Origin of the sequence: Streptococcus sp. 27098_8_22, assembly GCF_041432415.1 — a bacterium.
Classification (GTDB): domain Bacteria; phylum Bacillota; class Bacilli; order Lactobacillales; family Streptococcaceae; genus Streptococcus; species Streptococcus pseudopneumoniae_M.
Map to the genome: position 1 here is coordinate 57,672 of NZ_JAPVZP010000001.1, position 57,671 is coordinate 115,342.

Annotated in this window: 65 protein-coding genes and 4 pseudogenes (1 of these 69 only partly in view); 4 read left to right on the top strand and 65 right to left on the bottom strand. The window is 35.9% G+C overall.

Annotation, left to right across the window (positions count from 1 at the left end; all coding sequences use genetic code 11):
- Nucleotides 1-103: 103 nt before the first annotated feature.
- The 18 genes and pseudogenes from O3633_RS00265 to O3633_RS00350 form a co-directional block, all read right to left on the bottom strand.
- Nucleotides 104-517 carry a type II toxin-antitoxin system death-on-curing family toxin gene (locus O3633_RS00265; RefSeq protein WP_371619986.1) on the bottom strand — a complete coding sequence of 138 codons (414 nt, stop codon included), beginning with the start codon at nt 515-517 and terminating at the stop codon, nt 104-106.
- Nucleotides 514-750, bottom strand: coding sequence for an AbrB/MazE/SpoVT family DNA-binding domain-containing protein (locus O3633_RS00270; protein WP_371619987.1), 237 nt, complete (start codon nt 748-750; stop codon nt 514-516). Before O3633_RS00270 ends, O3633_RS00265 begins: the two co-directional genes overlap by 4 nt.
- A 59-nt stretch (nt 751-809) precedes the next feature.
- A complete protein-coding gene (locus O3633_RS00275) occupies nt 810-1,931 on the bottom strand; it encodes a restriction endonuclease subunit S (protein ID WP_371619988.1) in 1,122 nt (373 codons plus the stop codon).
- A 12-nt stretch (nt 1,932-1,943) separates the two neighbouring features.
- Nucleotides 1,944-3,401: a type I restriction-modification system subunit M gene (locus O3633_RS00280; protein WP_371619989.1), complete on the bottom strand. Its 1,458-nt coding sequence runs from the start codon at nt 3,399-3,401 to the stop codon at nt 1,944-1,946.
- A gap of 142 nt (nt 3,402-3,543) precedes the next feature.
- The gene (aguB, locus tag O3633_RS00285) at nt 3,544-4,419 is read right to left on the bottom strand and encodes an N-carbamoylputrescine amidase (RefSeq protein WP_371619990.1); all 876 of its coding nucleotides are present in this window, start codon (nt 4,417-4,419) and stop codon (nt 3,544-3,546) included.
- 9 nt (nt 4,420-4,428) lie between these two features.
- Nucleotides 4,429-5,514, bottom strand: coding sequence for an agmatine deiminase (gene aguA, locus O3633_RS00290; RefSeq protein ID WP_371619991.1), 1,086 nt, complete (start codon nt 5,512-5,514; stop codon nt 4,429-4,431).
- Nucleotides 5,511-6,638, bottom strand: coding sequence for a carboxynorspermidine decarboxylase (gene nspC, locus O3633_RS00295; RefSeq protein WP_371619992.1), 1,128 nt, complete (start codon nt 6,636-6,638; stop codon nt 5,511-5,513). Before nspC ends, aguA begins: the two co-directional genes overlap by 4 nt.
- Nucleotides 6,638-7,897 (bottom strand): saccharopine dehydrogenase family protein, encoded by a 1,260-nt coding sequence (locus O3633_RS00300; RefSeq protein WP_371619993.1) that lies wholly within the window; start codon nt 7,895-7,897, stop codon nt 6,638-6,640. The genes nspC and O3633_RS00300 overlap by 1 nt, the downstream gene beginning before the upstream one ends.
- Complete coding sequence (gene speE / locus O3633_RS00305) at nt 7,894-8,754, bottom strand: polyamine aminopropyltransferase (protein ID WP_000366713.1); 861 nt, start codon at nt 8,752-8,754, stop codon at nt 7,894-7,896. The genes O3633_RS00300 and speE overlap by 4 nt, the downstream gene beginning before the upstream one ends.
- The gene (locus tag O3633_RS00310) at nt 8,755-10,209 is read right to left on the bottom strand and encodes an aminotransferase class I/II-fold pyridoxal phosphate-dependent enzyme (protein ID WP_371619994.1); all 1,455 of its coding nucleotides are present in this window, start codon (nt 10,207-10,209) and stop codon (nt 8,755-8,757) included. It abuts the gene before it with no gap.
- 699 nt (nt 10,210-10,908) lie between these two features.
- A complete protein-coding gene (locus O3633_RS00315; protein WP_371619995.1) occupies nt 10,909-11,925 on the bottom strand; it encodes a hypothetical protein in 1,017 nt (338 codons plus the stop codon).
- Nucleotides 11,918-12,385 (bottom strand): hypothetical protein, encoded by a 468-nt coding sequence (locus tag O3633_RS00320; protein ID WP_371619996.1) that lies wholly within the window; start codon nt 12,383-12,385, stop codon nt 11,918-11,920. Before O3633_RS00320 ends, O3633_RS00315 begins: the two co-directional genes overlap by 8 nt.
- Before the next feature lie 43 nt (nt 12,386-12,428).
- The gene (locus O3633_RS00325) at nt 12,429-13,223 is read right to left on the bottom strand and encodes a DUF4261 domain-containing protein (RefSeq protein ID WP_371619997.1); all 795 of its coding nucleotides are present in this window, start codon (nt 13,221-13,223) and stop codon (nt 12,429-12,431) included.
- Between the two features lie 47 nt (nt 13,224-13,270).
- A complete protein-coding gene (locus tag O3633_RS00330; RefSeq protein ID WP_371619998.1) occupies nt 13,271-13,768 on the bottom strand; it encodes a hypothetical protein in 498 nt (165 codons plus the stop codon).
- 10 nt (nt 13,769-13,778) lie between these two features.
- On the bottom strand, nt 13,779-14,333 hold the full coding sequence (locus tag O3633_RS00335; RefSeq protein WP_001225778.1) for a hypothetical protein: 555 nt from the start codon (nt 14,331-14,333) through the stop codon (nt 13,779-13,781).
- Nucleotides 14,334-14,359: 26 nt separating this feature from the next.
- Complete coding sequence (locus tag O3633_RS00340; RefSeq protein ID WP_371619999.1) at nt 14,360-14,833, bottom strand: hypothetical protein; 474 nt, start codon at nt 14,831-14,833, stop codon at nt 14,360-14,362.
- A gap of 18 nt (nt 14,834-14,851) precedes the next feature.
- Nucleotides 14,852-15,630, bottom strand: a pseudogene (locus tag O3633_RS00345) (CbrC family protein).
- Nucleotides 15,631-15,662: 32 nt separating this feature from the next.
- A complete protein-coding gene (locus tag O3633_RS00350; protein WP_371620000.1) occupies nt 15,663-16,169 on the bottom strand; it encodes a YfbM family protein in 507 nt (168 codons plus the stop codon).
- A gap of 119 nt (nt 16,170-16,288) precedes the next feature.
- On the opposite strand from O3633_RS00350, the gene O3633_RS00355 reads away from it, so the two are divergent.
- Nucleotides 16,289-17,308: a hypothetical protein gene (locus tag O3633_RS00355; RefSeq protein WP_371620001.1), complete on the top strand. Its 1,020-nt coding sequence runs from the start codon at nt 16,289-16,291 to the stop codon at nt 17,306-17,308.
- 30 nt (nt 17,309-17,338) lie between these two features.
- Here the strand turns inward: O3633_RS00355 and O3633_RS00360 are convergent, their stop codons facing one another.
- From O3633_RS00360 to O3633_RS00440, 17 genes are all read right to left on the bottom strand, one after another.
- Nucleotides 17,339-18,145 (bottom strand): hypothetical protein, encoded by an 807-nt coding sequence (locus tag O3633_RS00360; RefSeq protein ID WP_371620002.1) that lies wholly within the window; start codon nt 18,143-18,145, stop codon nt 17,339-17,341.
- Between the two features lie 48 nt (nt 18,146-18,193).
- Nucleotides 18,194-18,505, bottom strand: coding sequence for a hypothetical protein (locus tag O3633_RS00365; protein ID WP_371620003.1), 312 nt, complete (start codon nt 18,503-18,505; stop codon nt 18,194-18,196).
- 38 nt (nt 18,506-18,543) lie between these two features.
- Nucleotides 18,544-18,864: a hypothetical protein gene (locus O3633_RS00370; protein WP_371620004.1), complete on the bottom strand. Its 321-nt coding sequence runs from the start codon at nt 18,862-18,864 to the stop codon at nt 18,544-18,546.
- Nucleotides 18,865-18,947: 83 nt separating this feature from the next.
- The gene (locus O3633_RS00375) at nt 18,948-19,835 is read right to left on the bottom strand and encodes a DUF4300 family protein (RefSeq protein ID WP_371620005.1); all 888 of its coding nucleotides are present in this window, start codon (nt 19,833-19,835) and stop codon (nt 18,948-18,950) included.
- 176 nt (nt 19,836-20,011) lie between these two features.
- Nucleotides 20,012-20,533, bottom strand: coding sequence for an RDD family protein (locus O3633_RS00380; RefSeq protein ID WP_371620006.1), 522 nt, complete (start codon nt 20,531-20,533; stop codon nt 20,012-20,014).
- Between the two features lie 39 nt (nt 20,534-20,572).
- On the bottom strand, nt 20,573-21,454 hold the full coding sequence (locus O3633_RS00385; RefSeq protein WP_371620007.1) for a diacylglycerol/lipid kinase family protein: 882 nt from the start codon (nt 21,452-21,454) through the stop codon (nt 20,573-20,575).
- 275 nt (nt 21,455-21,729) lie between these two features.
- A complete protein-coding gene (locus O3633_RS00390; protein WP_371620008.1) occupies nt 21,730-22,449 on the bottom strand; it encodes a methyltransferase domain-containing protein in 720 nt (239 codons plus the stop codon).
- Nucleotides 22,439-23,221 (bottom strand): alpha/beta hydrolase, encoded by a 783-nt coding sequence (locus tag O3633_RS00395; RefSeq protein WP_371620009.1) that lies wholly within the window; start codon nt 23,219-23,221, stop codon nt 22,439-22,441. Before O3633_RS00395 ends, O3633_RS00390 begins: the two co-directional genes overlap by 11 nt.
- An 89-nt stretch (nt 23,222-23,310) precedes the next feature.
- Nucleotides 23,311-24,282 carry a DUF6892 domain-containing protein gene (locus tag O3633_RS00400; protein ID WP_524539356.1) on the bottom strand — a complete coding sequence of 324 codons (972 nt, stop codon included), beginning with the start codon at nt 24,280-24,282 and terminating at the stop codon, nt 23,311-23,313.
- A 14-nt stretch (nt 24,283-24,296) separates the two neighbouring features.
- Nucleotides 24,297-24,683: a hypothetical protein gene (locus O3633_RS00405; protein WP_371620011.1), complete on the bottom strand. Its 387-nt coding sequence runs from the start codon at nt 24,681-24,683 to the stop codon at nt 24,297-24,299.
- A 270-nt stretch (nt 24,684-24,953) separates the two neighbouring features.
- Nucleotides 24,954-25,361: a hypothetical protein gene (locus O3633_RS00410; protein ID WP_049529597.1), complete on the bottom strand. Its 408-nt coding sequence runs from the start codon at nt 25,359-25,361 to the stop codon at nt 24,954-24,956.
- A 62-nt stretch (nt 25,362-25,423) separates the two neighbouring features.
- Nucleotides 25,424-25,639 carry a hypothetical protein gene (locus O3633_RS00415; RefSeq protein ID WP_204373577.1) on the bottom strand — a complete coding sequence of 72 codons (216 nt, stop codon included), beginning with the start codon at nt 25,637-25,639 and terminating at the stop codon, nt 25,424-25,426.
- Between the two features lie 72 nt (nt 25,640-25,711).
- Complete coding sequence (locus O3633_RS00420) at nt 25,712-25,849, bottom strand: hypothetical protein (protein WP_204373576.1); 138 nt, start codon at nt 25,847-25,849, stop codon at nt 25,712-25,714.
- Nucleotides 25,850-25,948: 99 nt separating this feature from the next.
- Complete coding sequence (locus O3633_RS00425; RefSeq protein ID WP_371620012.1) at nt 25,949-26,191, bottom strand: phosphohydrolase; 243 nt, start codon at nt 26,189-26,191, stop codon at nt 25,949-25,951.
- Between the two features lie 105 nt (nt 26,192-26,296).
- Nucleotides 26,297-26,863 carry a hypothetical protein gene (locus tag O3633_RS00430; protein ID WP_371620013.1) on the bottom strand — a complete coding sequence of 189 codons (567 nt, stop codon included), beginning with the start codon at nt 26,861-26,863 and terminating at the stop codon, nt 26,297-26,299.
- A 101-nt stretch (nt 26,864-26,964) separates the two neighbouring features.
- Entirely contained in the window at nt 26,965-27,219 is a 255-nt protein-coding gene (locus tag O3633_RS00435) for a hypothetical protein (RefSeq protein ID WP_371620014.1), read from the bottom strand.
- A 128-nt stretch (nt 27,220-27,347) separates the two neighbouring features.
- Complete coding sequence (locus O3633_RS00440; protein WP_371620015.1) at nt 27,348-27,845, bottom strand: hypothetical protein; 498 nt, start codon at nt 27,843-27,845, stop codon at nt 27,348-27,350.
- Nucleotides 27,846-28,111: 266 nt separating this feature from the next.
- Between O3633_RS00440 and O3633_RS00445 the strand changes: the two genes are divergently transcribed.
- The 3 genes from O3633_RS00445 to O3633_RS00455 are packed head-to-tail and all read left to right on the top strand — an operon-like array spanning nt 28,112 to nt 30,440.
- Nucleotides 28,112-28,909 carry a MerR family transcriptional regulator gene (locus O3633_RS00445; protein ID WP_371620016.1) on the top strand — a complete coding sequence of 266 codons (798 nt, stop codon included), beginning with the start codon at nt 28,112-28,114 and terminating at the stop codon, nt 28,907-28,909.
- 2 nt (nt 28,910-28,911) lie between these two features.
- Complete coding sequence (locus O3633_RS00450; protein ID WP_371620017.1) at nt 28,912-29,727, top strand: ABC transporter ATP-binding protein; 816 nt, start codon at nt 28,912-28,914, stop codon at nt 29,725-29,727.
- Nucleotides 29,724-30,440 carry an ABC transporter permease gene (locus tag O3633_RS00455; protein ID WP_371620018.1) on the top strand — a complete coding sequence of 239 codons (717 nt, stop codon included), beginning with the start codon at nt 29,724-29,726 and terminating at the stop codon, nt 30,438-30,440. Before O3633_RS00450 ends, O3633_RS00455 begins: the two co-directional genes overlap by 4 nt.
- Nucleotides 30,441-30,666: 226 nt before the next feature.
- Here O3633_RS00455 and O3633_RS00460 read toward each other — a convergent pair whose 3' ends face one another.
- From O3633_RS00460 to O3633_RS00610, 30 genes and pseudogenes are all read right to left on the bottom strand, one after another.
- Nucleotides 30,667-31,521, bottom strand: coding sequence for an ADP-ribosylglycohydrolase family protein (locus O3633_RS00460; protein WP_371620019.1), 855 nt, complete (start codon nt 31,519-31,521; stop codon nt 30,667-30,669).
- Between the two features lie 11 nt (nt 31,522-31,532).
- Nucleotides 31,533-32,339 (bottom strand): alpha/beta hydrolase, encoded by an 807-nt coding sequence (locus O3633_RS00465; protein ID WP_371620020.1) that lies wholly within the window; start codon nt 32,337-32,339, stop codon nt 31,533-31,535.
- A 267-nt stretch (nt 32,340-32,606) separates the two neighbouring features.
- Nucleotides 32,607-33,098: a nucleotidyltransferase gene (locus O3633_RS00470; protein WP_371620021.1), complete on the bottom strand. Its 492-nt coding sequence runs from the start codon at nt 33,096-33,098 to the stop codon at nt 32,607-32,609.
- Nucleotides 33,099-33,186: 88 nt separating this feature from the next.
- The gene (locus tag O3633_RS00475) at nt 33,187-33,939 is read right to left on the bottom strand and encodes a CPBP family intramembrane glutamic endopeptidase (RefSeq protein WP_371620022.1); all 753 of its coding nucleotides are present in this window, start codon (nt 33,937-33,939) and stop codon (nt 33,187-33,189) included.
- A gap of 417 nt (nt 33,940-34,356) precedes the next feature.
- Nucleotides 34,357-34,677, bottom strand: coding sequence for a TfoX/Sxy family protein (locus O3633_RS00480; protein ID WP_371620023.1), 321 nt, complete (start codon nt 34,675-34,677; stop codon nt 34,357-34,359).
- Between the two features lie 369 nt (nt 34,678-35,046).
- Nucleotides 35,047-35,490, bottom strand: a complete 444-nt coding sequence (locus O3633_RS00485) for an SMI1/KNR4 family protein (RefSeq protein WP_371620024.1) — start codon at nt 35,488-35,490, stop codon at nt 35,047-35,049.
- 371 nt (nt 35,491-35,861) lie between these two features.
- A complete protein-coding gene (locus O3633_RS00490; protein WP_371620025.1) occupies nt 35,862-36,479 on the bottom strand; it encodes a DNA alkylation repair protein in 618 nt (205 codons plus the stop codon).
- Between the two features lie 119 nt (nt 36,480-36,598).
- Nucleotides 36,599-37,141: a ClbS/DfsB family four-helix bundle protein gene (locus O3633_RS00495; RefSeq protein ID WP_371620026.1), complete on the bottom strand. Its 543-nt coding sequence runs from the start codon at nt 37,139-37,141 to the stop codon at nt 36,599-36,601.
- Between the two features lie 12 nt (nt 37,142-37,153).
- Nucleotides 37,154-37,768 (bottom strand): GyrI-like domain-containing protein, encoded by a 615-nt coding sequence (locus tag O3633_RS00500; RefSeq protein WP_371620027.1) that lies wholly within the window; start codon nt 37,766-37,768, stop codon nt 37,154-37,156.
- A gap of 63 nt (nt 37,769-37,831) precedes the next feature.
- A complete protein-coding gene (locus O3633_RS00505) occupies nt 37,832-38,731 on the bottom strand; it encodes a helix-turn-helix transcriptional regulator (protein ID WP_371620028.1) in 900 nt (299 codons plus the stop codon).
- 244 nt (nt 38,732-38,975) lie between these two features.
- Entirely contained in the window at nt 38,976-39,842 is an 867-nt protein-coding gene (locus tag O3633_RS00510; protein WP_001021400.1) for an AraC family transcriptional regulator, read from the bottom strand.
- Between the two features lie 1,021 nt (nt 39,843-40,863).
- Nucleotides 40,864-42,591 (bottom strand): ABC transporter ATP-binding protein, encoded by a 1,728-nt coding sequence (locus O3633_RS00515; RefSeq protein WP_371620029.1) that lies wholly within the window; start codon nt 42,589-42,591, stop codon nt 40,864-40,866.
- Complete coding sequence (locus tag O3633_RS00520; protein WP_371620030.1) at nt 42,585-44,327, bottom strand: ABC transporter ATP-binding protein; 1,743 nt, start codon at nt 44,325-44,327, stop codon at nt 42,585-42,587. Before O3633_RS00520 ends, O3633_RS00515 begins: the two co-directional genes overlap by 7 nt.
- A 74-nt stretch (nt 44,328-44,401) precedes the next feature.
- Complete coding sequence (locus O3633_RS00525; RefSeq protein ID WP_070577905.1) at nt 44,402-45,019, bottom strand: TetR/AcrR family transcriptional regulator; 618 nt, start codon at nt 45,017-45,019, stop codon at nt 44,402-44,404.
- 327 nt (nt 45,020-45,346) lie between these two features.
- Nucleotides 45,347-46,732 carry an ABC transporter ATP-binding protein gene (locus O3633_RS00530; RefSeq protein WP_371620031.1) on the bottom strand — a complete coding sequence of 462 codons (1,386 nt, stop codon included), beginning with the start codon at nt 46,730-46,732 and terminating at the stop codon, nt 45,347-45,349.
- 30 nt (nt 46,733-46,762) lie between these two features.
- On the bottom strand, nt 46,763-47,443 hold the full coding sequence (locus O3633_RS00535; RefSeq protein ID WP_371620032.1) for an energy-coupling factor transporter transmembrane component T: 681 nt from the start codon (nt 47,441-47,443) through the stop codon (nt 46,763-46,765).
- Entirely contained in the window at nt 47,443-48,036 is a 594-nt protein-coding gene (locus tag O3633_RS00540) for an MptD family putative ECF transporter S component (protein WP_371620033.1), read from the bottom strand. Before O3633_RS00540 ends, O3633_RS00535 begins: the two co-directional genes overlap by 1 nt.
- A 222-nt stretch (nt 48,037-48,258) precedes the next feature.
- A pseudogene (locus tag O3633_RS10310) lies at nt 48,259-49,557 on the bottom strand (VirD4-like conjugal transfer protein, CD1115 family); the annotation flags it as partial.
- Between the two features lie 39 nt (nt 49,558-49,596).
- Nucleotides 49,597-50,217, bottom strand: coding sequence for a class I SAM-dependent methyltransferase (locus tag O3633_RS00555; protein ID WP_371620034.1), 621 nt, complete (start codon nt 50,215-50,217; stop codon nt 49,597-49,599).
- 150 nt (nt 50,218-50,367) lie between these two features.
- Nucleotides 50,368-50,682, bottom strand: a pseudogene (locus O3633_RS00560) (23S rRNA (uracil(1939)-C(5))-methyltransferase RlmD); the annotation flags it as partial.
- Nucleotides 50,683-51,009: 327 nt separating this feature from the next.
- Entirely contained in the window at nt 51,010-51,501 is a 492-nt protein-coding gene (locus tag O3633_RS00565) for a nucleotidyltransferase (protein WP_371620035.1), read from the bottom strand.
- A gap of 168 nt (nt 51,502-51,669) precedes the next feature.
- Nucleotides 51,670-51,978, bottom strand: a pseudogene (locus tag O3633_RS00570) (ADP-ribosylglycohydrolase family protein); the annotation flags it as partial.
- 23 nt (nt 51,979-52,001) lie between these two features.
- Nucleotides 52,002-52,619: an SAP domain-containing protein gene (locus O3633_RS00575; protein ID WP_371620036.1), complete on the bottom strand. Its 618-nt coding sequence runs from the start codon at nt 52,617-52,619 to the stop codon at nt 52,002-52,004.
- Nucleotides 52,620-52,649: 30 nt separating this feature from the next.
- Nucleotides 52,650-52,835 (bottom strand): hypothetical protein, encoded by a 186-nt coding sequence (locus O3633_RS00580; RefSeq protein ID WP_371620037.1) that lies wholly within the window; start codon nt 52,833-52,835, stop codon nt 52,650-52,652.
- Between the two features lie 11 nt (nt 52,836-52,846).
- The gene (locus O3633_RS00585) at nt 52,847-53,653 is read right to left on the bottom strand and encodes an alpha/beta hydrolase (RefSeq protein ID WP_371620038.1); all 807 of its coding nucleotides are present in this window, start codon (nt 53,651-53,653) and stop codon (nt 52,847-52,849) included.
- Nucleotides 53,654-53,839: 186 nt separating this feature from the next.
- Nucleotides 53,840-54,520 (bottom strand): RpiB/LacA/LacB family sugar-phosphate isomerase, encoded by a 681-nt coding sequence (locus O3633_RS00590; protein ID WP_371620039.1) that lies wholly within the window; start codon nt 54,518-54,520, stop codon nt 53,840-53,842.
- 203 nt (nt 54,521-54,723) lie between these two features.
- Nucleotides 54,724-55,602, bottom strand: a complete 879-nt coding sequence (locus O3633_RS00595; protein WP_371620040.1) for an aminoglycoside phosphotransferase family protein — start codon at nt 55,600-55,602, stop codon at nt 54,724-54,726.
- Between the two features lie 216 nt (nt 55,603-55,818).
- Nucleotides 55,819-56,169 carry a GntR family transcriptional regulator gene (locus O3633_RS00600; protein WP_049489340.1) on the bottom strand — a complete coding sequence of 117 codons (351 nt, stop codon included), beginning with the start codon at nt 56,167-56,169 and terminating at the stop codon, nt 55,819-55,821.
- Nucleotides 56,166-56,387 (bottom strand): DUF1648 domain-containing protein, encoded by a 222-nt coding sequence (locus O3633_RS00605; protein ID WP_002890487.1) that lies wholly within the window; start codon nt 56,385-56,387, stop codon nt 56,166-56,168. Before O3633_RS00605 ends, O3633_RS00600 begins: the two co-directional genes overlap by 4 nt.
- Before the next feature lie 18 nt (nt 56,388-56,405).
- Nucleotides 56,406-57,671, bottom strand: partial view of a putative ABC transporter permease subunit gene (locus O3633_RS00610; RefSeq protein ID WP_371620041.1) — the 3' portion only. It continues 294 nt past the right edge of the window; the window shows 1,266 of its 1,560 coding nt (coding positions 295-1,560); its start codon lies beyond the right edge, outside the window — the gene reads right to left on this strand; it ends in the stop codon at nt 56,406-56,408.

Below are 57,671 nucleotides of genomic sequence, written 5' to 3' on the forward strand. Positions count from 1 at the left end.
TTTCATTATTTCAATAAAAAGAGACAATATTAGTTTTCTGCATTACAGAATTCTAATACTGTCTGTTTAACTTTTTTTACTTTTAGGATTTAAACATCCAAACTTAATTCTTGCCATTAACTCTAAATGAATTTTCAGATACCCATTTGGTGTAGGAAGCTAACTTTTCATCTGTCAAGGCTTCTACTGCGATAGTCACGCACATAGCGACCGCTTCTTCAACTGTTACAGAAAAACGATAACCATTTAATTGTAAAAATTTCACCAAAACGAAGAAAGCCGTTCGTTTATTAGCATTGGCAAAAACATGCTTCTTAATCAATTGGACAAAAAGTATCGTTGCCTTATCAAAAATTGTTGGATAAAGAGGTTTGCCAAAAACAAATTGTTCTGGTAAATTGACAATCATATTTAAGGCAGAAGGACTAACTGTCTGAATTTTTTCATTAGGTGAATACCGTTGAATTGCTAAAGCATTGATTTTCTCGATTTGCCTTTCTGTAAGATAGACTGTCATTTTTCCACCAATGCTTTGAAAATATCATCGTATTCATCAAAGATTTTATCCAAATTTAAGTCAAAGGCATCATCAGATACATAAGAAATCTGATGTCCAGACTCTTCGGGAGTAAAGATGATTTCACCACTTGGTAACAATTTCGCTTCGTATTTAACACCACTTGGAATATTGAATTCACTCGGAATGGTAATGGTGATTGAATTTCCTTGTTTTCTTGTTTTTACTACCATCTGATTTCCTCCTTTGAAGTATTATAACAAATAATTACCGTAATTACAATGACAGAATATTAGCCAAAATACTCTTGCATGAGAGATTTCTTCAAAGTTTCAAGTTCTTCTAGTGATTTTTGAATTGCCAATTGTGATTTGTCAACCTGAGCCACAAAGTCTGCGAACTCGTTTTGGAGGGAAAGAGGGGGGAGGATTACTTTGAGTTCACTTAATATTTTTAAATTTATATTCTTTTGTGCTGATTCTGGAGCTTGACTTTCTAGTATCTTTTGAAAGTAACTAAACCAATAATGAATAAATATATTATTGGTTCTTTCTCCCGGAATAAAACCAACAATGCTATCTGGAAAACATGAATCAAAAGCCAATATACTTGTTTTAGCTATATTAGCTGCTATAGTTATACATAATGTTCCTTTATCCCACAGTTTACTTTGTTTAAGACCAAACTCAGAATATGTAGAATGATAATCTACAATATAGTTTCCTGAATTAGCTACATCTCCCGTCTGTATAAACGGATAGATTCCTCCAAATAATTCCGAAGCATTTCGTGGTCTATGCTTAGAAACACCACGTCCAATGGTTCCAATTTTATTAAGTGTTTCAATTTCCCATCTCATTTCATTCAAAACAGGATCCCCAAATATCTCGTTAAATCGGGATTTTACGAGCAAGTTCAATTCATTTAACTGAAATCTTCGTTTGGCAATAACTCTCTTGATTATATTAAGGGTCTTAACAATATTATCTTGAGATTCAGGATGTAACAATTCTAACTGTAGATTTAATAATATGTTCTTGTTCAAATGAGGAATTGTAGCCCCTGTTGCACGATCTCGTAAATACTGTGACTTACTTTCTAAAAATAGAGCCAAATAATCAGATAAAATCTTATCTTTATAATATTCATTCTGTTTTAGGACTGTGATAGTACTGCCAATAGCACCTGACAGTCCATATCCAATTGTTCCTGCATTAGCGCCATCCCATGCTATCAAAATATCTTCAGGGAGAACTTCAGTTATATTTAAACTATCAGTAAATTTTAAATTATTGTCATTTCTCAAATCATCGATTTGAATATAACGTTTACTTTGACTGGTTTGTAAAGTATGAATATCAGCTTTTTTACCTTTTTTTAGAGAAATCACTTCCCCCAACTTCACTTTTTTCATACGTTCATCTCCCTACTTTAGTAATTCTTCTAACTCTGCTAAGCCAGCTTGAATTTCTTTTTCTAGATCATTGATTTTCTTTAAGATGACTTCTGTTGGTTCATACTCAACTTTTTCATATTCGATTTCTTTGTATTTATTGATGGACAAATCAAAATCATTTTCCTTAATCTCATCAACTGGAACAAAGAAGGACTGGTCTGTTCTCTTGCGATCTACTTCTTTCTCTAATTGATGGTATCGTTGAATAATATCTGGAATATCATTTTCGTTGATAGGCTGGCGTTTATCATCTAAACTCAGACCGTCTGCTTTCATATCGTAAAACCAAACCTTATCCGTTCCACCATTTCCAGTCTTAGTGAAGATAAGGATAGCGGTTGAAACCCCTGCATAAGGCTTGAAAACACCACTTGGCATTGAAATAACTGCATCTAGTTTATGGTGCTCAACTATTTCCTGACGAATCCCTTTATGAGCTTTAGAGGAGCCAAATAGGACACCGTCCGGTACAATAACAGCTGCACGTCCACCTGGCTTCAAAGTGCGTAAGAAAAGAGCAAGGAAAAGCAACTCTGTCTTCTTAGTCTTAATCGTAGCCAACAAATCTCCAGAGGTTGAATCATAATCAAGAGATCCTTTGAAAGGTGGATTGGCTAAAACTAGAGTATATTTATCAGCTTCTTCGTTATCTTGAGAGAGAGAATCTAGATAGCTAATTTGGGGATTTTCAACCCCATGGAGCATCATGTTCATAGCCCCAAGTCTCAACATTGTCGTATCCGTATCATTCCCATGAAACATGGTATTGTGGAAATGCTTTACACTGTCTATATTTGTCTGCCACTCTTCTTTTCTACGGTCTAAATAGCGACTAGCTGAAACCAAAAATCCTGCAGAACCCATGGCAGGATCTGAGATAATATCCTTAATTGTCGGTTGCATGAGTTCAACCATCATATCGATGATATGACGAGGAGTACGAAATTGACCATTTGCCCCTGCCTGAGATAATTTTGACAATAGATACTCATAGATATCTCCAATATCTTTTATATCCGTAGGTAACTCATCCAGAGCCGCTATAGCCTTTTGTAAGGTAGCAGGTTTATTGATTTGAAAAATAGCATCCCTCATATAACGTGAAAAAGCTGTATCGTCAGTATCCCCCTTCATATTCTTAATAAATGGAAATATCTCTTGTGACATCAGGCGATAAACTTCTTGCGCATCTCCTAAGTTCTTAAAGGTTGACCAACGATACTCGGGTTTATCTTTTGGGAAAATTCCCTCATAGGGAATACCTAGAAATTCAGCATCATTTTCTCGTCCAAGTTCGACCCTATCCAAGTCTTTCATAAATAAAAGATAAGTCAATTGCTCAATGTTAGTCAAAGGATTCGCATTTCCCTCTGTCCATAACATTTCCCAAAGCTGATCAATCTTATTCTTTAATTCTCCTGTAATCATATTTTACCTCTCAAAATGTTTCAATTTTAAAAAACTGTCATTTAAAATCCTAAAACTTCTTATATCCCATTTTATCAGAATCCTAGGCCATTATCAAAAAATTATTATAGTATCTACAGAAAAAAGCCTACGATAGGCTTTTTCATCTGACAATATCTTTATACATATCTGGTCTTCTGTCTCTAAACAAGCCCCAGTTCAGGCGCTCATTTGCACCTTTATCAAGATCATACGTAGTTAACAAGATCTCTTCGCCTTGTCGTTCTGCTTGGGTCAAGATAGCTCCTGATTCATCTGTCATAAAGGATGAACCATAGAAGTTAAGGCTAGAACTTTGGCCACCATTTTCCTCGCAAGGTTGGACTTCTTCCATACCATAACGATTGGCTGCGATAACTGGAACGATATTAGCTGCTGCGTGCCCTTGCATGGTACGTTGCCAATGTCCACAACTATCTGTATCCAAAATTGGTTCCGAACCAATGGCTGTTGGATAAAAGAGCAATTCTGCACCATTTAAGGCAAGGCAACGGGCTGTTTCAGGGAACCACTGATCCCAACAGATCCCAATACCAATCTTGGCATAGCGAGTATCCCAGACCTTGAAACCAGTATTTCCTGGAGTAAAATAGAACTTTTCTTGATAATAATGGTCATCAGGAATGTGAGTCTTCCGATAAACACCTAGTACTTCTCCATCAGCATCAATGACAGCTATCGAATTATACAAGACATTACCATCTTTTTCATAAAAACTAATGGGCAATACGACCTTTAGTTCCTTGGCAATTGATTTAAAATGCTGAATAGCCGTATTTTCTGTAACCGACTGGGCATACTGGTAGTAGTCATATTGACGTTCCTGACAGAAATAGGGACGTTCAAATAATTCTGGTAAAAGAATGATCTGGGCTCCTTGCTCCGCAGCTTGACGGACTAAACGTTCAGCTGTTTGGATATTCGTTTCCACATCCTTAGCGCATTGCATCTGAATAGCTGCAACCGTTACATTTCTCATCTTTTTCTCCTATTCTGGAATTTGTTGGGTAATACAGTGGATATTTCCACCACCTAAAAGAATATCTCTTGCAGGGATTCCGACGACTTCACGATTTGGAAAACATTGACTGAGGATACCCAATGCTACTTGGTCGTTTTCGTCCTGAAATTGTGGCACCAAGACAGACTTATTGGCAATATAGAAGTTAACATAGGAAGCTGCTAAACGTTCTCCTGCATAGCGTTCTTCTTCACCTTCTTCATAAGTATAGCCCGGCAAATCTTCTTCCATCACTACTTGATGAAGACCTGGGATTGGGAGTTTATGAATGGTAAAGGAACGCCCCTTTGCATCTGTTTCCTTCTCTAAAAGGGAAAGGTCAGCTGCTGACATGTTATACTGGGGATCATCCTGATCATCTGTCCAAGCTAAGACAATCTCCGCTGGGCCAACAAAGGCTGCTACATTGTCGACGTGTTCATTGGTTTCATCTTGATAAATACCATAAGGAAGCCAGATAACTTTTTCAGCACCAAGACTCTCTAGTAAGGTCTTTTCAATCTCTTCTTTAGTCATATGAGGATTGCGACCCGGACTGAGAAGGCAACTTTCTGTCACAAGAATAGTTCCTTGGCCGTCACTGTGAATAGCTCCACCTTCTAGTACAAAAGGTTTGGCATCGTAAACAGGTATCTCTAAAACTTCTGCAAAGCGACTAGCGACTTGGTCATCTGCTTCATAGTCTTTGTAGAGACCATCCACAGCACCACCCCAGGCATTGAAAGACCAGTCTACCGCTAACTTTTCCCTTTTATCATTAAGGAGAATAGTTGGACCAGTATCACGAGCCCAGGCATCATTTGTTGGGATATCTAGATAAACGACCTGGTCTCCAAGAAAGGATTGGGCTTCAGACAAATAATTCTGGTCTACTAAAAGGTAGACTGTTTCCCCTTGGGCAATGGTTTTGATAATCAGGCTAAATGCTTTTTTTGCAGCCTTACCCTGAAATGGCCAAGACCCTGGTCGAGTAGGCCAGATCATGAGAGTCCCATGATGGGGTTCATACTCTGCAGGCATACGATAACCTAATTTCTTTGGACTGTCCATCATGATAATCTCTCCTTAAAGTCTTGGTAACCAAAGGCCTTGACTAGACTGCACTCACCCTCTTTATCCATTAGATACAAACTTGGAAGTCCAATCCCGTTAAAGGTATTATTTTTGACAAATGAGTAAATAGCCATGTCTTCAAAATAGAGGCGATTGCCGATTTCAATCGGTTTTTCAAAGCTGTAATCCCCAATGATATCCCCTGTCAGACAAGTATTTGAAGAGAGTCTATAAGTATAAGGTTTTTCTTGTGCTTCAAATCCATCTCTCAATGGGGGACGATAAGGCATCTCAAGAACATCTGGCATATGGCAGCTTGCCGAGGCGTCTAGCACCAAGGTCTCAATCCCATTTTCAACAATATCCAAGACTTCTGTCGCTAGATAGCCCGCATTAAGGGCAATGGCTTCACCTGGTTCGACATAGACATCAAGGTTATAGGTTTCTCGAATACGTTTAATCTCAGAGATCAGTAAGTCCACATCATAATCATCTCTCGTAATATGATGTCCACCACCCATATTGAGCCATTTAACTTGGTGCAAATAAGCTCCAAACTGGTCTTCTACTGCTTTCAAAGTCGTTTGTAAATCATCTGCCCCTTGCTCACAGAGGGTATGAAAATGAAGTCCGTCAACCAATTCCAATAAATCACTTGGTATCTTGTCTGAAGTCACTCCAAAACGAGAGCCAGGAGCACAAGGATCATAAAGCGCGTGGTCACCCTGCGTTGAACATTGAGGATTGATGCGAAGACCCACACTGATACCAGCCTCACGACAACGTTGACCATATTTTCGTAGTTGTTTCTCTGAGTTAAAAACAATATGATCCGATATTTGCAGTAGCTCTTCCATGTCTGATTCCTTGAAAGCAGGCGCAAATACATGGACTTCCCCCGGAAACTCTTCTCTAGCCAGCTTCGCTTCATAGAGTCCACTAGCTGTCGTACCTGACAGATATTGACTAATCAAGGGATAGGTTTTATAGAGAGAATAAGCCTTTTGAGCTAGCAAAACCTTACAACCTGCTTTTTCTTGAACCTCTTGTAGAATGCGGCAATTCTCTTCTAATTTTCCTAAGTCAATGATATAAGAAGGCGTTGGTACTTGTTCTAATTTCATTAGTCCACCATTTGTGGATTTTCAACCACAACCCATGGCAAACCGTATTTATTCAAAGCTTCCATGAATGGGTCTGGATCCAACTCTTCAAGGTTATAAACTCCAGGTTGTTTCCATGTACCATCCATCACTAATTTTGTCCCAATCATGGCAGGAACACCTGTTGTGTAAGAAATGGCTTGTGAACCAACCTCTGCGTAACATTCCTGATGATCGCAAACATTGTAGATGTAGATTGTCTTTTCAACGCCATCTTTGACACCTGTAAAGATACAGCCGATATTGGTTTTACCAACTGTACGTGGGCCAAGGCTAGCAGGATCTGGAAGCAAGGCTTTCAAGAATTGGATTGGTACGATTTCTTGGCCGTTAAAGTTAATAGCATCTGTACGAAGGAGACCAACGTTTTCCAAACATTTCATGTGCGTTAGATAAGATTGGCCAAAAGTCATAAAGAAGCGAATGCGTTTAACTCCTGGAATGTTTTTCGCCAATGATTCAATTTCTTCATGGTGGAGGAGATACATGTCTTTTTGACCAACTTGTGGGAAATCATACTCACGTTTGATAGACATAGCTTCGACTTCTACCCATTTTCCATTTTCCCAGTAAGAACCTGGTGCAGAAACCTCACGCAAGTTGATTTCTGGGTTAAAGTTTGTCGCAAATGGATAACCGTGGTCACCACCATTACAGTCTAAAATATCGATATAGTGGATTTCGTCAAAGTAATGTTTGAGTGCATAAGCTGAAAAGACGCTTGTTACCCCTGGGTCAAAACCAGAACCAAGAAGAGCTGTCAGACCTGCTTCCTTGAATTTTTCTTGATAAGCCCATTGCCATGAGTAGTCAAAGTAGGCAGTAAAACCAAGTTCCTTACAACGTTTCTCATAAATAGCACGCCATTCAGGGTCTTCTGTGTCCTCAGCCTCATAGTTGGCAGTATCGATATAGTGGACACCTGTTGCCAAACAAGCATCCATGATAGTCAAGTCTTGATAAGGCAAAGCTACGTTCAAAACAGCTTCTGGTTTGTAGCTTTCAATCAAGGAAATCACTTCTTCTACCTTGTCAGCATCAAGAGCAGCTGTCTCAATCTTAGTATTTGTTTTGCCTTCTAATTTAGCCTTCAAGTCATCGCATTTTGACTTGGTACGGCTAGCAATCATAATCTCTTTAAAAGTTTCGCTATCTTGGCAAATCTTTGAAATAGCAACTTGGGCAACTCCCCCACATCCAATAACTAATAAACGACTCATTTTTTTCCTTCCTCTTCTTCTAAAATGTCTTCTACATACTTAGGCAACATAAAGGCCCCCACATGTAAGTTTGCAGTGTAATATTCCGTAAATAACTGACGTTTTTTCCAGCCTTCCTTGTCAAAATCTTTGACAGGGTGATATTTTTTCGATGCAAATCCAAACAACCAATAGCCAGCAGGACTAGTTGGGATATGTGCCTGATAAACCCGGCTGATTGGAAAGGCTTGATTGACCTTACGGTGCATGCTTCGGCAAGCTGACTCATCTTCGTCAAAGAAAGGACTACCATGCTGATAGATCATGATTCCGTCCTCTTTGAGAGCCCTATAACTATTACCGTAAAATTCCTTGGTAAAGAGTCCTTCTGTATGGCCAAATGGATCTGTCGCATCGTTAATGATAATGTCGTAATCATCTTCACAGTTTCTCAAAAATCTCAGTCCATTTTGGTAGTAAATGGTGACGCGAGGGTCATCAAGTCCTGCAGCAAAGTCTGGAAAATACTCTCGACAAACCTCAACCAGCATCTCATCTGGTTCTACAATATCGATTTGTTCCAATTCTGGATAGAGGGTTAATACTTGGGCAACACCACCGTCACCACCCCCAATAACCAAGACTTTCTTGGGATTTGGATGGACAGCCATAGGAACGTGAACAGTCATTTCGTTGTAGACAAAATCATCTGCATCTGAGAACAAGACATGCCCATTTAAAATCAAAATCTTTCCAAAAGCTGGAGTATCTAATACTTCAATATCCTGCCACTCACTTTTTCCAGCATAGAGTTGTTTAGCAGTTCTAAGCGACAATTTCACATCTGGAGTATGAACTTCAGAAAACCATAAATCCATCTAGTTCTCCTTTCTTTCAATAACATTGATGTGATTGACCTCTGGATCTTCCGTTCCTTGGAGGGAACAACCACGTTCCTTTGCAAATTGGATATAATCGACAATTTCTCGTGTAATCCGTTCACCTGGCGCTAGGATTGGAATTCCTGGAGGATAACACATGACAAATTCCCCACATACCTGGCCAATGGACTCGTCTAATGTTAAGCTTCTTCTATCTGCATAGAAGGCCTTCTGAGGAGATAGCACCAACTCTGGTTGGATATATTCGCCAGCAATCAAGTCTTTTCCATCTCGCGAGTAGAGTCTCTTGATGTCAGCCAGAGCACCTACCAAGCGCTCAATGTCTTGAATGCGGTCACCAATTGAAATGTAGGCCAAGATATTCCCGATATCACCAAACTCAATCTGAATGTCATATTCATCCCGTAAGAGATCATAAACTTCAATCCCTGTTAGACCAATCCCCTGAGTGTAAACTGACAGCTTTGTTACATCAAAATCACAAACCGATACACCATCTACCAGCTCTTTTGAGTAGGCATAGTAGCCACCGATGGCATTGATTTCACGACGTGCGTACTCAGATAGCTCAATGACTTTCTCAAACGACTCTTTGCCACGAAGGGCTAGGTTCCTACGAGAAACATCTAGACTAGACATTAGCAAGTAGGATGCTGATGTCGACTGTGTCAGATTAATAATCTGACGTACGTACTCAGGATTCATCTGATTGCCAACTAAAAGAAGGGAACTTTGAGTCAAGCTGCCACCGGATTTATGCATGGATACAGCCGACATATCTGCTCCTGCATCCATAGCAGACAGAGGAAGTTTATCTGTAAAGTGCAGATGAGCACCGTGGGCTTCATCTACTAAGACTTTCATTCCTGCAGCGTGAGCCATCTCAGTTAGTCCCTTAAGATCTGAACAAATCCCATAATAGGTTGGATTGTTAATTAGGATAGCCTTGGCATCCGGATGGTCCTTAATAGCTTGCGCCACACGCTCATTTTCAAGCCCCAAAGCAATACCGATTTTAGGATCCACACTCATCTCGATATAGATGGGGATAGCACCACACAAAACAAGGGCGTTGATAGCTGATTTATGTACGTTACGCGGAAGAATAATCTTATCTCCAGTTTTACAAGTGGAGAGAATCATGGTTTGAACAGATGATGTGGTCCCCCCAATCATTAAAAAGGCATGAGCAGCACCAAAAGCCTTTGCTGCTAGCTCTTCAGCTTCTCGAATAATCGAAATAGGATGTCCCAAGTTGTCCAAAGGCTTCATAGAATTGACATCAATCCCAACGCATTTCTCACCCAGAAGTTCAACCAACTCTGGATTCCCACGGCCACGCTTGTGACCAGGTACATCAAACGGTACAATTCTTTTCTTTCGTAATTTGACCAGCCCCTCATAGATGGGAGCTTGGTTTTGATTTAACATTATAAAGACATACTCCTTTATCATAGTTTTTTCACCTTGTGTAAGGCTCTAAAGGATACTTATGAAAAAAGAGCAGGTTGGCACCTGCTCTACAATCTACTGACGTGTTTATGTTTGTTTCTTTTGAGTATGTCTGTTCCTGATGTTTCCTAACTCTCTAGTAGCAAATATTACGTACTTTATTGATCGTTTCACAAGATGACGTGTGCTTTCACCACACTAACAAATGTATACGAATTAGAACTAGTGTTCTAACATCAACTTATAAAAGTAGGCTTTTAACCCTATCAATAATGTGGCTTTTCAACCACGCTTCGGCATTCAACCCTGCCTGTCCGTAGGCATTTTTTACTCGGGTTTATATTTGCTAGAAAACATCATCTCATTTTCTAAGCCTCATTACTATATCATATTTTCACTATTTTGTAAAGTTTTTTTAGAACTTTTTTTAAATGATTTATTATTTAGTTCGTGTAATTTGTTTAGCCAAGAAATGGAAATCGTTTTAAATTAAAATCAAATAATAAAAAAAGGAACTAATACTCAATGAAAATCAAAGAGCAAACTAGGAAGCTAGCCTAAGGCTGTACTCGAGTACGGCAAGGCGAAGCTGACGTGGTTTGAATTTGATTTTTGAAGAGTATAAATAAATTAATTCCTTTAGATAGTCATAAGCAAATTCAACTATTCAAAATCGTATTACTCATCACGCGCTACTTTGGCAGCTAGTTCAAAATCAGTCATCAAATAATTTTCATCTAGACGGATAAGACTATAATACTCATTCCAAAATAGAGAGTCACTGTTACTTGACCACTGTAATCCATACCATAATTGAGTGACATCACTTGTATTTGATGAGGGGATTGACCATAGATGCTTTTTGAAAGTTTCTTGAACAAGTGGTAGGTCCAGTCGACTAGTCAAGTCGAGTTCATCCAATTTCAAAGTGATAGAATGTTTCTTAGCTGCTTCAATGCTATCCTTGTTAAATCGAACCTGAATAACCTTAGAATCTTCTATAGCCACATCATAGTCCTCAGCACCGTAAAAGGAAATACTGCCCAGTACTATGCCATCTTTTGCTAGGAGATAGGGGGCGTAAGGAACAGCATTGCTATCAAGCCTGAAGCCTTTTTCGATGGTAACTGTTTTATCTCCAGGATACTTTTGGAAACTGTTACTTGTCAGGAGGTCTTCATAGTCGCTACCACCATCGCCCTGTCTTACATAGATGTCAAATCCAGCTTCCATCAGATCACTTGCTTTAGTTTCTGCTAACGTAATTTTACTTTCATTAATTTGCAAAATCGGTGCTTGAGGTGGCAAACCAATCGTGAGATTAAACATGACTCCTACCAGAAAGACCATAAAGGTTATAAGGAGGGCAAGTAAAGACTTTCCAGTCCTTTTTCTTGCATTGAAAAGGGCCATTAGAGCAGGTAGAAGGATCATTTTGGCTAAAATAGAATTCCCAACACCACCTCTATTTAAGGTCTGAAAAGCAAAGACGCCTGCAATAGCAATCAACGTCAGGTAGACTAAAATCTCGCCTAAACCCAGTTTTTCTGTTCGAGTTTGTTGATTTACAGGGGTTTCGTACAATGACTGCCCGTTCTCTCTCCTCTTTTTTAGAAAGAGATAAAAGCCCAGACCGAGTAGCAGATTAAAGATTGCAAAAACTATTAAAGTACCTATAATCACCGTTCTACCCATGGCTCTCTACTCCTTTATGTTCTCTCACAAATCTTATCTTTCTCTTTAATACCCAATTCCCAATCAATAAAACCAGCAAGAAGAAGGGGCCGCCTTCTATCAGCACAATGGGTAAAGCCAGTAGAGCAATCATCAAAAAACTAGCTTTCTTTTGACGCCAACTACCACCCCATTCTCCGTTTATCAATCCCCCAAAATAGTCGATGTAGTCAGTAAACCAAGTCAATAAGGGATTTTGAAAATCATTGAGCCTTAGGTAAATGAACAAAGCAGAATTTAGAAAAACATAAAGAATTCCAAGGACTAGAATAATCTTTTGACTAGTTCGAGTAGCCTCTAGAACGATTTTTTCTCTCTTCTCTGGTTTTATTTCCTTGAGACTTGGATTCTTACAAGAGAGTTTTTCAAATCTATAGGCCAGAAATCGGTAGAGATAATACTTTTTTATATCACACTTCATAAAATCCCCAATCTAAGAAGGACACTCAATTATAAATCATGGTTTAAACATCTAATTTCAAGGAATTTCCTTCCAAATAGACGGCTTTTGACTCAGTGATTTTGATTTTTTGATCTTCTGAAAAGCCAATGGTTTCACCGTCCTTTAAGGTGACATCACTGCCTAAAACATACTGAAGAATAGACAAGAGGAAATAATATAAGTCATCGCTATTCATAGGAGACTCGATAATTTCAATCTCAGTTCTTCCAAACTCTTTCAAACCATAAGTGTAAATACTAGTTTTATCTCCCTGGTTGATAATTCCCATGTAAATCCAGAGTTGAAGGGGAAGCATTTCTTCTTTCAAAAGATCAGCCAGGTCTAGATAAAGATCTTTGGGTAAGAGCAAGGTGGTAGAACCCTGATAAATACCAACAGCTGATTGACTAGTTTTTAGGATAGAGGCATTGACTTTAGTTAATAGGGAATAAGTTTCTACTGGCGAAAGATTGTCAGACAAAATAGAAACAATGGCGTGTTGAGTGTGCTCCTGTGTTTCCTTCTCAACATCCTGCCAGAGGTAAGAATAGGCATACAATTCTTCAAATTCTTGACTTGGGATAGGTAAATCCATTAAAGCCAGCGCAACGAGAGCACCATCAATCATAAATGTTGCACTCGAATCATCCCCAGAAACTTCAGAAATTTCAAGTCCCCAGTGAGATTTCAATTCCTGAACGACCTGGTTTAAAGAATAGGCCTGCTTGCCTTTGAAGAGGGGCATGGACAAGGTAAGGGTCTTTTTCTTCTCTGACTTTTCTTTCTTACTAGCAAATAGATTTTTCAAAAATTTCATAGGACTTCTCCTTTTCTCATATCAGTTGGGAAGTAAAGCTATCTTGCTTAAAGTGAGTCGAGATACCAAGTTTCCTCATCCTCAAAACTGTAAAATTTTTCATCAAGTAGCCAATTTCCATCCACCAATCTAAGTACAAACTGATGCTTCATTTCTAAAGCTTCTTGATAATGGGTGATGACTCTTGCTTTTTCAGCTTTTGTCATGATAAAATCTACAGAAAAATCATTCGTTTGAACATAGTTATACTCACTTGGGGAGCCATAAGAATTTCTAACTCCTCCTTCCAAGCATTTTTGAGTCACTCGTCCAGTTAGAAGTTGCATTTGTCTCTGAAAATAGTCATCCATAAGATCGTTCCACTTGGGATGAACTTGATTTGCTGGGATGCCAAGGGCTTCTTTTTCCTTATCCAGTGCTTTGTTACGCTCAAAAATTTCCTCTTCTAACAAGGTTAAACTTTTGAGTAAATCAAGCAATGGTGGGATGATTATTTCCACCATAGCTCGATAGTTTTCAGGGGTATTTTTATAGTTCACTCTCATAATAAGCCTCTTAATCATCTTGGATTAATTGCTTTAATTCTAGGTCTGAAAGAAAGCCTTTCATGTAGAGTTTTCTAAGTAAATCTTTATCAACTGTAATTTCATAATAGTCTGTCACAAACTCATGAAATCTCTCAAAGCTATCAAAGAGGTAAGATAGCAACCATTCTCCACCATCCTGATCTTGGTAAGTCTGTTGATGCGCGTGACCATCATACCAGATAAAGAAGGTTGTTTCATCTTTTTGATCTTCTGAATAAAGTGAGACATACTTTTCATCCAGTCCTTTATAAAAACTATCGATGATATCTTGATTCCACTCGTCAGCAGCAAACTGGCTTAAACTATTTTCATGATCAAAGCCTTTTATAAGGATCATTTTATCAGTCAAAATCACATCTAGAGAATCACCAGAGCAATCGTCAATAAGGTAGCGGACTCCATAGTCTTCCTCAGTCTTAATCACAAGTCTGAGCCAATCCTCACTTGGATCTGTCAGATACTCATCAATGACTAGTAAGGCATCTAAGCGAGTCTTTATCTTGTCCCAATCAATCTTTCTCATTTCTAAAAACCTCCATCTTATTTTTGCTATTTATCAAGATCACAAGCCCTATAACGAGCTGTTAGATAGCCTGAAAAGCTAATCTGAGGGATATTCCACTCATTAGGCAAATAAATCGAACAAGCTACCTGATCACCTAGAGGGGAACTTGCTGAGAAGACATATCTTCCCAAATCCTCATTATTAGGATTTCTTTCAACTTGACCCAATCTGCTAGTGTTGAACCAGTCTTTAAACAGTAACCAGATTTGCTCGGCATCTTCGTTTAATAGGGAGACTTTCAAGTTGTAGCTGATTCCGACCCTACATCTTTTTTTGAATCCTGACTCATCAGCCTTACAAACTTTTATAGACCCCTTATCATACTGCCAGTTATCACTATCTAATAGGGGAAATTGAACAGATAGATTGTCTTTAAATCCCTGCATAGTATCAAATAAATCTTTGGAGGCGGCTTCGAATACTTCTAGTTCTTCCACACTCTTCTCTTTAATTTTCATAGCTAATCACATTTCGATTTAATCCGCATCAACCCAAATCTGGTATTTTTGACAGTGGAGGCATCTAAACAAATAACCACAGATAGGCCCGTCTTTGACCAAGTAGTCTTCTACCTCTTGATATTCTTCACGCGCTTCATAGTCTGCCAAGACTTGCTCAGCGATTCCCATAGCTTTCAATTCTCGAGTTCCAACTGTACCTAAGTAAGCGCAGTAATCTTGACAGCAAGATAACCAATATTCACCCTGCCAACTAGAGTAGCCTGGGGTCTGACAAAAAAGCAGCTGATTCTTTTCTGGATCCAATTCACCCTGCCACTCGGCATCTTGGATAAATTCCGCATCGAATTTCTGAGCTGCTAGCCCACTTGCAATGCACCTTGGGCAAAGGTATTCTATATCCTCGATACAATAAGGTATAAGGGCATAATAAACATTACTTTCTTTCCCACAAGATGGACAAACCTTGGCTTCTCCTTGAACAAATGAACCTGTAGCTAAGGGATCTGGATGATAGAGAAAATGAGGTAAGTCTTTTAACAAGTCCTGCCTTTGCTTTTTCTCTTCTTTTCTTAGAGGACGAGGAAGGGCAAAACGATCGCCATGACTCTGACTCATTTCTTGTAAACGGCTCAGTTTCTTTATCTGTTTTCGATCTGGTTTATCAAAAATTTCGGTAAATAAGCTATAGGCACTAGTGTAGAGACCCAATTGCTCATAGAGGTCAACTAAGACTTTCCATCTTGGTCCAGGTATTGCTTTTTTAATGTAATGTATTTTTCTAGAAATGGATTCATGGGACTACCTTTCTAATGGATGACATAAAATCTTAACAAATAGTGACTAGGACATTTCCATTGAGTTCCAGAATCTTTTTGTAAAACTCTTTCATATTTATAAAGCAGGTTAAAATGTCATCCTTGATTTCTTCCTCTTCCTCAAGATAATCCCAAATATCAGGATACAAGTCGGCTTTCTTACAGGCTTCCATACTAAAGTCAGTCATAGCTCTGTCCATGTCAAAACTTTCTAAAGCTTCTACAATCTCGGCTATCCTGTTTTTTTCAGTATAGGCGAGATATTCAGATACATCCTCTAGAGGAGTCACCCCTAAAACAGCTTCTCTCAAGGGATTGTCATCCAAAAATTCTGAACTACTAAATCCTGTCAAGACAAAGACCAAGGCATCCCACATTTTATCGATATCCAGAAAAATTTCATATTCTTCTACATAATCCTCCGCCAAGTCCAGCAAGTCATTTTCCTCATTAGAAAGTAGCTTTATTTGTTTTAATTCATCGTCTGGTAAATATTGATAATTGGCAATCATTCCCATAATTTTACTCCTTTGAATCAGTTAGTATCATACGGATATTTCTAGCTCTATTTCCCTAGAAAATGCTATAATGGAGCTAAGAAATTGTTTTATTGAATGTTAAATAGGGGGAAATAGTCATGTTCACTAGTATTGTTTTGGCTTTTTATGCTCTTTTCTTTCTATCCTTGTCCTTTACTATCTATCTCTATATTAGACTTGTAGTTGCGGTTAAAAAAGGCAAAGACATTCCCAAATGGATTTATAAACTTGGTCATGCTGTTCAAGGAAGAATTCACGTTGACTATGAAGAAATCACTGATGCCAATGCCCTTAAAGAGATTCATTGGTTCTTGCTGATCTATTTAATCGTAAATCTACTCACATTGGCTGGCTTCTACTATCATGACAATAGCTTCCCGCAAGCAGTTTATGAATGTTTGAAAAAACAATTTTTCATCGTACTTGTTAGTATGATTTTAAAAAGTCTTGGAAAATTTGTTGTACTAGCTATAAGAAAAAACTTTCATAACAGTCATGTCTATGCATCAACCAATGCTTTTATCGGTACAGCTTTTTTAACGAGTTATGTTTTTATGTTTTGCATGATGATGAGTGGTCTTCCAGCTCAACCTGTTCCAGTAACCATTCAAGATACCACTGTCATTATCGGGGAGACCAAGGCTTCCGAGCTTTTGGAGCAGGGGTTCACCTTCGAAGATAAAGGTGCAGATAGTCCAATCACCAATCCCAAAAACGACCACTTCTACTACGGTCAGCTTCTCGAAGTCAAGCGGGATGATCAGTCCTATGGCTTTATGAGCCTTACTCCCACAGGTAAAGATACGGATCAACTCAAAAACTGCGTCGTCACCTATTACAGAACACCTAAGGATAAGAATCAACTAGAAGAAATTTCCATCAATCATGTCAAGCTAGCAAATCTCAAGCTTCAAGATTTTCAAACACGAAAATTAATCGATATCTTTGAAGTCAATCCTGCTGATTATAATGTCTCTGATACCGATGCCAACTTTATCCTAACAATCCAAACAGCAGATTACGACCTCTGGAAAAGGTATCGGATTGAATCTAAGTTTAATAGAGATGGCTCCCTAGATAGCTATGGTGTCAGAGCCCAACACAGTCAATGGGAATGATTAACCATTCCCCCCTTTATCACATAAGCATTAAACTGAAAAAATATCATCGACAAGTTTATAGGTTTCGATGAATCTAAGGCCAGAGGAACCTTTATCTCTAGTGATTTCTTCATAAATATCTTCTAAATTTTGGGCAGGTGCTAGCATCCAAAGACTAAAAGGTCTAAGTTTCACCTGTCCAATTTTTTCAATATTTTCTAATAATTGGCCTAAATCTTTGTGATTGAACCAGCAGTCTGTAACGAGAGCAAACTTTGTATTGTCCATCTTACAGGAAATTTGACTGGTCAAAAAATCATCGATGGTGGGCTTTTTTGTCTGTAAGAGGCGCGTGCAAGCCAGATGGTACTCAAGCTTTCTAGGACTCTGATCAACCATCGATACAAAGACAAGACCATACTCATCTTGGAACTTAACAGCAAGGAGATTCCCTTCTTCAAAATAGGGTTTGCGTTTAGTTTTGGCTTTAGGGACCTTTAGAGGCCTAAGATTTTCAGTTTGCAACTGGATAGCAAGTTTATCCAAGACCTTTTGCCTTTGCTTCAAAGCCTTTGGATCTATTTCTATCCAAAATGGATCAGCCCCTTTTTTGATAAGCTCCAAGGTTTTATCTCTGATATCGTCTGTCAGATGACCAATCTTCCACAGTGAGTAGGCAAAAGCAGTCCAATATATTTCTGTAAAAAAGTCAGTTTGACAGTAATCTTTCTCTGCATCGAGAATATCCTTGATAATATTCGTTACATGTTCAGCGTCTCTATAGCGACCAACTACTTCATTGTAAATGTCATAACCTTGATCACTGTCAATGATTTTAACGCCATCAATAGCCATTCTCAACTCCTAATGTTCAATCGACATCTTATTTCTGAATCTCAAAGCTTATTTGATCTTATGCTTGTTCATTTTCTCTTGGAAAATATCTGTAAGAATTTGACGTAATTCTTGAGCTTCCTTTTCAGGAAGTTGGACTTCTTGTTCAGCTACAGCATACAACTCTGGATACTCAAGCGAGATTCTCTTGACAGTACGTGTAATAGCATGTTTTCTAACAAAAAATGGAATCCGTTTAATCATATCTTGAGGAATTAAGGCGATAATTTTATCGGCAGTTTCCTTATCGTTAAGCTTAGAGAAAGTTAGGCCCTTTTTAATCATATCTTGTTCTTTTTCTGTAAAATCTTTAATATCCATTGTGTCTCCTTATAACTATTTTATTTACTACTATTATACTATCTTTTTAATTGGTCAAATGAAAAATCTCTATAAATCCTCTCTTTTCCAAGAACGGAATCTGTTGTAACAGGTAGTTTTTTCAGCAACTCTTGAATATCAATATCTTTGGGAAGAGGATTAAATTCTCCCAGACTATTTTCCTGAAGATGTGCTGCAAAGATAAACTCTCCCTTTTCCCAATCCATAGCACAATCATTGATAAGATCTACTGGAGACAGGTCCAGCAGTTCTTGCTCTTGCGCTATAAAAGTCTCGTAGAGCAGCTCAAAAATAGCTTCTTTATCAATTTTTACAACTCTTAATGTATGTTCATCCATGCTTGCTGTCCTCTAATCATATCAATTTAACTATCATTCGGTTGGTAACTTTTTATCTACTCTTTAGGCAAATCATCCAATTTTTAGAGTTGAACCCACTTATCATTATCCATAATAAAGGGTTTCGCTAGACCTTCACCTGTATAGTTTTCGTATTTTGTATCTAGATATTTGTAGCAATCTTCCTTGGTTGCAAATTTGATAGCTTGATAAGGCTCCTCAAAAGTTAGCTTTTCGACAAAGAGATAGCCATCATCCTCACTTGGTACAAGAATTCCAACATGACCGATAAAGAGAGATTGACCATCCAAGTCATCATGAACTACAACAGACAGCATTCGAGCATTTTCATTAAACTTGAATTGAGAAAGGAATTTTTCCATCTTAGTAGCATGCACCTTAACATCTGTCGTTGCTTCGGTCTTGACTCTTGAGAATAAAATATCAAAAGCATCCTTGTCTTCTGCACCAAAGACTTTGCCCTTATCAATGGCATCATTATCGACAAACAAGAGAGAATCATCTTTCTCTAATTTAGGAATTTCGATAGAATTTTTCAATAAACAATAACTGTTAATACGACAGTTGGTACCGACAAAATCACCTTTTTTCGGAGTCCAAAGATTGCTTATCTTTTCAACATCATAGTCTGTTTTGGTAAATGTAGAAAAATCTCCAGTTAAGCCAACTGAACCAACAGTATTGTTATAATCGTTGACAAGATTGAAAAATGCATCGACACTATCTTTATCCAAATGTTCAACCAAGGCTTTTCGAACTTCTTCTGAACTTTCCTTGCTATTGAGATTGCTATAGGTTCCTTTGTAGCTTTCTTTATCTGAGCTAACCAACTTAGTAGTTGAACTATTCTGTTTTTCCGTAGATTGGTTTTGGTTTGTACAACAGGCAGCTAAAGTAAAGATAGCTAAACCACAGTAGCTCATTAATCTGATTTTTTTAGATACTTTCATAAAATATTTCTTTTTTTACTAAGATTTTTCAGGTCGATTAGCTTCTCTTATATTATAGTTCAAATTTATTTTAAGTCCAAGCATTTTGATAAGTAAAGTAGATTTTAAATCATTAAAAAGGAAGCTGGCACACAGCACGCTCCCTAATAAGTGAAATATCTTTGAAATATTTAATTTTAGTCACCTTTTAGCTGTACCTGTGTATGAGCTATAAGGTCACCTAGATGTCGCTTATCTTTCCTGAAAACCATCATTGCAAGTAGGGCAACTGCGAGGAGAGTAGCTAAAAACGAGAGGATAATAGATAAGAAATCAAACTCACTATAGAAACCATGTATCGTGCCCATATGACCTATTTGCCAAGGTAAAAATTTAATGGTGTTTCTAAGCAAGCTAGCTTGCACAGTTTTTTTCTTGTAAACCAATTGAAGTCCTGCTTTCGCCTTCCCAAAACTCCCATTTTTTCTATAATCTAAGAATGTAAAAAGTAGAGTGACTGGCAAAACAGAGGTAAAAAATACAAGACACTGCGATTGAATTTCTGTATACTCTGGGATACCATTAAAAAAAATAGTGTAAAAAAGCATAGAACCTAAAAACAGAAGTGCTAAATAAGCTAGAATAAAAAGATAATCAAATAGTAATTCAATCATTCTTTTTTTAAACGAAATAGAATTAATTGCTAAAATCTTGGTCATCATCGCCTCCTTTATTATCTACTATTCTTTTCAAAAGTTTTATTCTTTCGGTTGAGAATAGACTTGGATATGCTGACCTAGCACCTTAATTTCTACTGGTAGGTCATCAGATTTGTCGCCGTCAACATCCGTTTCTAACTCAGTGTCTGAAGAAATTTTTATATGACGAGCTTTTATGTACTCGATGTGATCATTTTCTACAACATCACCCTTTAATAAGTCAGGGATAACCGACAATTTAGTAAGGATTGAGTCATCTTTTAAAATCAAAATGTTAGCATAACCATCCTTATCTTCATCAAAGATTTTTTTATCAGCGAAATAATTGGTAAGGAGAACCAAGACATGACTGGCTGGGCCAATGTAATTTCCATTTTCTGTCTCAACTCTAATGTTAAATGCTTGATCTGTAACCACAGACTTCATGGTATTAATCGCATAGGCGAACATGCCAAATTTTGTTTTATCCTCTATCCCAACGTTATGAATGGCTTCTGGTAGTGAGCCAATACTAAAGATATAACCAAAATAATTTCCATTTGATTTTCCGATATCAATCTTATTCGTAGAATTAAAATCAAGCTCGTCAATGGCACCATCAATATCTTGATTAATTTCTAACAGTTTCGTAATGAGATTTCCAGTTCCTCCTGGGATAATCGCAAGTTTAGGAATGTAGTCTTTTTCCGCTATACCAGAGATTACTTCATTGACAGTCCCATCTCCACCAAAAACAAGAACTGCCTCATAATGCTCCAGAGAAGCTTCTGTGGCCAAGTTGGTTGCGTCTTGAGCTTTTTGTGTAATTCTGGCATCGACTTTCTCGAAGTATTTTTTAGCCTTATTTTCTAACTTTTCCTTATAATCTAAAGCCTTTTCTCCACCAGAGGTTGGATTGATAATCAACATTATTTTTTGCATTTATTTTCTCCTCAATATCTATTTAAATCTTTAGGCTATCAATATATCTTTTTTGATATACTTTATTATATAATGAAATTTCTAAAAACAAAAATTGAAAGTACTGAACTAAAATAGATACAATCCTGAACTGTCTAAGAATTATTCTTTCAAAATTGGAAAAATAGATTTGTGGAAAAAATTTTATCAAGTTACAAACTGAAGAAATCATCTCATTTACTTTTTTTCATATACATCAGTTTTTGTTTTACTTTAAAACAAAACCTATGCTTCTATTATTTTTTTAGCCACAAATGTTGTAAAAAACTAATATCTTTATAGGGTTTTAAATCACATACTGCAAGTTCAATCTTTGTCATTTCTTCTAACCAGTTTTCTTTGCTCTTAAATTCATTTGGTTGTAGACTGTAAAATGTTCGAATCCCCAAATAGTTTTCTAATTTAAGACCAGACAAAGTTAATATTTCCTCAATCGTATAAGTAGAACCACTTGCAAAAGATAGGCTCTCAAAATTTTCACTATTGAGTAAGCTAAATGCTTGATTGATGTCATTAGCAAAAACAACACTTTGTAGAACTTTTCCAACTTGATTATGCTTGATAATTGAAATTAAGCCATCATCTTTTAAAATTCTTTTGAACTCCAGAAGATAGTCTTTTCGGTCATTAGGATCTATATATTCTAAAACATTATGGCAAAGGACAAGATCAAAGGATTTATCCGTAAAACGAACGAGTTGGTCAATACTTCCCCGCAATTTTTCATAGGATGTGGAAGAGTTGGCATAGAGCATTTCCTCATTAGGTTCAACAGAAATAACTTGATTCTTGCGAGAGAGAAATTCACTGACCAAGCCAAATCCAGATCCAAAATCAAGAATTTTCTTACCTTCCAGGTGAGCAAGTTGGGCAAAGGTTATTTCATATTGTATCTTTCCCCAAGGTTGTTTTAACATATTTCTATAATGTTCAAGATTAGATTTTTTACTTGTCATGTGTTACCTCATTGGAACTGAAATTTTTCTTTAAAATCATTTCTTCTAATAATTTACAGTAAACTGCCGAATTTTCAGTGATCTTACAACAGTGGTCATATCCTTGCCAAATGTGAAATGTGGCATGAGGATACTTTTTGGGAAGAACTTTTTTAGCAGAAATCAAGTCGAATTCTTTTGAACCATAAAAGAAAACACAATTTTTTTGTTCCTCTAGCGTAAGGTTAGGCAAAGCTACGAAGGCACAATCATGGGAAATATGTTTGATGCTTTCTTCATCCATAGCAATGAAAGAATCCGCCATCATCTCTCCTTTTTCTCCATAAAGTGCAACCATCTTACGAACAGCTAGATCTCTATTTCGCAGAGCTTTTCTATGCTTTATTAACAATAAATACCTAGTAAAGACATCAAGCAAAGGCGCTTTGGTCCATAAACTGACCCCTTCAAAAACAAGTTTCCCAAACCTGATATCGTTGTAATTCAATAATTGCAGTAATACAACTCCACCCAAGGATGCACCAAAGGCTAAACACAAGTCTTTTATATGATGAGCTTTTAGATAATCATAAATCATCTGGCTTTCCTTAAGAGCCGATTCGTAGATGAGCGAAGCTGATTGCCCATGTGCCGACAAATCCGGAATAATATATCTAAACTCTTGCCCCATCTGGTCTGCAATCAGCGACTTCATTCCTTGAGCAGATGATAACATCGGGTGGATTAACAATATAGTCTCTTTCTGATTAGAATTAAGATCAAGAATGTTCATTTTCCAACACCAGATTTCTTTCCTTTTTAGCCCTTATCCTTAAAGAACTTATACCATCCATTTATGATTTATTCAGATAAATGCAACAATTATAATACCTTCACTTGAACCCCTTGCTTGTCGAACGTTTCTTTGACTTGCTTAAAATTACTAGTCATAATCGTCGCTTGATTCAGATTAGGAAACTGTTGCAGTTCTTTAAGACTAACTTCATTTAGATCGAAGCTATCATCTTCACCGTCCCACTGAGGTATCAGATTCATATAAATCTCGTTACCTCCATCCATATAGATTTCTTGGACTTGTTCAGCATATTTCTTAGGTATAGGAAGATTCATCATATATTCAAGGGCCGGCTGAATAATCTCCATACTTTCTGTGTCGATATTCAACTCACTGGATTCCTCTGCAAAGTCAAAAATATTAAAAACAGGTTTTAAAACCTCTAGATCATACATCAAAACCTGGATAATAGCTAGTTTAAAATTTATATTGTCAAAGTGAAGCACTTCTTCATCAGGTGTTTTTAACTTGTAACTTTCCCGTTCATTTTTTATCTCTGGAAAATAGGAAATAGAAAGTGTGTCTGTGATTGTCTCTGTAGTTCCATTAAAATTTGTTCCATAAGGAGTCCATAAAATAAGGTTAAATTCCCCTACTCTATGCCTATCAGAAAAGAAATAAGGAGATTTTCCATCTGATAATACCACAGCTTGGCATGGTTGCTTTGGCAATTCTTTCTCTCCAGTCATAGATTTTACAACATCGCCATAGTAGAGGAAAACTGTAGAAATCAAATGTTCCTCATCAATGTATGTTTTAGATTTTTTTAAATGATTTTTAATCGAGAAAGAATGTTCAAATACAATACCAATATTGTCATAAATGTATTTAATAAACTTATTATCTCTTTTGACAACCTGGTCAGGCTTCCCCAAAACAGTTTCAATATCTTTCAAGGACAAAGGAAAAGCTAAGCTGGTTCCGTTAAAAATCATTGAATTGTTGTGGAGATTGATTTCAAGTTTTTTGTATGTTTTTTTCTTAAAAAAATGAAACATATTACTACCTTTTCTTAAGTTTCTTCCAGATAAATTTTGACCGCTTGGTATTCCTGCTCTTTAGCATAGGCAAACACCTCTGAAGCTCTAATGTAATCAAAAATATTTTCCTCTAAATCTTCATCCCAGGTCGATTCACTAAAGATTTGATTCTCACGATTAGCTTCATAGAAAATATCAAGGTGAATTTGATAAAACTCTTCATCTTCATTTGGAGCTTGTCTTACTAAGGATAGTTGAAACATTGGCTTATCAGATATAGCTGTAAATGTCCCTGTTTCAAATAAAATCATCTCATCCTCAATAGGCTGACGACACAAGTCTTCAAAGATTGCTACCATTTCCTCTAAGGGCATCTTATCGGTGATTCTTTCTCTTAAAAATTCAAGTGATTGCTTCATATTTTTTCTCTTTCTAGATGGTTTTCGTTCTTAGAATAATCCTATTAAAAAATAGAATTCCTACACCCTTTATTATACTACATTAACAGAAAAAAAGACTGAACCAGATGGCTTTCAGCTTGGTTTCAGTCTAGATCTTTTTGATAATCGGAATAGCCACTGTAAGGACGTCTATCCCAAAATTAATTCCCTGTAAAAGGGTTAATAAATACATATGCTAGGAAGCTATGGAAATCATAAAATCTCCTAAGAACTAACCTGGCTCATCTTTTAATCCAACTTGATAGTTTCAGATAGGATAATTGCCCCAGTACCACTGACATCAAAAAATCCCACATCATGTTTTGAGGCTAACATGAGCATTGTCTTATAGGCTGTTTCTGCTTGTGACCATGCAAATCCTGCATAGATAAGATTCTTACCAATACTATAGTCAGTAAAACGACTTTCCAGCTCTTGGTCACTCTCTAAAGCATCATCCATATCAAAGTCACCATTCATAGGAGGAAATAGTTTTATCATGTCCAGAAACCAACTTTTTAGTTTGCTTGAACTAACTTCAATTGAATCATAATCGTGGTCTTCCTTCCACTCCACTTGCTCCTCATACCATTCTAAAAATTCAGCTTTACTAGCTGGTGCGATTGATTTCTCAAATACTACTAAATCATAAGACATAGCTATACCTTTCTCTTTTATTATCATTACGCATATTTTCTCAATATCCTATACAGCTTCTCTCAGCTATGCAAACTTTCAATCATGATTAAAACTAGAGATTGGGGATTGATTTCAAAGCCATCAGCAGTAATTCTGTCATTAGAAAACTTGACCGCTTGATCATGATCAAGAAAGCGATTGCTACTAAGATACTGTTCAATCTCATCCAAGAGAAAAGCACTTTCTTTTAAAGATTTATCTTCAAAACCATTCGCATAATGGATGCTCTTCATCATTCGTTTGAGCTTAGTTTTAGGATAGCATTCTTTAAGTTTATCCCTTAAAGAAAGAACAAGATCCTCAAAGGATTAACTATCTATATCATCCTCTAACAAACCTGATATTATATTCTTTTCGTACATATCTTCGATTAGTTCTTTCAAAGCCTGTTTCAGGACAAGATTGCTTTCTTCAGAATTTGGTGTCATATAAAATTCTTTATCCATTAACTTTCTCACTAAATATATTAAAAATTATGATTTCCCACAAAAATATTTCAGTAAACTTTTTAAAAGCGAGCATTTTCAATTTGCAGCTCACCTTCTTCAGAAATTTTCGTGAGTAACTTCTTCAAGATAGTCATCCAGATGATGGTAAATTTGTATATCTTCTTCTGAACTATCTTGTAAAACTGCGAATACCTTCACTTTATCATCATTGACAAAGACGAAATTATGTTCACCAAAATAAGCCTGATAACCCTTGTCAACTAAGGTCCAGAGTTCACCTTTTTTTAAACTGAAAATATCATTTTTCACTAGATAGGTTTTCCTGATTTCCATTTTCATGATAGATATTTCTCCTTAAGAAGCTAGATAGTGCTAGATGTTGCTCTTTACTGCTCAATCCGTCTACTAAAGCAGTGGCATACACTCACAAAGAACTTTGGTTGACTATTGAATATCTTTCATCGCTTCTTTCACATATCCTTCGACATTTTCAATCTCTACAAACATTGGGTCTAAGTGACATAGGAAGTGCCAATCTTCGGTGTCGCGTTTTCTGTAGAGAATCGCTTCACCGTCTTCACTTCCGAAAAAACTTCTATCAACTTCAAATCCATTGCCTTCTAAAAAGTCTTTTGCCTTTCGAAAGTTTCCTTCTCTTGCTTCGACATAAGCTTTGACTTCATCGTTGTTAACGACATAGGCATCGATTTTTGAATATCCTTCGATTACTTTATCATTTTTAACGGATAGATTCGAAATCTCTTTCCAAATAATATCCACATTTTCCTCAGAATTAAACGAAAATCTAGATAAAGGGACAATATTTCCATTGAAGACAATTTCCATATAATCCGGCAAGTGTTTTGGATTCACATACTCCACTTCAAACCCATCTTCATTTTCTAAAGTATAACCAGGAATTTGAGCTACAAAAGCTTTCCCCTCTTCTAAAGAATCAAAAGCGGCTAAATCTTTTGAATAATGATTTTGATACAATTCCAATATAAGCATCTATCATCCTCTAATTTTAACTATTTCTATTAATTCTGATCATTTTTACGTTATTACTATCTCAGCCTGTGGTACTTCTGTTGAAAAATAAAAGTAAGAAATTAAATTTTGTTAATCTCCTGCTTAAACTTTAATTCAAGTATTTTATTATAACCTTCATAAAAACGTTCTCTTGTTACCACTTCACCTGGATATTTCTCTTCTAAAAGTTCATAAATTTCAATTGGTCTAATCCCTTCTTCCGCCAAATCTTGAAGGAATGGACTGCATAGCCTCATCTCACCTTTACTCGATTGTTTTAATAAAACTCCGTGTATAGGAATCTTAGTTAATAGATTATAGGTACTCTTTTTCATAACATTTATCTCCCCCCACAAATTCGGATTGATTGGCAAGTCTACTTAACAAAATGATGCTGCTCATAGCTTGACTTAATTTTAGGAAAAGAGGCCAGTAACAAACTTATGCCCAGCCTCTTAAATAATCATTTTTCTTTGTAGCAAATAATGTATGCTTTGATGAAATCACTACCCACGGAAATGGTTAACGGAACACTCAAAACAACTTCATCAGTTTTACCATTCTCATACTCTTGTCTTTCTTCAGGAGAGTATAGGTACATAGCTATTGAATAGGTGTTCCCAGCCTCCAAGTCAAGAGTCATACTGATATTTTCTGATTTGATATTGATTGTTTTGTTCAATCGAGTCTCAGTCGTTTTATAAACGCCCTCGATTGTATATCTCCCTGGAACTAAAGCAACTACATTTTCTAGGTTTTCTCCAGTTATTGGATTAAAGTCAGCAAAATTCCGTCCATTAATTTTAGTTTTTGAACAGTATAAATGAACAATAGCTTTATCACTATTATCACTAACAAAGCTAACAGCTTTTTTCTTTCTATTGCTATATACAATCATAAATACAACAAAAAGCAAGAGCCAAAGGACAAGAAAAAATACAATAATATAAGTTGAGTTCATCATCTATCTCCTATGTTTTCTTTACTTTTTAACTAGATTATAGCACCAATCATTGAACAAAGCAAAAAGATATACTAAATGCAAGTAATTGTTTTGGGACTTCTCTTTCAACTCCTTTTTGTCATCTTAAAATAGGTGTTTTCACAAGCATTTTCATTTATATTAAGTAAACGAGATCACTAGAATAAATCTTTAATCAATAATTTTTATAAAGCGCTTGCTCATGACCTTACGTAATGATATATAATATATATTAGGAGGTGAGAATGATGGCAAAATTCAGAGCAATCCCTGAAGGTTTTATGACAGTTGGGGAAGTCGCAAAGAAAATGGGAGTTACAGTCCGTACTCTACAATACTACGATAAAGAAGAATTGCTTTCCCCGTCTGCAGAAAGTGAGGGAGGACGTAGGCTTTATACCGATAAAGATCTAGTTATGCTTCATCAGATTATATCCTTGAAATCACTTGGTTTTTCTCTTAAGGACATAAAGGGACGTTTGAACTCTTTGAAAACTCCATCTGAAGTTGCAAATGCTCTTACCGAGCAGGCGGATGCTATACGTATAAATATTAAACAACTTAAGGATTCTTTGGCAGCAATAGAACAGTTAAAAACAGAAGTTTTACAGATGCAAACGGTTAATTTTAAGAAGTATGCTGATATTATTGTTAATCTACAAATGAAGAATGACTCCTACTCTCTTATCAAGCGCTTTGATGATGATACGCTCGACCAGATACGCAGTCGATTTGACAAGAAAAGCGGACTAGACTTTATGGACAGATTGAACCGCCTAAGTGATGAGATTGTGCGTCTCCAAAAAGAAAAGGTGCCAGCTGATAGCGAACAATGCCAACAAGTTGTTCTAGAATACTGGGGCTTGATTATGGAGTTTACAAATGGAGATATGACTATGCTTCCGAAGTTGATGGAAGTCGGTAATATTGATACCGCCACTAACGCTTGGGAAGAAAAACAAAAGATCGTTAATGATTATTTAGAGCCAGCTTTGCAAGTTTATTTTTCAAGACTTGGAACCAATCCCTTTGAGGAGGTGTAACCATGAAATACGCAATAGAGGTTCGTGAACTAAATAAGAATTACGGCTGTCATAAGATCTTAAAAGGTCTTAATTTTCAAATCGTAAAAGGAGAAATTTTCGCTTTACTTGGTGTGAATGGTGCTGGGAAAACAACAACGCTTGAATGTATTGAAGGTCTGAGAAAATATGATGGAGGCTCTATTGTTGTAAACGGCAAAATGGGAATTCAATTGCAGTCATCTTCTTTGCCCGCTCATATTAAACCTATGGAAGCGATAAAGCTCTTTGCAAAATGGAATCAAACAAAAATTGATGATAATATGCTTAAAGCTCTGAAAATAAAAGAAATTGAGAAGTCACAATACCTGCAATTATCTACGGGACAAAAAAGAAAACTACATCTCGCCCTTGCACTTATCGGAAATCCCGATATTATTTTCCTCGATGAACCGACAGCGGGACTTGATGTTGAAGCAAGACTATCCCTCCACGAACAAATACGGAATCTCAAATCACAAGGGAAAACAATCATTTTGGCAAGTCATGATATGGCTGAAGTTGAGACCTTATGTGACCGCATTGCTATTTTGAACAGTGGAAAGATTGTCTTTTGTGGCACTCCTTCAGAACTGACAGACAAGGTTGGAAGAAGATACTATATCCATTTAAAGACTCAAGAGGGAGTGAAGTCTTTTGAAACGACTAATATTGAGGATACCTTAATTTCATTATTGAATGAATGCAAGCAGAAAAAAATCCAAATATTGGATATTAAGGTTGATCGTGGCACCTTGGAACAGCATTTCATCAAAATTGCAAGGAGGGAATCAGAATGAACTGTTTTCTATATAGTTTAGTATTACAGTGGAAATTAGATATACGAAGCAAATCTCTCTTGGTTACTTTCTATATTGTACCGCTTCTTTTCTTTCTTATCATGGGTGGTATTTTTACTTCCGTTTCGCCTGGGATTGGAAGTACGCTCATACAATCTATGATAGTCATGAGTGTCTCAATGGGGGCCTTTCTTGGCTTGCCCCCCTCATTAGTTGAAATTTATGGAAGCGACATTAAAAAAATCTATAATGCAAATGGAGTGCCTATTTATTTAGGATTGCTAACTATGGTTCTCTCGGCTTTTGTCCATTTAATGATGACCAGCATTGTGATCCTGCTACTTGCCCCTATTTTATTTAAAGCAAGTCTACCGACTCAACTTCCGATTTTCTTACTTTCACTCACCATCTATATTATTGTGTCATTGAGTATTGGAAGTATTCTTGGACTTACTTTAAAAAATCAGGCAAAGCAGACCATGTTAGCTCAACTTGTATTTTTGCCTTCAATTATGCTTTCAGGGATTATGTTTCCAATTAGTTTGCTACCTGATTTTCTCCAAATATTAGGGCGACTTTTCCCAGCTTATTGGGGATACAGATTGATGCTAGAGAATGATTTTAGTCTTGAAAACCTGTGGTATCTAATTCTTGTATCTTGTATTGCAGTAATGACTTGTATCCTCCTCTTGAATAAACAAAAATCTGAGTAAATACCTGAATAGAGCAACGTGAATCCATGGCAACATTAACTTTAAAGCAAAAGCGACGAGATTGTTTCTTATCTCGTCGCTTTGCTGTTTTTCAGTGGTCAAGCTCATTATTTGGTTAAGTTTGTTTCTGCCTTTTCTTCTCAAAAGGTGATAACTCTTTACCCTAGTATTTGCTCAACTTCCTTAATCTTATTTTTAGAGTTTAATACTGACTAGTTAGTATCCGTTATGATATTGAAACTTCTTTCTCCCATCGTCTGAGCACCTCTTTCAAAGGCTCATCGAGATAGCTATAGGCCTTGTCCTTAATCCACTCAGGAATTCCATAAGCTGCCTCGGCGATACTTCCTGTGATTGCAGCAAGAGTATCACTATCCCCACCAAGGAAAATCGCATTTCGAATCGCATCTTCAAAATCTGTACTTTCTAGAAAGGCAACGATAGCTTGAGGAACCGTATCCTGACACGTTTCATTGAAACGGTACGTAGGACGAATTTCATCTAACGTTTTAGAAAGGTCATATCCATACTCTTTCTCGATATGTTCCTTGATACGTCTTTTAATCTCCGCAGGGTTATCATTGATTGGTTGTTCATAGTCGCCACAGTATCCTCCGAAGTAATACCGACACATAAAGATAGCATCAGACGTCGCCATAGCTCCCTTGATACCTTCTGGATGGTTATGCGTCACCTCTGCAGAAAGTCGCGCGAGAGCTCTTCTGGACGGCCAGGCTCCCGTTCGTGCACAGAAACTACAATCCATCGCCCAAGCACACGGAGAAACGCGCATGGCAGAGCCATTTCCAAAGCTATTATAAGGGGAGCTGTCATTACTATGAATCCATGTATCAAACCTAGCACCATAACCAGCATCAGGATACATCCTACCATACTTCTTCATGGCATCAATGAAGTCATCCTTCTGACCACCATTCATAATTGCTTCTGCAACGGCGCAGGTCATCACCGTATCATCTGTGAAAAAGCAGTCTTCTCTAAAAAATGGAAAGTCTTTCGTTTTAATGTTGTCCCATTCATAAACAGAACCAACAATATCTCCAACTATTGCTCCTAGCATCAGATTCCTCCTTATGATATATCAGATTCATTACACATTTCCAATGAATCACTCTTTAAAAATGGCACCACCAAATTAATCCACTCTTGAGGCAGGTAAGCTGATAAATAGCCGTGGTTATAGCCCTTAGCTTCATACAAAATCGTATTTAGATGCAGTTGTTGAAATAATTTCGCTGATTCTTTCACGCAGTTCAATTCTTTTTCACCATAGATATACAGAACCTGAGACTTGCTAGCAGAAATCATATCTTTCAGCTTGTAACGTCCCATATAGGTTTTGTAAATGGTCACCAATGTTTTGATAGGGGTCCTTGGCAGATCCTCCAAATAATAATCTTTTAGTTCCTCTGGATAAGCCAGTTTAGGATAGAGTTTGTTCATCATGCTTAACTGAAGTTTACAAGAGAATTTACTAAACATCAGTTTGCCAAATAGACGTACCAGAAAAATACTGATTTTAGCTAATCTTGGTTGAGGAATACAGAGGCTTCCGTCTATGATGACCTTCTCAGCTATCTCGCTGTCTAATGACAAAAGCTCCATGGCAATTTGACCACCAAGTGAAACACCACCAATCGCAAACAACTTCCCGCCACAGTGTTCTTTGATATAGTCTAGGATCTCCAAAGCAGAAGCTTCAGTAGAAACATAATCGAGATGGTTCTCTTCGCCGTGACCATTCAAAGTAGGTAAAATAACATGGTATTTTTTCGACAAGATTCGTGCTTGACGAAGATAATTCCACCAAGAACTGCCACCGCCATGTATCAGCAAGATAGAAGGCAAATTCTTATCACCAAATTCATGGAATTTCATATTTAAACTCCTTACTGTAGGACTTTCACTAGATAAATACTTGTTCAATCAGTTTGAACAAGCAGTGATGCATCATCAAATAGAAAAATCTCTAACATTGATTATCTAGAATGACCACAAGTTACTTTCAATAATGGATACCTAATCTAAATTTTAAAATGTTGTTTCCTTACTAATTCTATTACTCGCCAATATTGTATAAATTAAATAAGCAATAAAAATAACATAGCAGCCAGTCTTACAACTTACTACTTTTCATATGATAATTTATAAATGTCTTTCTAGCCACTCGATCTTTTTAAAATCCTTATTGTTATTGTGATCATTTCGATAGGAGTCTTGAGAAGAAGCTTTGTAAATACTTAGATACTGCTCCAGACTTGGAAGACGAAAAGTGATGCCTTCAATGTGAATAAGCTCTATATCCGATTCCGAAACTCCTGCAAAATCAAGTAAGGAATCGATACTTCCAAATTCAACACTCACTCTATCCTTTTGGAATTCATGCTCATGAATATCTATTAAGACGTAGCCTAAGTCTTTCATCACTTTCATTATCTTGTCCCAGTCATAAATTCTGAGATGATCAGGTGCTTCCCAACCTCTATGGTCACCAGGCACATGAATGTCAATGTCAGACGGCCCCCAATTTTCTTTCGTTCTAAATTCCAATCCCAAAGACCCCATCAGTGTCGGTGTAATTCCGACTCGATTTAAATGGAAACAAATGGTTTTAAATTCTTCAAATAAGAGACTCATATTTACTCTAAACCTTTCATCTAAATGTTCGTTATTTCTACTTTATTACCTTGAACATAATCATCTTCATTTTCTAGAGTATATCCAGTTATTTTGGATAAAAATTCTTTTCCTTACTAATTCTATTACTAGCCAATATAGTATAGATTAAATAACCAATAAAAATGATAATAAAAGTAACATTAATTTTTAAAACAAAATAGAGATTTAACAAATTTGCGAACGCATGAAATAATATACAGTAACCCACTGATTGGGTTTGACGGTAAAGAAGCCCTAAAACAAAACTTAAAAATAATGTATATACAAAAAATAAAATAAAAGGAAATCCTTGATGACTTTCTCCAACTATAAACCATAAAGGTAGATGCCATATTCCCCAAATTGATCCTACAATCAAATTAGATTGCCAATATGTATATTTTTTATCAAGTAATGGTTGTAATATTCCTCTCCATCCTAATTCTTCATGTCCACCACCAAAAAAAATTAGTTGTATAAAGAATAATGGCATCAGATAAATTGATACTCCATTTAATTCTAAGGAAGATACAGAAAATAGTATCAAAATTGCTAACAAATGAATAATGAAATAAATACTACTATTTCCTATCTTTTTAAATAAAAAATGATTAAATTTTATTTTATTCCTTTTCAAATAAAAGCCACTTGCAATAGCTGGACCAAGTGCACCTACTATATGTAACATTCTCCCTATAAATGTTTCTAATCCCAAAATATGAGATTGAGTAAAGATGGCAAGAAGCCCCCAAGCTATATAAGTTATTCCAAATGTAAAACATAGATAATTTTTTAAATTCTTTTTGTCAATTTCTGTCATTCTATCGCCCTTATCTTGATTATTTTAAGAATAAAATATTTACTGCTTCTTAGTTACTCTCGATTTATAACTAACTATATTCTATCACAAAAACACAAAAAAAGCCTTACAATCAAGGCCTTTCATTATTGATTCATACCAAGCTTTCTATGCTTTTACGAGCAAAGATACACACTCAGCGGTTCGCTGTTACCGTATCGTTTCGTCGGTAATCTCCTCACTCTACGACAGCTATACCATGGGCAGAACATCTGTTTCTACTTCGCTGATGCCTCAGCTCGGAAAAGCAGTGGTACGGCCTCAACATGAAACGAGTGAACACTAATTATGCCAGGTAGTCTTGTCTGTTTTATAAACTTTTTAACGATAGCACAAGGTTATCGTTAAATGGTATTACCTAGATAAACTGAGATTTTATTATTTCTTTTTCTTTGGTTTGGCTACAGGTAATTCATCATACATTGAATTGAATAAGCCGGTTAAATATTCTTTGTTGTCAACATCATCTACCAATAGCATTTCCTTTGCACCTTCATACGGCAATTCGTATTCTACATACAGCATATACACTATTGCAGATTTGACAGGCTTCACTAAAAATCTATCATCATAAATTCCACCCATGATTTTCCCTCGATAATAAATTATATATTCACCCATCATTGCTCTATATGATATTTCTTCCAACTCGGACAATTGTTCTAAAATGAAATCTAAATATTCTTTACTTGAAGCCATAATCTACACCTCGTCAAATTCTAAGTTGTATAGAACAACTAATACTATAGCATTTTAATTCAATTTTAACTTATCAAACAATCTCATTGTGAACCTCTTTATTAAATTCAAATCTATATAATGACCGTTGTACATATTTTACGCTAAACTAGAATCTATCAAACTGAGTCTGTCCTGCCACCATACTGTTTTTCACTCTATCATTTGCTTCTTCAGTCCAAATATTGGTTTTATCACACTTATGATAAATGTCACTAATTCCTACATTCATATTTCTCTTTTCGATCAATTACCTTCTTAATATATTCCATATCTTAATCATATTGTAGATGCAACATTTGATACATACTCCCTATAGAATATATTGTATCAAGAAAAGCTTTCTACCTGTTCTACTAAATCTAAAACAAGTTCCGAAAAGTTCTCCGCAATTTCCTCAAGGTCAGCATAGTCATTGTTATATCCACGAACCTTACCGCTTTTCAGGTCTATAAATACGATGCTTCCATCACCTAAACCTCCGATAGGAAACACCGGGCCGTGTTCACATTCACTCATATACTCCTCGTATGCCTCTTCAAAGTATGTATAATTTTCCTCCAACTCCTTCAAGTCAAAAATCCATGGTTCTACCAAATAGCAACCACCTAGGTTAAGTAGCAGCCAGCGGTACTCTGCTGGTATGGAGGCATAACTTGCTTCAAACTTTTTTATATCCTCCTCTGACTCCGGTCGAATACCGTCTGTGAAGGCACTCGTTTCATAAGCTATCCCAATTCTATCAAGGTGTTTTTCCAAATCAACATAACACATTTTGCCCTCCTAGTAACTTCAATTTACTTGCTAGAAATCCTTTCATTTCAATATTTTTATAATGTTTTAAACTCTTTTTTAACAGTAGAACTTCGTCATCCGCAGTAGCCCACTACCAATCTAACTTCACTTTCGCTCATTCTCTTGGGAAGACCTTATATGAACTCTACATCTTCCCACAAATCCTTTCATTTCAATACATTAATTAAGCAATAGGTACAACCCTTGACATCAACACAATTGTCTCACAATGTAGCGCTAGCAAACTTCTATATTATAGAACGAAAGTGATTGAGTTGTTGTTTAAAATTAAACTTTAGAATGAAAATATTCTATAGTTAGCATTTTTCAAACTTTATAGCTGATAATTGTCACTTAATAAATTTACTTGCTAACTTGTAAACTTTTTGAATCTCTTTACTCTTAACGTCCCAACTATCAAGTTCTTCTTTGATTAACTCTGGAAATTTTTTGCTAATATCCCTCAAAGCATTGCCAACTGATTTTCTAACATATTCACTAGAATCTTCTTTTAATGTTGCGATTCGTTTAATAGCTTCATCTGGATTATCCTTGAAATATGGTCTACTCGTCCATATTCTCAAACCTTCTGTAACAGCTCTTCTAACATTTGGATTACTGTTTTGTAACCATTCGTCAATAACCGGAAGAGATTTTTCATAACCTGTTTGCTTACAAAATTCATCAAATGCTTTTGCTAATACTTCTTGAACTCTCCAATTTTCATCTTTTGAAACCTCATCCCTCATGAAGATCAAAAATTCTTCATACGATGACAAATGGCCAAAGAGAAATACACTATACATTCTAACTTGATATACATTGGATTTAAAGGCTAAAAATGCTAATTCTTTAGTATACGCATTATCGTTTGATAGATAGTCAGCAAGAGCTCTTTTCTCTTCTACTTTAAACCCATTTTCTATTAAAGAAAATTCTTTTTCTAAATTTAAAATATATTCTTTCATGCTACTTGCCCCCAAACCAATCATGCATTTTTTTCGATTTCGTTTTAGGTTCTCTTCCAAAAGACTGATTCCATTTTCCTTTTACTTCTTTAAAATGCACTTTACTACCCTAATTTCCTCTATTTTAATTTACATTTTTTCTGATGAGCTTTTAATTTTTTCATAGCCCAATCATAATGACTTGCAGTGGTACTTACAAAATAGGAACCCAGTGTACTCCCCCCAACCCATTTATATACACCTTTTGAAAAAAGTTCTTCGTTTGTAAAGGTTTCAGCCAACTGTAAAACATCGCTATGGGATTTATGAAACATTTTAGTTGCGTCTTCAAGAGAAGTATTTTGATGTTTCTTCCAAAATTCTACATTCATATCTCCATAAGTTTTCCAATTGTACGGCTCAGGCAAAAACGGTTTTTCTTCTCCCTTTTGATTGGAATGTACCCAATTCAAAATAAGCTGATGCCATTCATAGAGATGGATTAAAACATCTCTTAGATTCTTATCTCTTTTCCAGTGGGCTTCTTTTTTCTTTTCATCTTTTGAAAAGTCAAATGGTGTATTTAACCCTTCCTCAGTCATCTTTGAGATAAATAAATTTAACTTTTCATAGTTTTCCTTAGCAACAATCATTAAATCATTTTTTGTCGTTGGTCTTGGCATAACAAGTCTCTCCTATTTAACTGAATATCTTAATATAATTTTTTGTTTTTCTTCTGACGTCCTGTTTTTATTACTTAGGTATATTTCTTTATGAAAATCACCTATTCTTGTAAGATCAAATTTTCTTGCAAATTCATTCATCAGTTCAAATGACTTTGGCTCATCATCATAACTTCCAACATGTAAAATATGGATAGATTTACCCTCTTCTATTTCTCTAAAACTTATCTCATCATACAATACGTTGGGCTTTTTCTTTTTTACATTTTCAAGTGCCTTTGTGAATATCTCTTGTGTAATAAAATCAGGTTGTTTAATCATCAATGTGTATTCCAGTTTATTTTTATCAAGCTCTTTTAAATTTACTTTTTTCCAAAAGCCTTCTAATGGATATACCGTAAAATCTGTAATCTCGTTATTAGTTTTATTTTTCATTGCATTTTTAAACAACATTTTAATGGCATAGGCAAGAGAATATAATGCGGATATTCTATCTGAGAAATCCACTTCATTCGGATTTCCTTTACCTTTTAGCAAAATAAATTTTTGCTTTGGCACTTCTACAATGATAGGTGTTTGCTTTACACCATAAAGATTTTTTTCTTGTTTTCTCCATTCATATTTCATTATCCAGTTCTCCCTTTACATTTGGTTATTTTTATTATACAGGAAGATACTTGACACCATCTGTCATATTATATATTTTTCTGCCATTTTATTTATCATTTCTTTAATCTGCATTCGTATCTCCTTTGGCTCTAATACTTCTGCTTCATCTCCGAAAGAAAAAATATAGTTGAATAAATTATAGTCATTCGGTATTTCTATTTCAGTATATAAATTTCCGTCATTATCTTCTGTAATTTCTCCGTTTAGTTCATCATATACCCTGAAAGCAACTTTTCGATCAAACTTAACTTTTATATTCACTGTATTCTCATGTGGCGTTTCTTTTTTGAGTATTACATCTTCAAAGTTATCATCAAACTTTTCAGTATGGATTTCTAAATTCTTTATTCTGGACAATTTGAAATATCTGAAATCATTTCTGAGTAAACATAGGGCATATAGATACCAATCCTGACTCTTGAAAAGCAATCTCACAGGTTTAACACTTCTGTTTGTTTCTTTTTTATTGCTGCTAAAATATGTGAATGAAATAATGTTTTTACTTAAAATTGCAGATTTGATATCGTCAAAAGTTTTGTCATACAGCTTATTGTTTTGCCAATTATTAAAGTCAACCTCTATCCAACTGGTATTTTTCATTTTAAAGAGTGCAGAGAGTTTTGTTAGGAGCTCATTCTCACGCTGTATTGTGGTATTATCCAATCCTTGAAGAGCTGACATAATTTGCTGTTTCTCATTTTCAGACAGCAGTGATTTACTAAGAACAAAATCTTCAGCAATTTCTATTCCGCCGCCCTTTCCTTGCAGCGCATAAATGGGAATACCGGCACTGCTGATAGAGTCAATATCCCTATAAATTGTTCTGACTGATACCTCAAATTTATCAGCAAGCTCATTTGCTGTAACTTTTCCTCTTTCTAAAATGTAATATAGTATCCTAAATAGTCTATTATCTTTCATCGTCTTAACATCTCCTACAGATATTATACCACAATAACTTGACATCTGTTGTCATGTTATGAAATGTTTTTCAAATAATGATAGTGCTGCTTATCTTATTAACTGTTATAAAAAATAATCAAATTCCACTTCTCATACCACCTCTCTTTTTAATTTTTTGCATAAGAAAAAGCGACTAAGATTTCTATTTCTTAATCGCCTTATATCTTCAGCATTTAATTTTATTCGGCTCGGAAAATTGTTTTTAAGCTTTAGTTATCGGAATCCAAAGTTCCATTTTGTAGTCTTTGCTGTGCATATCACCTTCATAGTAATATTCAAAGTCAGGTTTTTCTGAATGAATATAGCCATGCTCAGGGAAGAATACTTCCATTGCATATTTCCACCCGTTATGAATGCACTCCGGAACACTTCCTACTAATTCTACAACTGCATACTCTGCTTCTTCAACTTCCAAAACATCCAAGCCCATGCCTCTTGCTTTGTCTACATCATTAACAATATATCCTGCCATATAGTTTATTGTATTGGTATCTAAAACATCATGATTATCAAGGTCTAAAATATCATGACAAACGCCTACACTTTTACCGCTTCCCAAACTCATAAGCTCATCGTGGCTATATTTTTCATATAGCTTATCCCAAATACTCGGACATAATGATGAATTGATGTTTTGTTCATTGATTCCTGCAACTGTAAATGCTTTTTTCTTTTGAATTGTAATATTCATGCTTCTTCCTCCTCTTACACTTAGTGCTAACTGCACTCGTGATACTAATTTGAATGGTTTTCCATTTCTTACCTCAGAAGGAGTAAATCCATGAAAATTTTTAAAAGCTGTTCCAAATGAATCTGATGACTCATATCCAAATTTGAAAGCAACATCAATAATTTTTTCATCCGTATTTCTTAATATAACGGCTGCTTCCGTCAATCTTCTGCTTCTTAAATATTCTGAAAGCGTTGTTTCAGTCAGAATAGAAAACAAGCGACTGAACATTGAATACGAATATCCGGATAACTGAGTTACTTTCTTTTCATCAATTTCATCATCAAGAACTGTTTCAAGATAATCAATCGTATCGTTAAACGACTTGATAATATTCATTTCGATTCCCCCTTTCCTTCAGTTTATTTTAGTATAGAGGAAGATTTCTTTTCTTACCCTACAATATCCGTACAAGTTTTATAGGTCTCATTTCATAGAAATTTATACCTTGCTAAATTCAACAAATTCTAATTTGTCTTTGTTTAAAAATAAATCCCATTATATAATTCCATAAACCCTTTAGCAAACTTCGCGATAAGTTCATGATCAAGTGCAGTAGCTAAGGGTTCATCATTATTATTAGCTGGTGATGTCCAATTACATAATCCGTGCATTACAGAGTCCATATCTATGATACAATACTTAAACATACGGTCCATACAGCTATGCCCAATAAAACATAGTATTCTTCCCCTTTATCTGCAGAAGGAATCTACCCTCTTCTTTTTTGTAATAGACATCTATTCCACCCCAGTGTCTTAAACATAGTGTCCACTGGATTATTTACATCTTGACATCAAGTTTGGACAAAAGTGCCACACACTCAGCGGTTCGCTGTTACCGTATCGTTTCGTCGTAATCTCCTCACTCTACGACAGCTATCCCATGGGCAGAACATCTGCTTCTACTTCGCCGATGCCTCAGCTCGTACAAGCAGTGATACTGCCTCAACATGAAACGACTGATCACTGAGTATATCAAGTGAAGCTGTCTGTATGTGGAAACATGTCTATAAACTGGGATTTATAGCAAATCAAAACAGCTATTTCTCTCTATTCTCTCCAAATGTATTTATGTGGAGCACACCACCCGTATATACAATCTAACATCTGCAAGATACTCTTTAGACAAGCTCCCCTCTAAGCTGTTGTGATACTTTAAAAGTAGGTTGAATGACTGCTCTTGTTCAATACCTAAATACTTATTCGTGAAATTTGACTAAGCTATTATTTCAAACTCAGATGCATCAGCATCTCCCCATTAGCTCCTACCCCAAAACTGTATTTGAAAAGGGTTGTCTATGATAATAAATTTTATCACATATAAAACGGGACAGTTCTCTTTTTCTCATGTTGCATTTTTAAGATGCCTGAACGGAGACCATATGTGCGTAAACACCGTCTTTTTCCATGAGTTTCTCGTGATTTCCACGCTCTATGATTTTCCCGTCAGATATAACAAGGATCTGGTCTGCATCTCTTATCGTCTTTAATCTATGGGCAATGACAAGAAGCGTCTTATTCTTGCATAGTTCCGAAATCGCTTCTTGTATCGCACATTCATTATCTGCGTCAACACTTGCTGTTGCTTCATCTAAAATAACGATGGGCGAATCCTTCAGGATACATCTAGCAATGGAAAGTCTTTGCTTTTCTCCGCCGGAAAGCGATGCTCCTCCTTCCCCGATTACCGTATCAAATCCTTCCGGAAACGACATAATAAGGTCATAACATCTTGCCTTCTTTGCAGCCTCAATTACTTCTTCCCTTGTAGCATCAGGTCTACCAATTACGATATTGTTGTATATCGTATCCTTAAAAAGATAAACCCTCTGGAACACCATACTGATTTTATCCATAAGGCTTCCCAAGGAAACATTTTTTATATCTTTGCCATCAACTTTAATCGTTCCCTCCTTGATATCCCAAAATCTCGCAAGAAGAGAGGCTATTGTAGATTTGCCACCACCTGACGGTCCTACAAGAGCAGTCATTTCCCCCTTTTTCATAGTAAAAGAGACATGATTCAACACATTCTTTCCTGTATAGCCAAAGCTTACATCGCTATACTCAACAAGAGAATCATTTCCCCCTGCATCTTTAGATAATGCAATATCAGCAAAATCATGAAGTTCTTCCGCTTCAAATACCTCTTCTATTCTGTCTAAAGATGCCGCTGTTACGGTAAGTCTGGTAATTTGTCCATAATAGCTCTCTATGGAAATAAATAGATCAAATAAGAACAGTACCATTCCCACCATATAGTCCGACGCCATTTCTCCCTTCGCATATAACAGGCCTGCTATAGCAAGTATGAAGGATGTGCCAATCCCATAAGTAAGGCATAAAGCTCTCGCCCACGGCCCATAACTTTTCTCAAAATCAATACTTTCCCTACAGCTTTTATCAAACTCAGCGGAAAGACTTTTTGATTTTTCCCCTAGCATATTAAATGACTTGATAATTCCTATTCCTTCGGCAAAAGCCAAAACCTCTTCCGTAAGCGATTCACTTCCCTCTTGCTTCGTCTTGGAATGCGCAAGGGTCGTTTTCATCATGCAATTTCCAACGATAACAAAGGCGAGAACGACTGCGAGTGCGGCAATCCCTAATCGTATATCCATGACAAACATCATGAGTGTCATGAGCCCCTGGGAAATCATAAAAGTCACAAGTTCCGACAAAACACCCATACAGCACTCTTCAATAAACACCATGTCTGTACATAGAACCGTGCTTATTTTTCCCATATTTCCTTCTGTAAAGTATCCCATAGGAAGTTTCCGGAGATGATTTCCGAGTCTCATTCGCATATCCGCAAACACCTCATATCCTGTTGCGGATTGAAGAACATTCGTGATGTGTTCAAAAACAGCTTCTACCGCTATACAAAGAACAAGACCGATTCCGAGATAAAGGCATATCTTTTCATTCATCTGCCCCTTCATAAATAGACTGATTGCAAAAAAACTGAAGATTAACGGTGCCTTCATCATAATCCCCTTGATGAAAGAAGTTAGATACGAAGCTCTAATCCTGGAGCTATATTTTCCTGTCATACAAACAATTCTATGCAGTATCTTTAACATGCCTTCTCCCCCTTAATCTTCCATGTACTTGCACTTACAGAGGCATCCCAGAATTTCTTATACTCCGGACATTCTTCCAAGAGCTTCTCATGCTTATCGGCTGCCATACACTTGCCCTCCTTTAGCACACAAATCTTATCCGCATTTTTTACCGTGGAAAGTCTGTGCGCAATCACAAGCACCGTCTTATTCTTTGTGATTTCATCAAGAGCAGCATTTAATTTTTCTTCATTTTCAGGGTCCATAAAAGCAGTAGCCTCGTCCAAAACAATAATTGGCGCATCCTTCAAAATCGCACGTGCCAAGGAAATTCTCTGGCGCTCCCCTCCGGACAGTTGCTTTCCGCCGTCTCCCGCTATGGTCTCTATTCCATCCGGAAGTCTCTTCAGAAATTCATCACACTGCGCTCTCTTTGCCGCTTTGAGCACCTCTTCTCTTTTCGCATCGAGCTTTCCGATAAGAATATTTTCATACAGACTTGTATTAAATAAAAATTGCTCCTGCGAAACATAAGAGACCTCATTATTCAGTGCTTCCAGAGACATGTCTGTGATATCCTGTCCACCGATCCGGATTTTTCCCTCATTCAAGTCATAATAATGCACTAAAAGCTTAGCCAGTGTAGATTTTCCGCTTCCCGATTCTCCCACCAGAGCGGTTGTCGTTCCCTGCTTCAGTTCGAGACTTACCCCATGAAGAATCTCTTTCTCTCCATAAGCGAATCTGACATTTTCAAACTGAACATCCCTATTCACGCTACTAAACTTTGCACTTCCCTCTTTAAGATCCGGTTTATCCATAAGATGTTCCAGCTCTGTTATTTTATAATTCAGCTGAGGAAACTTTCCTGCATAATTCATCGCCTTCATAAAAGACGGACCGACTGCGAAAGACAAACAAAGCACTAAAATCAGTTTATCTAAAGCAAGACTTCCACTGATAACCCAAAATGCCCCTACTGGAATAATGAAAAGCGAAAGACTCGGCAAAACGCTGGAATACATGGCCATCCAGGGCCAACAAGCTTTGTACCATAAAAGTGTAAAATCTCTGTAGTTCTTTACGACTTCTCTAAATCTTTTATAAGAATCGCCGTCCTTATTGAATACCTTCACCACTTCCATTCCATTTACATATTCAATAATCGTGTTATTCATCACTGCAGCGGATTCATAGTAGGCATCCATTTTCGAGTTGCCCTGCTTCATCATCATGCCCATGGCAAAGATTCCTACGAGAATGGGAATAAAGGAAAGCAAAGCTAAGCGGTAATCCACCGCAAACATCAGAACGAGGATGGCAAACGGAATCAAAATATTGGCAATCCCTTCCGGAATCGCATGAGCAAGTAAAAGCTCGATCATATCAATATCTTCTGTAAATACCTTTTTTATACGTCCTGTACCAAGGCTCTCTATATTTCCGAGAGGCTGTTTTTCCAGTTTCCCCTGCAGAGATATTCTTAAATTTTTTAGGGTATTGTATGCACTGATATGGGAAAATATCAGTCCTTTCACATAGACAAAAGAATAAATGATTTCAGATAAAAGTATCCCTAACACCTTCAGCATCACATATTCCAAACTAATCGATTGCCCCTTTGTCAATGGTGAAACAATCTGATACAGAAAAAAATAGGGCATTATTTTTGCCACAATTCCAATACACATCATCATTACCGCTCTGAACGTGTATTTCTTGTATTCTCCCATATAGGGAGCTACTTTTTTAAACATTTCGCTCTCCTTTCGAGTTAGTTTAAACTAATGCTATTGTTTATTTTAAACCGTCTTTCGACGGTCTGAATTTATTAATCCATTATTCCCACTGCATTTTTCCAATCCATGAATCTGCATACAACTTTGCAATGCTCTTCAATTTCTTTCCAAGACATTTCATGAATGAAAGGCTCATAAACAGATGTCCAAAATATCGTACAGAGAACATGCATTTCCTCATCCGTAATCTCCGCTTTAGCGATATCTCTCTTTTTTGCCTCTTCATAATATTGCTTATAGGCATGCGTCATGCGATAAGCAAAATCATGCCCGAAGTTCTCATGCACTGTCCCGGCGGATTTTTCTAAAAGTAATACAAATTCTTCTCGAATATCCCATAGGATTCGAAACACATCTAAGATGTATTTCTCATTCATAATCCATGTATTTCTTACTTCTTCATCGCTCATAGAGGAGAAATCCACATCTGTTCGTTCCGAAACAAAACTATCTAAAGTTGCTACAGCCTTTTCAACAACTGCTCTAAACAGTTCTTCTTTCCCTTTATATCTTTTATAAACAGCCCCAGTTGTTATATTTGCATTCTCACATATCGTTTTCAGTTCGGCTTTTATAAATCCCTTTTCAATGAACTCTTTACGAGCACTTTCAATAAGCCTTGAATCAATGCTTGTATCACGGTTTGACATTTACTTTCTCCTCAATATATTACGATAATTTAATTACCGATAATTCGGTTATCATTTATATTTGTAACATTTCATAGTTTAAATGTCAACTGTTTTTCTTAGCGCTTTAAATTATCGTGTGTATAAAAAATCCCTCCATAGAATATGATTGAAATTCAATCATATTCTATGGAGGGCGGAATATATCATTCCAAATATTGATTTTTCTACACTTATGCTTTATGTCACTAATTCCGGCATTGTAAAATCGGAAATCATCTCTGTTGATGGTGCTATTTTTTTGATATCATGCTTGTCCGAAAAAATGGAAATTCCTTTTTTAATTATTCAAATTATCAATTTTCTACTGCAACAACTTTCGATAAACTCTCCATCGTGAGTTGCCACAATAATCGTCTTTCCCATTGATTGAAGTTCTTTTAAGATTTCTGATATATCCATCATATGCTTATAATCCAAGCCACTTGTTGGTTCATCCAAGAGAATTATATCATTATCTTCAGCTATAGCGCTGACTATAGCAACTCGTTGCATTTGCCCTCCAGAAAGACTTAGTGGATGTCTTTCCTCTACCATTCTTAAATCTAGTTTTTTCAAGATAGTAAGGGCATTATCTCTATCTTCTTCTTCCATTCCTAATAGAACTTCCTCTAATACACTATCGGTAAATAGTTGGTGACTTACATCCTGCATAATCATAAACATCTTCATTCTTCGTTGCTTCCAATCAAGAGGTTTTCCATCTATTACTAAATCGCCCTTGCACTTTCTAATACCGCATAAGCATTTTAAAAAAGTGGTCTTTCCCGCTCCGTTATGTCCTATCAGAGCAGTAATTTCACCTTTGGCAATTTTTACATCATCTGCCTCAAAAATTCTGTCGCTCTTTTTATATCTGAATTTATAATTTTTAAAATCTAATATATTATCACTATCTGTAGCTTCATCTATATCAAGCTTAAAAGGGTTCCTTTCAACAAAGCTTCGGATTCCGAAATCTCTTACCTCTTCCTCCGTGATCTTTTTCATTTCTTCTTTATCAAGATTTCTTATTATTCGTCCATCATTAATAATAATAGTTCTGTCACACATTTCCCAAAGGTAAGCTATCCTATGCTCTGAAGCAATAATAGTCTTCCCCTCTGTTTTCCATATAGAGATTAGTTCCTTTAATCTTTTTACAGCTTCGTAATCAAGATTCGCCGATGGCTCGTCGAGCAATATAATCTTGGTTTTTTCCATGTCTATTGATGCACAGGCAACCTGCTGTTTTTCTCCACCGGACAGTTCAAACATTCCTCTGTCTAAAAGCTTTTCGATAGAAAATCTTTTAACCGTCTCATCGAGTCTATTATTTATTTCCTCCTCTGGAATTCCCTCATTCTCGCATCCAAATACAAGCTCGCTTTTTACCTCACAGGTATAAAACTGAGATCTTGGATTTTGAAAAACTGTGCCACTCATCTTTGCCAGATCGTAAATAGTAGATTGCTCTGCGTTGAGACCATCTATATATATTTCTCCCTCCACGTTTGCATCATAAAAATATGGAATAAGCCCATTCATAATCCTTAAAATCGTTGTTTTTCCACAACCTGATTCTCCTGTTAAGAGAACAAATTCTCCATCCTCTATAGTCAAACTAATATCTTTCAATACCCTGTGATTTGGTTCAGCAGCATAAGTAACTGTGCAATTTTTTATCTCAATCATCCTTATACTCCTACTAAACTCATGATTAATTTAGCTATTCCCACTGCAAAAAAGACAAAAAAAAACATAATCTAAAATTCCAAATCCAATCTTACAAATATTGGTACGTTTATTTCCTGAAGCTAATCCTCTTGTGATAGCTGCTGCTGATAGTTCCTCGCCAATTCGCACTGAACAAATGAGCATCGGAATCATTTTGTACTCCAAAACTTTAGATGTTTTTTTTCCTCCAAAACAAATCCCACGCATTCTCATTGCATCATCTATTGATTGAAATTCCTCTTTTAACATCGGCAAAAACCTAAAAATAACTGTCAATGGAATGATTATTTTTTCAGAAACATGCATTTTTTCCATTCCGGCTACAAACTCGCTAATCTTAGTCGACTTTACCACATAGTAACCAATTGCTAATGTAGGTATCATTCTTGAAAAAATACTGCCAACAACTATAGCCAATGTTCCAACCAACATGTTGTCCCAAACATAAGGAATATATAAAATACAGTAACTAATCAACAGCCCTATTAAGCTTTTCAGGCAATATGAATACTCTTTTTCTGCCCAAAGCAAAATATATGGTACAACTGTCAAAATCATTTGAAAGACACGCAGTTTTTCTCCACCTAATCGGCTCAAAACAACCAAAGCTGCTATGATAATAAGAAATAGTTTTGTTCTGGGATCGAGCTTAAAAAATTTCCTATTCATTACGCAATTCCCGCTCTTTTAAAATGTTTTTTCAGTAGCACTCTGCCAAGAAGTCCGCCAAATATACCACTCATAAAACAAACTGCAACCAATATCGGCGCCATATATGTAGGAAAAAGCGCTCGTACTGCATTAATATATCCTTCTCCATAAACTTGACGTGTTGACCAATATGCATCTGGGTTAAAGAACAGTTCATAATAGTTACCCCAACACCAAATACTAAAAAAGCCATTTGCCAAAACAGCTAACTTAGCACTTGTAAATCTTCCTTTTGTATAAGTAATATCAGCCAAAAAGCCAAAAAATGTTCCTGTAATAATTGGAATGTATCCCATGCCTGTTAACAGCATAATTAAGCCTAATAAGAATCCCATAATTGTTATCATTCCGAATTTCTTTACTTTTGTTAAAAATAATTCAAAAATAATGCCTCCGACAAGTGGTACAAAAACAGTAAGAAGGACCAAAAAAATCGGTATCATCCCGAGCATTGCAACGGCAAAAACAACAACAAAATATATTGCAGTGAAAACGCCAATATTTATCAAATCTTTTCCATCTAATTTTTTAAATACTTTTCTTTCATTCATAATTTTCTCCTCTTTCTATCTCCGTTATTTCTAATTCTGAATTATTAACTGCACCTTAAATCCATCGTTACCCTTTGCCAATATCGTTTCTCTAATTATATGGTAGATTTCCTTATCAATTAAAAAGACGCTATGATTTCTCAATCGCTTTTACTTCCGAACGTTTCGGCTATCTGCTGTTCTCGGCACTGCACCCCAATAATGGGACAAGAGAAAAACCTCTTATGCGACCAGTTTTCTGTAATCTACAGGAGACTGGTCATTTAATTTCTGTTGAATTCTAGTTTCATTATAAAATATGATGTAATTTTTAACAATATCTGTTATACTATCCTTAGTTAGGTTTCTCCACTTATGGAGATAGAAGGTTTCAGACTTGAGAACAGAATGGAACCATTCGATACAGGCATTATCTGCTGGTGTTCCTTTTCGGGACATGGAGCGGGTGATGCCTTTTTCTGTACAAGCCTGATAGTAGGCTTTTGAGGTGTAGACAGAGCCCTGGTCGCTGTGTAAAAGTGCTCCTTGAGGTAGCTCAAGTTGATTAAGTGTGTCGAGTACAAAGTCCGTATCTTGGCACTCGGAGATGGTATAAGCTACAATTTCATGATTATAGAGATCCATGATCGAAGATAGATAAAGTCTACAGTTTTCAAAATAGAGGTAGGTGATGTCTGTGACAAGTTTCTCCATAGGCTTGTCTGCCTGGAAATCACGATCCAGCTTATTGTCTGTTACATGGTAAGGCTTCCCTAATTTAGGTCCCTTCTTGGGACGGACACGGCAAAGGCAACCCTTTCCTTTTCGCTTCATATAGCTTTCTATGTCAAACAAATTCTTCTTATCATAGTCCTCAAGTAATCTATAGTTCTTATGCTTTGTAATATCGTATTTATCTGAAAGAAAAGGTCTGACACCTCTAAGCTGAAAGATACATTTACTACCGTCCATTACAGTAATCTCATCTTGACTCATCAGTTCTTTGCCTGTCTTTTGATAGTTTAAACCAAAGCTCTTTTGATTTGACCTTGTTTCCGATGTGTTATATAAATCTATCGTTTCTTTTTCCAGTGTTTCAGACAATTCTTTTAGTGTAGTTTTCTCCTTGCCACCAAGAAACAAGGTACTATCACAGTTACCTACGATTGTATCGGCATTATCCTTATAGATTGCCTTTAACTGAGATTGTGCTTGAAGTATGATACTTGCTGAAATCTCTCTACTTCTGATTGTGGCAATCAGCTTTTCAAACTTTGGAATTAAGCCGATATTTGCAAACTCATCAAGAAGGCATCTTACATGAACAGGAAGCCTACCGCCATATACATCATCTGCCTTATCACATAAGAGATTAAAAAGTTGTGAGTACATAATAGATACTACAAAGTTAAAGGTATCATCTGTATCAGAGATAATAACAAAGAGAGCCGTTTTTCTATCCCCCAGTGTATCAAGCTCCAGTTCATCTTCACTCATCAAGTCCCTAAGTTCCCTAATATCAAATGGAGCAAGCCTTGCACCACTTTGATGAAATTTTTTAAATCATAAGAATAGAATCTGTTAAGCCACTTTTTGAGCAATCATCACACCAATCGGTGCAAGACCTCCATGTGCCAATTTCATTTCAACTACTGAAAATCCATATTCTTTAATAAAATCTTCAAATTCCTTTTTATCCCATTCTTGATACATCTTAAATCCTAAAATAGACATCAAACTTTTTATCATTTTTCTTTGTTTTCCCTCTTTCCATAGAAAAGTGGGGGCGAACAAAGTCCCATTAGGTTTTAACACCCTATATATTTCTTTCATCGCCTCATCCGGTTTAGGCATAATATGAAGTGCATTAGCAATTAACACACAATCAAATTTTTCATGCGAATAGGATAATGCTACTGCATCGGCTGTTTCAAATGTAAGATTTTCGTATTCCCCACGCTTTTTAGCTTCCTTAATCATTTGTTCGGAAAAATCTGTGCCAATCCAACTTTTCGTATGCTTTGAAAGATTAAACGATAATTGTCCTGAGCCACAAGCAAGTTCAAGCACCTCCATGTCTTTATTCAAATGAGGACGAATGTATTCGCAAACTTTATCATATACTCCTTTGTCTTTTTTCATGAAAGGAGTATATAGCTTAGCAAATTTATCCCAAAATTTTTTATTGCTTTTATCAATCATTTCAACGCTCCTTTAAATATAAAAATGATCCTATCAATCTTTATATTGAGCCTATTTTCTCATTGATACCTTGCAAGAAAGGAATAATAGCTGTTCCTATACCAAGTAGGAATGTCATAAATGCAGAAAGTCATATGCTGTCATTCTTTTCTATTCAATCATTTTGAAGTGTCTCAAGGCATCCATGATAGCTTCTTCTTTTTCAGGTGTACACTGTGGAATAATTTGTTTCTCCTTTTTAGACTTGTTGTAATGTTCTCGTAATTCTATTCCACATTTCCTTTTTATCTGTGCAATATATAATGTCGGAACTTTTAATTCAAATTTATTCCAAACATATTCTTTGATTTGAGCATATGTTGCCTTACTTTCAGCACTGGTCAAATCAAGCTCATCCAGCTCAATTTCAACGTCTATATGCTTATCGACATCGAGTTTGGACAAAAGTGCTACCGCCTCGACATGTGGTAATATTCTGCTTTCATACTAATAAACAAAAGGCAATGAAAATCATTTTAAAATGATACTGTGGAACGGAAAGATTATCACCCCTTCCAAAAGAAACGACATCCATAACTCCACTTAAAATTACAATTGATAATTCTCTAACATTAATCATTTAATTATAAAATCGTTACTTTCAATAATGGATAAGCTGATCTAAAATTTAAAAGACTTTTCATTACTAATTCTATTACTAGCCAATATGGTATAAATTAAATGACCAATAAAAATGATGATAAAAATAACATAGCAGGCAGTCTTACAACTTACTACTTTTCATATGATAATTTACAAATTTCTTTCCAGCCACTCGATCTTTTTAAAATCCTTATTGTTATTGTGATCATTTCGATAGGAGTCTTGAGAAGAAGCTTTGTAAATACTTAAATACTGCTCCAGACTTGGAAGACGAAAAGTGATGCCTTCGATTTGAATAAGCTCTATATCCGATTCCGAAACTCCTGCAAAATCAGATAAGGAATCGATACTTCCAAATTCAACACTCACTCGATCCTTTTTGAATTCATGCTCATGAATATCTATTAAGACGTAGCCTGAGTCTTTCATTACTTTCATTATCTTGTCCCAGTCATAAATTCTGAGATGATCAGGTGCTTCCCAACCTCTAGGGTCACCAGGCACATGAATGTCAATGTCAGACGGCCCCCAATTTTCTTTCGTTCTAAACTCTAATCCCAAAGAACCCATCAGTGTCGGTGTAATTCCGACTTGGTTTAAATGGAAACAAATGGTTTTAAATTCTTCAAATAAGAGACTCATGTTTATTTTAAACCTTTCATATAAATGTTCGTTTACACTTTAGTTACCTAAATCAAGATTTAGATAATGAAAACTAGTCAATTTTCTCATTATGTTTCCAAGTTTATTTAATACAAGACATGAATGATCATTTAGTGGAATTATGGGAACATTAACGAGTTCTTCAGCAGCACAGGGAGAAACACGCATAGCAAATCCTTTTCCAAAGCGATTGTAAGGATCACGATTGTCACTATTGATTCAACTACTAAACCGAGCACCGTAGCCCGCATCGGGATACATTTTTCCATATTTCTTCATGGCGTCAATAAAGTCATCTTTCTGACCACCATTCATGATTGCTTCTGCGACGGCGCAGGTCATAACAGTATCATCTGTGAAAAAATAATCCTCACGAAATATGGGAAAATCCTTCGTTTTAATATTGTTCCATTCGTAAACTGAACCTACAATATCACCAATAATTGCTCCTAGCATCAGATTCCTCCTTATGAACCATTCTACTTCCCATACTCGTTTATTCTATCAGCATATTCAGTCAAAAGATTTTTTGAATAAATTTTTTCATTACTTGAATTTCTAACTTCTTTCCAAAGAATGGAAGCTACTTTTAGTTTATTCGAGTAGTTGCGACTATTTTCATCTGCACAAAAGTCTTTTAAAAATTGATTCCATTGACAAACCGAATGGTCATACTGGGCATAATCTGAATCTCCATAATAAACTTTTAGCATATCTTTGATTGTAAAACTCACATCATGTTCTCTTTTGACTTTTCTCCAAGCAGTTGCCATATCAGCAGTAAATTTGAAGGGTGAAACATCTGTTAAAGTTGAGAAATATTCTCTAAAGTGTGCATTAAAGGAGAATCCACATTCAAGTAAAGGCGTATTTAAGGTAACGACTTCTACTTGTTTCTTTTTCCTTTTTATTGATGATTTTTTAATCAAATTCCCCTTAAAGTACTGCTCAATGATATCATTGAGTTCCTGTTTTGTACCTCTATATTCAAGTCCTAATGACTTGCATATCTGTGAAAGTTCGTCACGATACCAGTAGTATTTATTAAACTCATCAAAGGATGTGATTTTATCAAACTCAGGTCTGCTTTCTATCAATATAACACCTCCTTAAAACCAATCTAGTTTTCATCTTAAAATAATTTTTTTGAGGATTAGCCACGTTTCACTAACAAGCTTACACATCCAGCGGTTCGGACTTACCGTATCATCCGTGAAAAAACAATCCTCTCGAAATAAAGGAAAATCCTTCGTTTTGATATTGTTCCATTCGTAAACTGAACCTACAATATCTCCCACAATTGCTCCTAGCATAAGATTCCTCTTTATGGCATATCAGATTCGTTACACATTTCTAATGAATCACTCTTTAAAAATGGCACCACCAAATCAATCCACTCATAAGGCAGGTAAGCTGATAAATAACCGTGGTTATAGCCCTTAGCTTCATACAAAATCGTATTTGGATGCAGCTTTTGAAATAATTTCGCTGATTCTTTCACACAGTTCAATTCTTTTTCACCATAGATATACAGAACCTGAGCCTTGCTAGCAGAAATCATATCTTTCAGCTTGTAACATCCCATATAGTTTTTGTAAATTGTCACCAATGTTTTGACAGGCGTCCTTGGCAAATCTTCCAAATAATAAGCTTTTATTTCCTCTGGATAAGCCAGTTTAGGATAGAGTTTGTTCATCATGCTTAACTGAAGTTTGCAAGAGAATTTATTGAACATCAGTTTACCAAATAGAGACACTAGAAAAATGCTGATTTTAGCTAACCTTGGTTGAGGAATACAGAGGCTTCCATCTATGATGGCCTTCTCAGCAATTTCACTGTCTAAAGACAAAAGCTCCATGGCAATTTGACCACCAAGTGAAACACCACCGATTGCAAACAATTTCCCACCACAGTTTGCTTTGATATAGTCTAGAATCTCCAAAGCAGAATCTTCTGTAGAAACATAATCAAGTTGATATTCCTCGCCGTGGCCATTCAAAGTTGGTAGAATAATACGGTATTCTTTTGACAAGATTCGTGCTTGACGAAGATAATTCCACCAAGAACTGCCACCACCATGTATCAGTAAAATAGGAGGCAAATTCTTATCACCAAATTCATGGAATTTCATGTTTAAACTCCTTACTGTAGGACTTTCACTAGCTACATCCTTGTTTAATCAGCTCTTAAAAGCAGTACCACACACTCGACATAAAACGAGTGAACACTATGTATGCCAAGTGAACATGTCTATGAACCTTTTTCGATAGCATAAGGTTATCGTTAAAAGGTATTACCCCGACAAACTGTGATTTACTCATTTCATTAAATCAGCTATTTCTTTCTTCCCATACGCCTTTACATTTTGAATTACATCCTGTTTCCTCTTGATTGATTCAAACAATGATATATCTAGTACATTTGCGAATTCTTCAAACTGAACCTGTCCGATTTTTCTTATTTTTTTAAGCTTCTCAGCATCTCTTACCTTTCTCTCTGCCTCACTTTTGGGGTATCCTTGCCCAAATGGCTCCGAGAAAAGAGCTTCTATTGTTCTTTCAAGATTTTCAGTACCTGACCATGTATAATTTTCACCTAATGGTAATGATATCGCATTTCCATTATTAATCTGAGCAAATAAATAGGCATCATTCGGTGTAGGTGCATACCCGCAAATGACATCTGGCATACTATTACAAGCAAGCATCATTCCTTGTCCGGAAGAACAGCCCGTAACAACGAAATCAACTGTCCTACTTGCTAACAAGATACCTACAAGAATAGAAATCTCTATATACGAATATTTTTCATTTTCTTCCATCGTACAACCAAAATTTATAACCTCAGATTTCTTTGGAGCATACTTTAATACAGCATCATAGATTATTTGATTTTTAGTCGCTTGAGAACTTGCTTGAATAACTCCGATTCTCATCATTTCACCTACTACTTCTAATTTAATTATTTCTTTTTCTTTGGTATAGTTCCCTTTTTTCAACTTTATAGCTGATAATTGTCACTTAATAAATTTACTTGCTAACTTGTAAACTTGTTGAACTTCTTTACTCTTAACATCCCAATCATTAGCTTGACCACTATATATCATTCCAATTTTCAAGATAATTCTCGATAGGTATCAATAAAGAATTGAATGCGTTATAATCTGAGCAAATAATCTTGACATTTTCTCAAATTGATATTTCAATGTTTATATTTCTTATTCAAGTACCAACTAGGAATGATTTGCTTCAAATCATCATACCATTCTAAAATTTCCTTAGCTTGATTTTGCATTACTGATATTTCTTCAGCTCCGTACGGTACAGCCCATGGAAGAGCACCAACTAGATTACTTAGAATGTAAACGGCAAGAAGTTTCCAGAATAAATTTGGAACTTTTTCATCAAAATATCCATCTATCATACCAGATGCGAAAGCGGGAGATACTTGAGCTGACCACACAATACGATTGAACTCCTCCCAAGGATCTCCAACATCAAAACGATCAAAGTCAATCACATAAATCTCTTGATCCTCTCCAATCATGAAATTCCCAATATGATAATCTCCATGTTGGCAAACCTGAGGTCTATCTTTTAACAATTCTCGATTTTCATTTAATAAATCAATAAAGATCTGACCATTTTCATATTGAACGGTACATTCTTTGTATTTGGCGATTTTGTCATCAATTTTTCGATTAAAAAAGACATCCCAATCTTCACGAACTTCTATAACAGGGAGTGAATGAATTTTTTGAAGGATTCTTCCTGCTTCTGCTCCATACGAGTATTGTTGTTCTTTCGAATAAGTTAAAATGGTTTCTCGGGCATCTTTTCCATCAATCCATTCGTGAAACGAATAGACTTCGTCACCGCTGAATTCAAATTTAATAGGTTTACACATACGAACTCCAAGAGAAGCAACTTTCTCCATTATATTAAATTCAATTTTCTTAGAATCTAACCTCTTTTTATCAGATACACGCAAAAAATATTTTTTCTGATCCTGATCCGTCACACAATATTTTTTATCATCTGACCAGCCTTTATTTATGACTATCTTACTAATAATCTCCATCAAGAACTCTCCGATTCATTTCACAACACTTATTGCAGTTTTCACTAGTTACCTATCCAGTTCGTCTACACTAGCTTGATTATTTAATGAATAATATTTTTACTGCTAATTAGTTGCTCTCGATTATAACTACCTATATTCTATCACAAAAAACAAAAAAAGCCTTAAAATCAAGGCTTTTCTATACTTTCACAAATACTCCTAATAAATTTCCATTCAACTTCTTCTAAGCATCTTTTCTAAAAATAAATTAACAATCTCATCTTCTGAAAAGCCTAGCTCACCAAGTTTTTCAAACAAAATTTTCACTAGCTTGTTAGATTCTTGATATCTTAACTCCTTTATTTCTTGCTCGCTTGCTATGACAAAATATCCTAATGTTCCACAGCTAGTAACCAAATTCTGTTCTTCGAGAACTTTCATTGCTTTTTGGACAGTTGCCGGATTACACTTCTCGTTTTCTGCTAATCTCCTTATTGAAGGAATTTGTTGTTCAGGTGCATAATCACCTCTTAAAATAGTCGTTCTTAATTTTGATGCAATTTGTAAATATAGATGGTGTTTCATTTAATCTTTTTATTATCACTTTCCCTAACAAACTTCCAATATGCAGAATAAGGGATGACTGTAGCTAGTAGAAGATAGTATTTATTTGCAAACATATCTGCTACTCCTTTTGCATTGAAATGAATAGGAACTTTCTCAGGGAGAAACCCACAAATAATGACTATGATGACCATCATTCCCAACAAAACCAAAATATCTTTTAACAGTCTATTTTTCATATTATTTTCCTCCTTTAATTAGATAAAATTTAACTTGGTCATTTTTATATAAACTCTAAACGAAATAGCCAGTAAAATTACTGATACTGCTTGTAAAACAAATATAATCGGAAGATTAAAAAACCAATTAAGCAAAATAGGCGTAATAAGCGTAATCATACTAATAATTCCAGTTACAATAACAGGAAGACTTTGTTTGACAACTATCATCTCACTGTCCCAATCATAGTTAGGATATTTTTTATTTAATGAAATTCCGATTACCATTATAAAAAGGGAGTAACATATAGGAACAATAACTAGATTCATAACTTGAATAGGATTCATATCAAGTTTCAGCATAAATACAGATACAGAAATCATATATCCAATCAAATGAAGTGTAAGGTTGACAGCTATCTTAGCATTTAAAATCGTTTTCACTTCAACTGGAGAACTTTTCAAAATCCAAATATTTTTACCTTCTAAAGATATAGATGAAGCTGCTGGACAACTGAGTGAAAGCATAGATGCAATAAAGACGGGAGCTAAGTTTGAAAGATACTCATTTATATTTTCAATTCCTGCAGAATTTCCTATTTGACCTACAGAATTAAACAGGAAACATATACTAAAGACACATAAAAGAATCACTCCAAGCCCAGCATTCAAGACTGCCATATAAGAACTTAAAAATCGTCCAAGCTCTTTTTGATACAAGGAAAAAAAGACCGATTTTCTTTCATAAGATACTTTGTCATTAGCATATCTTGATTTTGTATTGGCAAGTGTATTAAGTAGTCCATACTTCAACGAAGCAATTTTGACAAATAGATAAAAGACGACTATTGAAAGAACTATATAAAATCCCATCCCATAGTACATTGGAAAATTGTAATATGACATAAATAGTCTAGAAATTGGATACAGTCCAGTAATTTGCTTAGCCAGAGTAACCCCAATACTACTTTCATCACCTGATTGCAAAGCTGATAATGCAAAATATCCAATTATACCTAATATCGCAAATGAAAAAATAAGAGAGATAACATTTTTTCTTTTAAAAAAAGATGAAGTGACAACAATAACGACTCCCATGCATGCCGCTATACACATGGGGATCAAAGGGGCAAAAATTATAGAAGTAAAATACAATATAATCTGTAGGAGGTTTAAACTTTCGTTCAAGCCCCATACAATTCCACCTGGAAGCATAAACATCAAGCCTATTAAAAAATTCAATAAGTACATAAACATGAACTTGCTGGTGATAATATACGAACTTTTAACAGGTAAGGATTGGAG

Bases quoted from the DNA above. Each gene is read 5' to 3' on its own strand.
- O3633_RS00475 (WP_371620022.1), bottom strand. From the start codon at position 33,939: ATGACAGAAATTGACAAAAAGAATTTAAAAAATTATCTATGTTTTACA.
- O3633_RS00485 (WP_371620024.1), bottom strand. From the start codon at position 35,490: ATGTGTTATGTTGATTTGGAAAAACACCTTGATAGAATTGGGATAGCT.
- aguA (WP_371619991.1), bottom strand. From the start codon at position 5,514: ATGATGGACAGTCCAAAGAAATTAGGTTATCGTATGCCTGCAGAGTAT.
- O3633_RS00420 (WP_204373576.1), bottom strand. From the start codon at position 25,849: ATGGATAAAGAATTTTATATGACACCAAATTCTGAAGAAAGCAATCTT.
- O3633_RS00380 (WP_371620006.1), bottom strand. From the start codon at position 20,533: ATGACCAAGATTTTAGCAATTAATTCTATTTCGTTTAAAAAAAGAATG.
- O3633_RS00565 (WP_371620035.1), bottom strand. From the start codon at position 51,501: ATGAGTCTCTTATTTGAAGAATTTAAAACCATTTGTTTCCATTTAAAC.
- O3633_RS00495 (WP_371620026.1), bottom strand. From the start codon at position 37,141: ATGCCAAGACCAACGACAAAAAATGATTTAATGATTGTTGCTAAGGAA.
- O3633_RS00430 (WP_371620013.1), bottom strand. From the start codon at position 26,863: ATGCTTATATTGGAATTGTATCAAAATCATTATTCAAAAGATTTAGCC.
- O3633_RS00580 (WP_371620037.1), bottom strand. From the start codon at position 52,835: ATGCTAGGAGCAATTGTGGGAGATATTGTAGGTTCAGTTTACGAATGG.
- O3633_RS00435 (WP_371620014.1), bottom strand. From the start codon at position 27,219: ATGAAAAAGAGTACCTATAATCTATTAACTAAGATTCCTATACACGGA.
- nspC (WP_371619992.1), bottom strand. From the start codon at position 6,638: ATGAAATTAGAACAAGTACCAACGCCTTCTTATATCATTGACTTAGGA.
- O3633_RS00425 (WP_371620012.1), bottom strand. From the start codon at position 26,191: ATGAAAATGGAAATCAGGAAAACCTATCTAGTGAAAAATGATATTTTC.
- O3633_RS00415 (WP_204373577.1), bottom strand. From the start codon at position 25,639: ATGATGAAGAGCATCCATTATGCGAATGGTTTTGAAGATAAATCTTTA.
- O3633_RS00530 (WP_371620031.1), bottom strand. From the start codon at position 46,732: ATGATTGAGATAAAAAATTGCACAGTTACTTATGCTGCTGAACCAAAT.
- O3633_RS00585 (WP_371620038.1), bottom strand. From the start codon at position 53,653: ATGAAATTCCATGAATTTGGTGATAAGAATTTGCCTCCTATTTTACTG.
- aguB (WP_371619990.1), bottom strand. From the start codon at position 4,419: ATGAGAAATGTAACGGTTGCAGCTATTCAGATGCAATGCGCTAAGGAT.
- O3633_RS00515 (WP_371620029.1), bottom strand. From the start codon at position 42,591: ATGTTAAAGATACTGCATAGAATTGTTTGTATGACAGGAAAATATAGC.
- O3633_RS00465 (WP_371620020.1), bottom strand. From the start codon at position 32,339: ATGAAATTCCATGAATTTGGTGATAAGAATTTGCCTTCTATCTTGCTG.
- O3633_RS00315 (WP_371619995.1), bottom strand. From the start codon at position 11,925: ATGGGTAGAACGGTGATTATAGGTACTTTAATAGTTTTTGCAATCTTT.
- O3633_RS00595 (WP_371620040.1), bottom strand. From the start codon at position 55,602: ATGGAGATTATTAGTAAGATAGTCATAAATAAAGGCTGGTCAGATGAT.
- O3633_RS00450 (WP_371620017.1), top strand. From the start codon at position 28,912: ATGAAATACGCAATAGAGGTTCGTGAACTAAATAAGAATTACGGCTGT.
- O3633_RS00445 (WP_371620016.1), top strand. From the start codon at position 28,112: ATGATGGCAAAATTCAGAGCAATCCCTGAAGGTTTTATGACAGTTGGG.
- O3633_RS00320 (WP_371619996.1), bottom strand. From the start codon at position 12,385: ATGAAGTGTGATATAAAAAAGTATTATCTCTACCGATTTCTGGCCTAT.
- O3633_RS00510 (WP_001021400.1), bottom strand. From the start codon at position 39,842: ATGAATATTATCAAGTCGTTTAACGATACGATTGATTATCTTGAAACA.
- O3633_RS00460 (WP_371620019.1), bottom strand. From the start codon at position 31,521: ATGCTAGGAGCAATAGTTGGAGATATTGTTGGTTCTGTTTATGAATGG.
- O3633_RS00330 (WP_371619998.1), bottom strand. From the start codon at position 13,768: ATGAGAGTGAACTATAAAAATACCCCTGAAAACTATCGAGCTATGGTG.
- speE (WP_000366713.1), bottom strand. From the start codon at position 8,754: ATGGATTTATGGTTTTCTGAAGTTCATACTCCAGATGTGAAATTGTCG.
- O3633_RS00275 (WP_371619988.1), bottom strand. From the start codon at position 1,931: ATGAAAAAAGTGAAGTTGGGGGAAGTGATTTCTCTAAAAAAAGGTAAA.
- O3633_RS00385 (WP_371620007.1), bottom strand. From the start codon at position 21,454: ATGCAAAAAATAATGTTGATTATCAATCCAACCTCTGGTGGAGAAAAG.
- O3633_RS00365 (WP_371620003.1), bottom strand. From the start codon at position 18,505: ATGGATATTAAAGATTTTACAGAAAAAGAACAAGATATGATTAAAAAG.
- O3633_RS00555 (WP_371620034.1), bottom strand. From the start codon at position 50,217: ATGATTGATAAAAGCAATAAAAAATTTTGGGATAAATTTGCTAAGCTA.
- O3633_RS00600 (WP_049489340.1), bottom strand. From the start codon at position 56,169: ATGAAACACCATCTATATTTACAAATTGCATCAAAATTAAGAACGACT.
- O3633_RS00440 (WP_371620015.1), bottom strand. From the start codon at position 27,845: ATGAACTCAACTTATATTATTGTATTTTTTCTTGTCCTTTGGCTCTTG.
- O3633_RS00395 (WP_371620009.1), bottom strand. From the start codon at position 23,221: ATGAACATTCTTGATCTTAATTCTAATCAGAAAGAGACTATATTGTTA.
- O3633_RS00370 (WP_371620004.1), bottom strand. From the start codon at position 18,864: ATGGATGAACATACATTAAGAGTTGTAAAAATTGATAAAGAAGCTATT.
- O3633_RS00520 (WP_371620030.1), bottom strand. From the start codon at position 44,327: ATGTTTAAAAAAGTAGCTCCCTATATGGGAGAATACAAGAAATACACG.
- O3633_RS00270 (WP_371619987.1), bottom strand. From the start codon at position 750: ATGGTAGTAAAAACAAGAAAACAAGGAAATTCAATCACCATTACCATT.
- O3633_RS00405 (WP_371620011.1), bottom strand. From the start codon at position 24,683: ATGAAGCAATCACTTGAATTTTTAAGAGAAAGAATCACCGATAAGATG.
- O3633_RS00340 (WP_371619999.1), bottom strand. From the start codon at position 14,833: ATGAAAATTAAAGAGAAGAGTGTGGAAGAACTAGAAGTATTCGAAGCC.
- O3633_RS00535 (WP_371620032.1), bottom strand. From the start codon at position 47,443: ATGAATAGGAAATTTTTTAAGCTCGATCCCAGAACAAAACTATTTCTT.
- O3633_RS00500 (WP_371620027.1), bottom strand. From the start codon at position 37,768: ATGAAATATGAATGGAGAAAACAAGAAAAAAATCTTTATGGTGTAAAG.
- O3633_RS00605 (WP_002890487.1), bottom strand. From the start codon at position 56,387: ATGAAAAATAGACTGTTAAAAGATATTTTGGTTTTGTTGGGAATGATG.
- O3633_RS00400 (WP_524539356.1), bottom strand. From the start codon at position 24,282: ATGTTTCATTTTTTTAAGAAAAAAACATACAAAAAACTTGAAATCAAT.
- O3633_RS00470 (WP_371620021.1), bottom strand. From the start codon at position 33,098: ATGAGTCTCTTATTTGAAGAATTTAAAACCATTTGTTTCCATTTAAAT.
- O3633_RS00390 (WP_371620008.1), bottom strand. From the start codon at position 22,449: ATGACAAGTAAAAAATCTAATCTTGAACATTATAGAAATATGTTAAAA.
- O3633_RS00490 (WP_371620025.1), bottom strand. From the start codon at position 36,479: ATGAAAGAATATATTTTAAATTTAGAAAAAGAATTTTCTTTAATAGAA.
- O3633_RS00525 (WP_070577905.1), bottom strand. From the start codon at position 45,019: ATGTCAAACCGTGATACAAGCATTGATTCAAGGCTTATTGAAAGTGCT.
- O3633_RS00350 (WP_371620000.1), bottom strand. From the start codon at position 16,169: ATGGGAATGATTGCCAATTATCAATATTTACCAGACGATGAATTAAAA.
- O3633_RS00540 (WP_371620033.1), bottom strand. From the start codon at position 48,036: ATGAATGAAAGAAAAGTATTTAAAAAATTAGATGGAAAAGATTTGATA.
- O3633_RS00335 (WP_001225778.1), bottom strand. From the start codon at position 14,333: ATGAGAAAGATTGATTGGGACAAGATAAAGACTCGCTTAGATGCCTTA.
- O3633_RS00505 (WP_371620028.1), bottom strand. From the start codon at position 38,731: ATGAAAGATAATAGACTATTTAGGATACTATATTACATTTTAGAAAGA.
- O3633_RS00375 (WP_371620005.1), bottom strand. From the start codon at position 19,835: ATGAAAGTATCTAAAAAAATCAGATTAATGAGCTACTGTGGTTTAGCT.
- O3633_RS00480 (WP_371620023.1), bottom strand. From the start codon at position 34,677: ATGGCTTCAAGTAAAGAATATTTAGATTTCATTTTAGAACAATTGTCC.
- O3633_RS00280 (WP_371619989.1), bottom strand. From the start codon at position 3,401: ATGATTACAGGAGAATTAAAGAATAAGATTGATCAGCTTTGGGAAATG.
- O3633_RS00265 (WP_371619986.1), bottom strand. From the start codon at position 517: ATGACAGTCTATCTTACAGAAAGGCAAATCGAGAAAATCAATGCTTTA.
- O3633_RS00325 (WP_371619997.1), bottom strand. From the start codon at position 13,223: ATGAAATTTTTGAAAAATCTATTTGCTAGTAAGAAAGAAAAGTCAGAG.
- O3633_RS00300 (WP_371619993.1), bottom strand. From the start codon at position 7,897: ATGAGTCGTTTATTAGTTATTGGATGTGGGGGAGTTGCCCAAGTTGCT.
- O3633_RS00360 (WP_371620002.1), bottom strand. From the start codon at position 18,145: ATGGCTATTGATGGCGTTAAAATCATTGACAGTGATCAAGGTTATGAC.
- O3633_RS00355 (WP_371620001.1), top strand. From the start codon at position 16,289: ATGTTCACTAGTATTGTTTTGGCTTTTTATGCTCTTTTCTTTCTATCC.
- O3633_RS00310 (WP_371619994.1), bottom strand. From the start codon at position 10,209: ATGTTAAATCAAAACCAAGCTCCCATCTATGAGGGGCTGGTCAAATTA.
- O3633_RS00410 (WP_049529597.1), bottom strand. From the start codon at position 25,361: ATGTCTTATGATTTAGTAGTATTTGAGAAATCAATCGCACCAGCTAGT.
- O3633_RS00455 (WP_371620018.1), top strand. From the start codon at position 29,724: ATGAACTGTTTTCTATATAGTTTAGTATTACAGTGGAAATTAGATATA.